The 54,659-nt window shown below is 62.7% G+C and carries 60 protein-coding genes; 20 read left to right on the top strand and 40 right to left on the bottom strand.

Annotation, left to right across the window (positions count from 1 at the left end):
• Both CRO48_RS32700 and CRO48_RS27500 read left to right on the top strand, forming a co-directional pair.
• On the top strand, nt 1-181 hold a 181-nt coding region (locus CRO48_RS32700; protein WP_210202032.1), incomplete at its 5' end, for a hypothetical protein.
• Nucleotides 182-275: 94 nt separating this feature from the next.
• Complete coding sequence (locus CRO48_RS27500; protein WP_097142905.1) at nt 276-2,213, top strand: M23 family metallopeptidase; 1,938 nt, start codon at nt 276-278, stop codon at nt 2,211-2,213.
• 96 nt (nt 2,214-2,309) lie between these two features.
• Here the strand turns inward: CRO48_RS27500 and clpB are convergent, their stop codons facing one another.
• From clpB to CRO48_RS27470, 6 genes are all read right to left on the bottom strand, one after another.
• Nucleotides 2,310-4,913, bottom strand: coding sequence for an ATP-dependent chaperone ClpB (clpB, locus tag CRO48_RS27495; protein ID WP_097142898.1), 2,604 nt, complete (start codon nt 4,911-4,913; stop codon nt 2,310-2,312).
• Nucleotides 4,914-5,225: 312 nt separating this feature from the next.
• A complete protein-coding gene (locus tag CRO48_RS27490) occupies nt 5,226-5,891 on the bottom strand; it encodes a DUF4167 domain-containing protein (RefSeq protein WP_097142897.1) in 666 nt (221 codons plus the stop codon).
• 344 nt (nt 5,892-6,235) lie between these two features.
• Entirely contained in the window at nt 6,236-7,099 is an 864-nt protein-coding gene (gene prmC, locus CRO48_RS27485; RefSeq protein WP_097142896.1) for a peptide chain release factor N(5)-glutamine methyltransferase, read from the bottom strand.
• A 3-nt stretch (nt 7,100-7,102) separates the two neighbouring features.
• A complete protein-coding gene (gene prfA, locus CRO48_RS27480; protein WP_097142895.1) occupies nt 7,103-8,185 on the bottom strand; it encodes a peptide chain release factor 1 in 1,083 nt (360 codons plus the stop codon).
• Nucleotides 8,186-8,311: 126 nt separating this feature from the next.
• On the bottom strand, nt 8,312-10,579 hold the full coding sequence (gene ptsP, locus CRO48_RS27475; RefSeq protein ID WP_097142894.1) for a phosphoenolpyruvate--protein phosphotransferase: 2,268 nt from the start codon (nt 10,577-10,579) through the stop codon (nt 8,312-8,314).
• A 69-nt stretch (nt 10,580-10,648) separates the two neighbouring features.
• Nucleotides 10,649-11,923: an aspartate kinase gene (locus tag CRO48_RS27470; protein WP_097142893.1), complete on the bottom strand. Its 1,275-nt coding sequence runs from the start codon at nt 11,921-11,923 to the stop codon at nt 10,649-10,651.
• 467 nt (nt 11,924-12,390) lie between these two features.
• On the opposite strand from CRO48_RS27470, the gene CRO48_RS27465 reads away from it, so the two are divergent.
• The 3 genes from CRO48_RS27465 (at nt 12,391) to ubiG (ending at nt 14,685) form a co-directional block, all read left to right on the top strand.
• On the top strand, nt 12,391-13,257 hold the full coding sequence (locus CRO48_RS27465; RefSeq protein WP_097142892.1) for a LysR family transcriptional regulator: 867 nt from the start codon (nt 12,391-12,393) through the stop codon (nt 13,255-13,257).
• A 142-nt stretch (nt 13,258-13,399) separates the two neighbouring features.
• Nucleotides 13,400-13,801, top strand: a complete 402-nt coding sequence (locus tag CRO48_RS27460) for a YybH family protein (protein ID WP_097142904.1) — start codon at nt 13,400-13,402, stop codon at nt 13,799-13,801.
• A gap of 134 nt (nt 13,802-13,935) precedes the next feature.
• Nucleotides 13,936-14,685: a bifunctional 2-polyprenyl-6-hydroxyphenol methylase/3-demethylubiquinol 3-O-methyltransferase UbiG gene (gene ubiG, locus CRO48_RS27455; RefSeq protein ID WP_097142891.1), complete on the top strand. Its 750-nt coding sequence runs from the start codon at nt 13,936-13,938 to the stop codon at nt 14,683-14,685.
• A gap of 38 nt (nt 14,686-14,723) precedes the next feature.
• Here the strand turns inward: ubiG and CRO48_RS27450 are convergent, their stop codons facing one another.
• The 5 genes from CRO48_RS27450 to CRO48_RS27430 are packed head-to-tail and all read right to left on the bottom strand — an operon-like array spanning nt 14,724 to nt 17,658.
• Nucleotides 14,724-15,320, bottom strand: a complete 597-nt coding sequence (locus CRO48_RS27450) for a DUF3291 domain-containing protein (protein ID WP_245423688.1) — start codon at nt 15,318-15,320, stop codon at nt 14,724-14,726.
• Nucleotides 15,321-15,322: 2 nt separating this feature from the next.
• Nucleotides 15,323-15,751, bottom strand: a complete 429-nt coding sequence (locus tag CRO48_RS27445) for a DUF1178 family protein (protein ID WP_097142890.1) — start codon at nt 15,749-15,751, stop codon at nt 15,323-15,325.
• Nucleotides 15,748-16,605: a carbon-nitrogen hydrolase family protein gene (locus CRO48_RS27440; RefSeq protein ID WP_097142889.1), complete on the bottom strand. Its 858-nt coding sequence runs from the start codon at nt 16,603-16,605 to the stop codon at nt 15,748-15,750. Before CRO48_RS27440 ends, CRO48_RS27445 begins: the two co-directional genes overlap by 4 nt.
• A gap of 14 nt (nt 16,606-16,619) precedes the next feature.
• On the bottom strand, nt 16,620-16,877 hold the full coding sequence (gene grxC, locus CRO48_RS27435; protein WP_097142888.1) for a glutaredoxin 3: 258 nt from the start codon (nt 16,875-16,877) through the stop codon (nt 16,620-16,622).
• A 40-nt stretch (nt 16,878-16,917) separates the two neighbouring features.
• Nucleotides 16,918-17,658, bottom strand: a complete 741-nt coding sequence (locus CRO48_RS27430; RefSeq protein WP_097142887.1) for a ComF family protein — start codon at nt 17,656-17,658, stop codon at nt 16,918-16,920.
• Between the two features lie 114 nt (nt 17,659-17,772).
• Here CRO48_RS27430 and CRO48_RS27425 point away from each other — a divergent pair, with 114 nt between their 5' ends.
• Nucleotides 17,773-18,648, top strand: a complete 876-nt coding sequence (locus CRO48_RS27425) for a methyltransferase domain-containing protein (RefSeq protein ID WP_097142902.1) — start codon at nt 17,773-17,775, stop codon at nt 18,646-18,648.
• Nucleotides 18,649-18,650: 2 nt separating this feature from the next.
• Here CRO48_RS27425 and CRO48_RS27420 read toward each other — a convergent pair whose 3' ends face one another.
• From CRO48_RS27420 to CRO48_RS27395, 6 genes are all read right to left on the bottom strand, one after another.
• The gene (locus tag CRO48_RS27420; protein WP_097142886.1) at nt 18,651-18,821 is read right to left on the bottom strand and encodes a Flp family type IVb pilin; all 171 of its coding nucleotides are present in this window, start codon (nt 18,819-18,821) and stop codon (nt 18,651-18,653) included.
• A 67-nt stretch (nt 18,822-18,888) separates the two neighbouring features.
• The gene (locus CRO48_RS27415) at nt 18,889-19,200 is read right to left on the bottom strand and encodes a hypothetical protein (RefSeq protein ID WP_097142885.1); all 312 of its coding nucleotides are present in this window, start codon (nt 19,198-19,200) and stop codon (nt 18,889-18,891) included.
• 181 nt (nt 19,201-19,381) lie between these two features.
• A complete protein-coding gene (gene mutT, locus CRO48_RS27410; RefSeq protein WP_097142884.1) occupies nt 19,382-19,798 on the bottom strand; it encodes an 8-oxo-dGTP diphosphatase MutT in 417 nt (138 codons plus the stop codon).
• The gene (locus CRO48_RS27405) at nt 19,795-20,613 is read right to left on the bottom strand and encodes a GNAT family N-acetyltransferase (protein ID WP_097142883.1); all 819 of its coding nucleotides are present in this window, start codon (nt 20,611-20,613) and stop codon (nt 19,795-19,797) included. Before CRO48_RS27405 ends, mutT begins: the two co-directional genes overlap by 4 nt.
• Nucleotides 20,614-20,626: 13 nt before the next feature.
• The gene (gene argJ / locus CRO48_RS27400; RefSeq protein ID WP_097142882.1) at nt 20,627-21,868 is read right to left on the bottom strand and encodes a bifunctional glutamate N-acetyltransferase/amino-acid acetyltransferase ArgJ; all 1,242 of its coding nucleotides are present in this window, start codon (nt 21,866-21,868) and stop codon (nt 20,627-20,629) included.
• Nucleotides 21,869-21,922: 54 nt separating this feature from the next.
• Nucleotides 21,923-22,807: a peptidylprolyl isomerase gene (locus CRO48_RS27395; protein WP_097142901.1), complete on the bottom strand. Its 885-nt coding sequence runs from the start codon at nt 22,805-22,807 to the stop codon at nt 21,923-21,925.
• Between the two features lie 234 nt (nt 22,808-23,041).
• Between CRO48_RS27395 and secA the strand changes: the two genes are divergently transcribed.
• The 3 genes from secA to CRO48_RS27380 all read left to right on the top strand — a co-directional run bounded on the left by secA (nt 23,042) and on the right by CRO48_RS27380 (nt 28,643).
• Nucleotides 23,042-25,759, top strand: coding sequence for a preprotein translocase subunit SecA (gene secA / locus CRO48_RS27390; RefSeq protein WP_097142881.1), 2,718 nt, complete (start codon nt 23,042-23,044; stop codon nt 25,757-25,759).
• Nucleotides 25,760-25,957: 198 nt separating this feature from the next.
• Entirely contained in the window at nt 25,958-27,376 is a 1,419-nt protein-coding gene (locus tag CRO48_RS27385) for a lipopolysaccharide biosynthesis protein (RefSeq protein ID WP_097142880.1), read from the top strand.
• 1 nt (nt 27,377) lies between these two features.
• On the top strand, nt 27,378-28,643 hold the full coding sequence (locus tag CRO48_RS27380; RefSeq protein ID WP_097142879.1) for a GNAT family N-acetyltransferase: 1,266 nt from the start codon (nt 27,378-27,380) through the stop codon (nt 28,641-28,643).
• Nucleotides 28,644-28,664: 21 nt separating this feature from the next.
• On the opposite strand, the gene CRO48_RS27375 is transcribed toward CRO48_RS27380, so the two are convergent.
• Nucleotides 28,665-30,308, bottom strand: coding sequence for an AMP-binding protein (locus tag CRO48_RS27375; RefSeq protein WP_097142878.1), 1,644 nt, complete (start codon nt 30,306-30,308; stop codon nt 28,665-28,667).
• A gap of 81 nt (nt 30,309-30,389) precedes the next feature.
• A complete protein-coding gene (locus CRO48_RS27370) occupies nt 30,390-30,653 on the bottom strand; it encodes a BON domain-containing protein (protein ID WP_097142877.1) in 264 nt (87 codons plus the stop codon).
• Between the two features lie 154 nt (nt 30,654-30,807).
• On the opposite strand from CRO48_RS27370, the gene CRO48_RS27365 reads away from it, so the two are divergent.
• Nucleotides 30,808-32,019 (top strand): adenylate/guanylate cyclase domain-containing protein, encoded by a 1,212-nt coding sequence (locus CRO48_RS27365; protein ID WP_097142876.1) that lies wholly within the window; start codon nt 30,808-30,810, stop codon nt 32,017-32,019.
• Between the two features lie 39 nt (nt 32,020-32,058).
• Here CRO48_RS27365 and CRO48_RS27360 read toward each other — a convergent pair whose 3' ends face one another.
• Both CRO48_RS27360 and CRO48_RS27355 read right to left on the bottom strand, forming a co-directional pair.
• The gene (locus CRO48_RS27360) at nt 32,059-32,679 is read right to left on the bottom strand and encodes a TerC family protein (protein WP_097142875.1); all 621 of its coding nucleotides are present in this window, start codon (nt 32,677-32,679) and stop codon (nt 32,059-32,061) included.
• A gap of 170 nt (nt 32,680-32,849) precedes the next feature.
• Nucleotides 32,850-33,338: an ion channel gene (locus CRO48_RS27355; RefSeq protein ID WP_097142874.1), complete on the bottom strand. Its 489-nt coding sequence runs from the start codon at nt 33,336-33,338 to the stop codon at nt 32,850-32,852.
• A 380-nt stretch (nt 33,339-33,718) separates the two neighbouring features.
• Between CRO48_RS27355 and CRO48_RS27350 the strand changes: the two genes are divergently transcribed.
• The 4 genes from CRO48_RS27350 (at nt 33,719) to CRO48_RS27335 (ending at nt 36,647) form a co-directional block, all read left to right on the top strand.
• Complete coding sequence (locus CRO48_RS27350; RefSeq protein WP_097142873.1) at nt 33,719-34,558, top strand: TIGR04255 family protein; 840 nt, start codon at nt 33,719-33,721, stop codon at nt 34,556-34,558.
• A gap of 178 nt (nt 34,559-34,736) precedes the next feature.
• Nucleotides 34,737-35,096: a hypothetical protein gene (locus tag CRO48_RS31900; protein ID WP_141402136.1), complete on the top strand. Its 360-nt coding sequence runs from the start codon at nt 34,737-34,739 to the stop codon at nt 35,094-35,096.
• Nucleotides 35,097-35,258: 162 nt separating this feature from the next.
• The gene (locus CRO48_RS27340) at nt 35,259-35,693 is read left to right on the top strand and encodes a hypothetical protein (RefSeq protein WP_141402135.1); all 435 of its coding nucleotides are present in this window, start codon (nt 35,259-35,261) and stop codon (nt 35,691-35,693) included.
• A gap of 225 nt (nt 35,694-35,918) precedes the next feature.
• A complete protein-coding gene (locus tag CRO48_RS27335; RefSeq protein ID WP_097142870.1) occupies nt 35,919-36,647 on the top strand; it encodes an SOS response-associated peptidase in 729 nt (242 codons plus the stop codon).
• Here the strand turns inward: CRO48_RS27335 and CRO48_RS27330 are convergent.
• Together CRO48_RS27330 and ligD are read right to left on the bottom strand one after the other, a co-directional pair.
• Nucleotides 36,644-36,949 carry a hypothetical protein gene (locus tag CRO48_RS27330; protein ID WP_097142869.1) on the bottom strand — a complete coding sequence of 102 codons (306 nt, stop codon included), beginning with the start codon at nt 36,947-36,949 and terminating at the stop codon, nt 36,644-36,646. The genes CRO48_RS27335 and CRO48_RS27330 overlap by 4 nt on opposite strands.
• Nucleotides 36,949-37,923, bottom strand: a complete 975-nt coding sequence (ligD, locus tag CRO48_RS27325; protein WP_245423687.1) for a non-homologous end-joining DNA ligase — start codon at nt 37,921-37,923, stop codon at nt 36,949-36,951. Before ligD ends, CRO48_RS27330 begins: the two co-directional genes overlap by 1 nt.
• Nucleotides 37,924-37,969: 46 nt before the next feature.
• On the opposite strand from ligD, the gene CRO48_RS27320 reads away from it, so the two are divergent.
• Entirely contained in the window at nt 37,970-38,200 is a 231-nt protein-coding gene (locus tag CRO48_RS27320) for a hypothetical protein (RefSeq protein ID WP_097142867.1), read from the top strand.
• A 37-nt stretch (nt 38,201-38,237) separates the two neighbouring features.
• Here CRO48_RS27320 and CRO48_RS27315 read toward each other — a convergent pair whose 3' ends face one another.
• Nucleotides 38,238-38,483 carry a hypothetical protein gene (locus CRO48_RS27315; RefSeq protein ID WP_141402134.1) on the bottom strand — a complete coding sequence of 82 codons (246 nt, stop codon included), beginning with the start codon at nt 38,481-38,483 and terminating at the stop codon, nt 38,238-38,240.
• Nucleotides 38,484-38,567: 84 nt separating this feature from the next.
• Between CRO48_RS27315 and CRO48_RS33415 the strand changes: the two genes are divergently transcribed.
• From CRO48_RS33415 to CRO48_RS32505, 3 genes are read left to right on the top strand one after another with little or no spacing between them, the layout of a single operon-like run.
• Nucleotides 38,568-38,738: a hypothetical protein gene (locus CRO48_RS33415; RefSeq protein WP_097142865.1), complete on the top strand. Its 171-nt coding sequence runs from the start codon at nt 38,568-38,570 to the stop codon at nt 38,736-38,738.
• Entirely contained in the window at nt 38,722-39,057 is a 336-nt protein-coding gene (locus CRO48_RS32510) for a hypothetical protein (protein ID WP_176526922.1), read from the top strand. Before CRO48_RS33415 ends, CRO48_RS32510 begins: the two co-directional genes overlap by 17 nt.
• Before the next feature lie 44 nt (nt 39,058-39,101).
• A complete protein-coding gene (locus CRO48_RS32505; protein WP_176526921.1) occupies nt 39,102-39,272 on the top strand; it encodes a hypothetical protein in 171 nt (56 codons plus the stop codon).
• A 94-nt stretch (nt 39,273-39,366) separates the two neighbouring features.
• On the opposite strand, the gene CRO48_RS27305 is transcribed toward CRO48_RS32505, so the two are convergent.
• Complete coding sequence (locus CRO48_RS27305; RefSeq protein WP_141402133.1) at nt 39,367-39,804, bottom strand: hypothetical protein; 438 nt, start codon at nt 39,802-39,804, stop codon at nt 39,367-39,369.
• A 145-nt stretch (nt 39,805-39,949) separates the two neighbouring features.
• Here CRO48_RS27305 and CRO48_RS27300 point away from each other — a divergent pair, with 145 nt between their 5' ends.
• A complete protein-coding gene (locus tag CRO48_RS27300) occupies nt 39,950-40,183 on the top strand; it encodes a hypothetical protein (RefSeq protein WP_097142863.1) in 234 nt (77 codons plus the stop codon).
• On the opposite strand, the gene CRO48_RS32500 is transcribed toward CRO48_RS27300, so the two are convergent.
• From CRO48_RS32500 to CRO48_RS27275, 6 genes are all read right to left on the bottom strand, one after another.
• The gene (locus CRO48_RS32500; RefSeq protein ID WP_176526920.1) at nt 40,156-40,329 is read right to left on the bottom strand and encodes a hypothetical protein; all 174 of its coding nucleotides are present in this window, start codon (nt 40,327-40,329) and stop codon (nt 40,156-40,158) included. The genes CRO48_RS27300 and CRO48_RS32500 overlap by 28 nt on opposite strands.
• 17 nt (nt 40,330-40,346) lie before the next feature.
• A complete protein-coding gene (locus CRO48_RS27295) occupies nt 40,347-40,982 on the bottom strand; it encodes a hypothetical protein (protein WP_097142862.1) in 636 nt (211 codons plus the stop codon).
• Between the two features lie 156 nt (nt 40,983-41,138).
• Entirely contained in the window at nt 41,139-43,922 is a 2,784-nt protein-coding gene (locus tag CRO48_RS27290) for an SGNH/GDSL hydrolase family protein (protein WP_176526919.1), read from the bottom strand.
• Nucleotides 43,923-44,007: 85 nt separating this feature from the next.
• The gene (locus tag CRO48_RS27285; protein ID WP_097142860.1) at nt 44,008-46,464 is read right to left on the bottom strand and encodes a phage tail protein; all 2,457 of its coding nucleotides are present in this window, start codon (nt 46,462-46,464) and stop codon (nt 44,008-44,010) included.
• Nucleotides 46,464-46,859 (bottom strand): DUF6950 family protein, encoded by a 396-nt coding sequence (locus CRO48_RS27280; protein ID WP_097142859.1) that lies wholly within the window; start codon nt 46,857-46,859, stop codon nt 46,464-46,466. Before CRO48_RS27280 ends, CRO48_RS27285 begins: the two co-directional genes overlap by 1 nt.
• Nucleotides 46,850-47,422: a hypothetical protein gene (locus CRO48_RS27275; RefSeq protein ID WP_097142858.1), complete on the bottom strand. Its 573-nt coding sequence runs from the start codon at nt 47,420-47,422 to the stop codon at nt 46,850-46,852. Before CRO48_RS27275 ends, CRO48_RS27280 begins: the two co-directional genes overlap by 10 nt.
• Nucleotides 47,423-47,521: 99 nt before the next feature.
• Between CRO48_RS27275 and CRO48_RS27270 the strand changes: the two genes are divergently transcribed.
• Nucleotides 47,522-47,815 (top strand): hypothetical protein, encoded by a 294-nt coding sequence (locus CRO48_RS27270; RefSeq protein WP_097142857.1) that lies wholly within the window; start codon nt 47,522-47,524, stop codon nt 47,813-47,815.
• A 207-nt stretch (nt 47,816-48,022) separates the two neighbouring features.
• Here the strand turns inward: CRO48_RS27270 and CRO48_RS27265 are convergent, their stop codons facing one another.
• From CRO48_RS27265 to CRO48_RS27225, 9 genes are all read right to left on the bottom strand, one after another.
• Entirely contained in the window at nt 48,023-48,721 is a 699-nt protein-coding gene (locus CRO48_RS27265; RefSeq protein ID WP_097142856.1) for a hypothetical protein, read from the bottom strand.
• Nucleotides 48,712-51,252: a hypothetical protein gene (locus CRO48_RS27260; RefSeq protein ID WP_141402132.1), complete on the bottom strand. Its 2,541-nt coding sequence runs from the start codon at nt 51,250-51,252 to the stop codon at nt 48,712-48,714. The genes CRO48_RS27265 and CRO48_RS27260 overlap by 10 nt, the downstream gene beginning before the upstream one ends.
• A 219-nt stretch (nt 51,253-51,471) precedes the next feature.
• On the bottom strand, nt 51,472-51,879 hold the full coding sequence (locus CRO48_RS27255) for a hypothetical protein (RefSeq protein WP_097142854.1): 408 nt from the start codon (nt 51,877-51,879) through the stop codon (nt 51,472-51,474).
• Complete coding sequence (locus CRO48_RS27250; protein ID WP_097142853.1) at nt 51,876-52,286, bottom strand: phage tail tube protein; 411 nt, start codon at nt 52,284-52,286, stop codon at nt 51,876-51,878. Before CRO48_RS27250 ends, CRO48_RS27255 begins: the two co-directional genes overlap by 4 nt.
• A 30-nt stretch (nt 52,287-52,316) precedes the next feature.
• Nucleotides 52,317-52,781: a hypothetical protein gene (locus tag CRO48_RS27245; protein WP_097142852.1), complete on the bottom strand. Its 465-nt coding sequence runs from the start codon at nt 52,779-52,781 to the stop codon at nt 52,317-52,319.
• The gene (locus CRO48_RS27240; RefSeq protein WP_097142851.1) at nt 52,781-53,092 is read right to left on the bottom strand and encodes a hypothetical protein; all 312 of its coding nucleotides are present in this window, start codon (nt 53,090-53,092) and stop codon (nt 52,781-52,783) included. The genes CRO48_RS27245 and CRO48_RS27240 overlap by 1 nt, the downstream gene beginning before the upstream one ends.
• Before the next feature lies 1 nt (nt 53,093).
• Nucleotides 53,094-53,456: a head-tail joining protein gene (locus CRO48_RS27235; RefSeq protein ID WP_245423686.1), complete on the bottom strand. Its 363-nt coding sequence runs from the start codon at nt 53,454-53,456 to the stop codon at nt 53,094-53,096.
• A complete protein-coding gene (locus CRO48_RS27230) occupies nt 53,453-53,830 on the bottom strand; it encodes a hypothetical protein (RefSeq protein ID WP_097142850.1) in 378 nt (125 codons plus the stop codon). The genes CRO48_RS27235 and CRO48_RS27230 overlap by 4 nt, the downstream gene beginning before the upstream one ends.
• A gap of 73 nt (nt 53,831-53,903) precedes the next feature.
• A partial coding sequence (locus tag CRO48_RS27225; protein WP_102026020.1) for a major capsid protein occupies nt 53,904-54,659 on the bottom strand: 756 nt, incomplete at its 5' end.

Below are 54,659 nucleotides of genomic sequence, written 5' to 3'. Positions count from 1 at the left end.
CCCCACACCCAAACCAAAACCCCGGTTTTCCAGCAATCCTGATCCCAAAAATTCTCAAACATCACAAAACAAACCAAAACTAAGCTCCCATGCCTTCAATTATTCACATTGGCATCGTCATGAGCGAAGCGGGCGCGCGAGCGGAAGCGATTCACGGGTGTATATCCCCGCGCTGATTTGACTCGGCCCTGCAACACGTACATCTTCGGGCCGCTGCCACGGCGACGCAACGACACGGGACAAACGCGATCGGCATGACGACGACCGACAGGAACATGATCCGCACGCTCGGCGACGAGCCGCCCCTGATGGCGGATGGCCGGCGCGCCCCGGACCGGCGCGAGATCTCGCTGCGGTGGCTTTCAGGTACGTTTCTGACCGGCATCACATCTTCCATACTGATGGGGGTCGCGCTCTTTGCAGCCCTCGACGGCCGCCAGCAGCTGGCGATCCCCGCCGAGGCCTATGCGGCGCTGGAGCCGCAGGACCACGTCCCCCATGCCGAAAGTGCGGCTAAGCGCGGCCAGCGCATTCTCGATCCCACCATCGTCGCCAAGCCCGCTGACAAGAAGATCATGGACGTCTCCACCATGATCCATGACGGCGAGAAGGAAGTCGTCCGGCGCAAGCCCTTCGCCCATGTGACGATGGCGCTCGCGGCAAGCAGCCCCTCCGGGGCAGACTATCCGCCGTTCGATCCGCTCGCGATCTTCTCCGACGGCGGACGCGACGAGCAACCGGTGGCCCGCACCGGCACGATCTACGGTTCCGACGTCGAGTCCGAAGTCGCCCTGAAGAGCGGCGAATTCCCGTCCGGCGGATCCGCACTCGCCTTCTCCGACCAGATGTCGGTGGATGAGGTCGAAGAGAACGTGCGCACCAACGGTTCGGCGCTCACCGACGGCAGCACCCAGATCGCTTCCCTCTATTATGTCGACCCGCAGCGCTTTGCCTCCGATGCCGGCGACCTCGACCTTTTGCAGGGTCTGACGGCGCGTGTCGTCGAAGAGAACATGAGCGTCTCCGATTTCGATACGCGCACGGACGACGACCCCGAATATGCCGAGGACGTCATTCCGGTCCGGCGGGCACAGGACATCGTCGAACTGATGGCCGCCTCCGGCTACAGCAAGGCGCAGGCGGAAGACCTGTCGCGCTATTTCGAAGGCGTGCTGGGCGGCGCCGAACTTGCGCAGGGCGACGTGCTGCGCATCTGCATCATCCAGAAAGGCAAGCAGGCCGACATCGTGCGCGCGTCCGTCTACTCGGGCGGCAGACATGTCACGACCGTCGCGCTGGACGACAAGGGACGCTTCATCCCGGGTGCTGAGCCGCCCCCGCTTTCGGCGGTAGCGACCGCCTTCGACGGCGACACCCGTCCGGTAATCGCCAGCGGCCGCGACCTGCCGCGCGTCTACGACGGGATCTATCGCGCGGCGCTGTCCTACGGCATGAGCCAGGGCATGACAGCACAGCTGATCCGGATCCTGGCCAGCAATGTGGATTTCCAGGCGCAGTTGCGGCCGAACGATACGCTGGAAGCCTTCTTCTCCGTCGCCGACGACACCGGCGTCGCGACGGAGGACTCAGAACTGCTCTTCATCGACGCCCGCTTCGGCGACAGCGAGACTCGGGTCTATCGTTTCCAGGATCCTGAAGACGGCACGATCGACTACTATGACGAGGACGGCAAGAGCATTCGCCAGTTCCTCCTGCGCAATCCGGTACCGAACGGCAAGTTCCGTTCGGGATTCGGCATGCGCCGTCACCCGATCCTCGGCTTTTCCCGTATGCACACCGGCGTCGACTGGTCGGCACCGCGCGGCACGCCAATCATCGCAGCCGGCAACGGCACCGTGGAAAAGGCGGGCTGGGATTCCGGCGGCTACGGCAACCAGACCCTGATCCGCCACGCGAACGGCTATGTGTCGTCCTATAACCACCAGAGCGCGATCGCCAAGGGCGTCAAGGTCGGGGGCAAGGTTCGGCAGGGCCAGGTCATCGGATGGGTCGGAACAACAGGCCTTTCGACCGGTCCGCATCTTCACTACGAGATGATCGTCAACGGCAACAAGGTTGACCCGCTGAAAATTCGGCTGCCGGGCGGCAAGTCGCTCGACGGCGAAGCGCTGGCGCAATTTCAGGTCGAGCGCAAGCGCATCGACGACCTCCTCGGCCGCAAGGCGGATGACGCCGAAGTCGCAGCCAAGTAAACGCTTCCAGACGCGCAAGCCCTTTGTGGCTTGAATAAAAAGGCGCGCGGATCAACTCCGCGCGCCATATTTCTTCAATATTGTGCCGACGCAGCCTTAGGCGGCCTTGCTCTTGCTGCCCACCGTGTGGAAGAGCAGCCGGTCGGAACCGGCAGTCACCTTCACTGTCGAGCCGTCCGGGATCTCGTCCGACAGGATCTTCTCGGCCAGCGGATCCTGCAGGTACTTCTGGATCGCCCGCTTCAGCGGCCGTGCGCCGTAGACGGGATCGTAGCCCTTGTCGGCCAGCCAGTGGGTGGCCTCCTCGTCCAGCTCCAGCGTGATCTTGCGCTCGGCAAGCAACTGCCGGACGCGACCGAGCTGGATATCGACGATTGCCCCCATTTCCTGCCGCCGCAGGCGGTGGAACAGGATGATCTCGTCGACACGGTTGAGGAATTCCGGGCGGAAGTGCCCGCGCACCACCCCCATGACCTCGTCGCGGACCTTCTCGCTGTCATCGTTCTCGCCGAGCTGGACCAGATATTCGGCCCCGAGGTTCGACGTCATGATGATCAGCGTGTTGCGGAAGTCGACCGTGCGGCCCTGCCCGTCGGTCAGGCGACCATCATCAAGCACCTGCAGAAGCACGTTGAAGACGTCCGGATGGGCCTTCTCGATCTCGTCGAACAGGACCACCTGGTAGGGCCGGCGGCGGATCGCCTCGGTCAGCGAACCGCCCTCCTCGTAACCGACATAGCCGGGAGGCGCGCCGATCAGCCGGGCAACGGAGTGCTTCTCCATGTATTCCGACATGTCCATGCGGACGATCGCCGTCTCGTCGTCGAAGAGGAAGCGTGCGAGAGCCTTGGTCAGCTCCGTCTTGCCGACGCCGGTCGGTCCGAGGAAGATGAACGAGCCGATCGGCCGGTGCGGATCCTGCAGGCCGGCACGCGCCCGGCGGACGGCACGGGACACCGCTTGGACGGCATCGCCCTGGCCGACCACCGACTTGCCGAGTTCGTCTTCCATCCGCAACAGCTTGTCACGCTCGCCTTCCAGCATCTTGTCGACCGGGATCCCGGTCCAGCGGGAGACCACATGTGCGATGTTGTCGGCTGTGACGACCTCCTGCACCATCGGATCGACGTCGCCCTTGTCATGACCCTCGGCATCTTCCAGCTCCTTTTCGAGCTGTGGGATGACGCCATAGGTCAGTTCGCCGGCGCGCTGAAATTCGCCCTTGCGCTGTACCATCGCCAGTTCGTTGCGAGCCTCGTCGAGCTTCTTCTTCAGGTCGGCGGCGTGGCCGAGCTTGCTCTTCTCCGCCTGCCAGCGCGCGGTCAGCGCGGCTGCCTGCTCTTCCAGAGAGGTTAGGTCGACCTCGAGCTTTTCGAGCCGGTCCTGCGAGGACCGGTCGGTCTCCTTCTTCAAGGCCTCGCGCTCGATCTTAAGCTGAATGATCCGCCGATCGAGCTCGTCGAGTTCCTCCGGCTTGGAATCCACCTGCATGCGCAGGCGGGCAGCCGCCTCGTCCATCAGGTCGATCGCCTTGTCCGGCAGAAACCGGTCGGTGATGTAGCGGTTGGAAAGCGTCGCGGCAGCAACCAGCGCGGAATCGGAAATCCGCACCTTGTGATGCTGCTCGTACTTCTCCTTCAGGCCGCGCAGGATCGAGATGGTGTCCTCGACCGTCGGCTCCTCGATGAAGACCGGCTGGAAGCGCCGGGCGAGCGCCGGATCCTTCTCGACATGCTTGCGGTACTCGTCGAGCGTGGTCGCGCCGACGCAGTGCAGTTCACCGCGGGCAAGCGCAGGCTTCAGGAGATTGGACGCATCCATCGCCCCGTCCGCCTTGCCGGCGCCAACGAGCGTGTGCATCTCGTCGATGAACAGGATGATCTCGCCGTTCTCCGACTGGACTTCGTTCAGCACGGCCTTCAGCCGTTCCTCGAACTCGCCGCGATACTTCGCACCCGCGATCAGCGCGCCCATGTCGAGCGCCATCAACCGCTTGTCCTTCAGGCTCTCGGGCACGTCGCCATTGACGATGCGCAGCGCCAGGCCCTCGGCGATCGCCGTCTTGCCGACGCCAGGCTCGCCGATCAGCACCGGATTGTTCTTGGTGCGGCGGGACAGGACCTGGATCGTACGGCGGATTTCGTCGTCGCGGCCGATCACCGGATCGAGCTTGCCTTCACGCGCATCGGCGGTCAGGTCGCGTGCGTATTTCTTAAGCGCATCGAAGCCCTGTTCGGCATTGGCGGTATCGGCGGTGCGGCCCTTGCGGAGGTCGTTGATGACCTGGTTGAGAGCCTGCGGGGAAAGCCCGGCCTTGGCGAGGATGTCGGCGGTTGCCGCCGACTTCTCGATCGCCAGCGCCAGAAGCAGGCGTTCCACGGTGACGAAGCTGTCGCCAGCCTTCTTGGCGGCATCCTCGGCGGTTGCGAAAACGCGTGCGAGCGGCTGGGCAAGCGAAAGCGATCCATTGCCGCCGCTCACCTTCGGAAGCTTGGCGATCGCAGCCTCCGTCGCCCGCAGCGCCTCCTTGGCGTCGCCGCCGGCGCGCGCGATCAGCGATGCTGCCATGCCCTGCTCGTCGTCGAGCAGAACTTTCAGGATGTGCTCAGGCGTGAATTGCGGATTGCCATCGGCGAGCGCCTTGGTCTGTGCGGACTGCAGAAACCCGCGAACGCGCTCGGAGTATTTATCGATATTCATATGACGACCTCCATGTCTCGACCGGCCCGCTCAGGCACCGGTCGGCGATTCAGGATCAGGCTCCCGTTCTCGGCAAACCTGTCAATTGCAAGATTGCATGGCATTGAAGCATGTAAACCTCACACCGAATATGGGGAGGCGGCAACCGAATTAAAGGGAGGCCCCGCCTCCGCCGCGGACTTTTTGAAAGGCCGGGCGGCCAAGCCTCGGAACAGAAGAAAGACAAAAGAAAAGCCGCCCGCAACGCAGTGTTGCAGGCGGCCGTTTCGATCGGGCCAGTCGTCCGCCAAAAGCCGGCAGCACGATGGCAAATTACTCGGTCGTTGCCGTTTCCAGCACCGGGCCTTCGCCCGAATCCGTCGCCTCTTCCCCGGCCTTCTGGGCTTCGGTGCGACGCGGGCGCCGCTGACGGGGGGCGCTGCGGCGGCGCGAAGGCTGAGGCGCCGATGCCTCTTCTTCCAGCGAGACCTCTGCCGGCGTGCCTTCGATGACCGGCTGCGGGCCGGTGCCGTCGATCACGGGCTCGTCAACCGCGACGGGCTCCGGCGCAGCTGCTGCGGCCGGTACCGGCGCCGATGCAGGCGCGGCGGCTGCCGCAACGGGCGCGTCGTCCCCAGAGAAATCGTCGTCCTGGTCGCGGTCGAAGCCGTCCCGATCGTTGAAGTCCTGGCGATCGTCACGCTGGTGACGTTCCTGCATCTGCTGCTGGGCAGACAGGATGATTCGATTGTAGTGCTCGGCGTGCTGGAGATAGTTTTCCGCCATCACACGGTCGCCGGCGCTCTGGGCATCACGGGCCAGTGCTGCGTATTTCTCCGCAATCGTCTGAGCCGTGCCCCTGATCTTTACGTCCGGACCGGAGCTGTCGTAGGTCCGGGTCAGCGGATTGCCGCCGCCCTTGCGGAAATTGTTGTTGTTATTGTTGTTATTGTTGTTGTTACGCCCGCGGCCGCGCTTGTTTTGCTGTCCTGGCCTCATATTTCACTCACCTGAACTCTGGTCTTGATGATCGTGTATTTACACCGCCCGGCCGCACAAGCAGACCCGGACGAATTTCGTCGGAGAACACACCACGCCCTTCGGTGGTCCTGTCGCCGCTGAACGTCAAATTGACAGGTACCTGCACAGAGCAGCTTCTAACCCCAGCAACTCTTCTTTGAGAGAAAGCTTCGCGTCGGTCATTGCAGAGCGAATCTGTTTCTCATGACCTTGCCCGGTGCGTAGCGGCAACCTATCCCGCTTCAACGCTGATTCCAAGCCTTTTCTTTGCGACCCTTCTGCGTTGGCAGCGGAATTTGTGCACGAGCGGCGCTGGTCGTAGCCTATATCCCGGCAAAAATGAGAACACGGTCGTTTCCACCGAGGTCGCTTGCCGCCTCCACGAGGCGAAAACCCTTGGCCTGCATCAGTTCCGTCACCGCCTGGCGCTGGTCGAAACCGATCTCCAGGCCGACCACCCCGCCGGGCGCCAGATGCGCAAGTGCTCCTTCGGCGATGGCGCGGTAGGCATCCAGCCCGTCTCCGCCACCGTCCAAGGCCCGCCTGGGATCGAATCGCTTCACCTCATCGGCCAGTTCGTCGACCACGGCGGAGCGAATATAGGGCGGGTTGGAAACAATAATGTCGTATCGACCGCTCACGGCGGTGAACCAGTCGCTCCTGCGAGCGTCGAACCGATCCGACAGAACATTAAGCTGGGCATTCGCCCGCGCTGTTTCAAGGGCGCCTTCCGAGATATCGGTTCCTGTACCCACGGCGCCGGGCACGGCTTCGATCAGAGCCAGGCAGATTGCCCCGGTTCCCGTGCCGAGGTCGAGGATGCGGCAGCTTCCCTTCGCTGCAACGATTCGCTCCGCGACCGGAATGAGCCGCTCCACCAGGATTTCGGTATCAGGCCGGGGCTCCAGCGTCTCGGACGAGAGCGAAAGCACCAGCCCGAAGAATGGCCGCCGCCCGAGAATCCGGTAGACCGGTTCCCGGTCAATCCTGCGGGCAATGGCAGAGGCGACGATCGCCTGTTTAGCCTCGTCGATCACCTGCGTTCCGCCGGAAATCATCGCAGCCGGTTCGAGGCCAAGAAGGCCGCCGACAAGCAGGCGGGCTTCGCGTGCCGCATCCGCAATTCCGCCGTCGGCGAGCCGACGCCGCGCTTCGGCCAGGACATCGGAAAGGGGGGCGCCGGGCACGCCCTAACCCCTTTGTTCGGAAAGCTGCGCCAGCTGACCGGCCTGATAGTCCGCCAACAACGCATCGACCACTTCGTCGATTTCGCCTTCCATCATACGGTCGAGCTTGTAGAGCGTGAGGTTGATGCGGTGATCGGTGACGCGACCCTGCGGGAAATTGTAGGTACGGATGCGCTCCGAACGGTCGCCGGACCCCACCTGGCTCTTGCGGTCGGCCGAGCGCTCGCTCTCCGCCCGCTGACGCTCCATGTCGTAGAGTCGCGACCGCAGCACTTGCATGGCCTTTGCGCGGTTCTGGTGCTGCGATTTCTCGGAACTTGTCACGACGAGCCCGGTCGGCAGATGGGTGATGCGCACCGCCGAATCGGTCGTGTTGACGTGCTGGCCGCCAGCGCCCGACGAACGCATGGTGTCGATGCGAATGTCTTCCGGGCGGATTTCGATGTCGATCTCCTCAGCCTCCGGAAGCACCGCAACAGTCGCAGCAGAGGTGTGGATACGTCCGCTAGCCTCGGTCTCGGGCACCCGCTGGACGCGATGCACGCCGGATTCGAATTTCATCTTGGCGAACACGCCGCGCCCCGAGATGGTGGCGATGATCTCCTTGTAGCCGCCGGCTTCGCCCTCGCTGGCAGAGAGCACTTCCACCTTCCAGCCGTTGGCCGCGGCGAAGCGCTCGTACATGCGAAAGAGGTCCCCGGCAAAAAGTGCCGCCTCGGAGCCTCCGGTACCGGCTCGAATTTCCACGATCGCACTCTTTTCGTCGGCGGCATCCTTGGGCAGGAGAAGGATCTGCATATCCTGCTCCAGCTTCTCGATCCGCTCCTTCAGGTCGGGCAGCTCCATTTCGGCAAGGTCGCGCATCTCGCGGTCGGTGCCCTTGTCGGCGAGCATCGTCTCCAGGTCGGCAATCTCGCTGCCGGCCTTCTCGTACTCGCGGATCTTCGTCACGACCGGTTGCAGCTCCGAATACTCCGATGCCAGTTTGACATAGGTTTCGGAGTCCGGCCCCGCAGACATGCGCGCTTCGATCTCGCCGAAGCGCCGCTCCAGTTCCCGCATTTTCTCGACCGGAAGCTTTGCCACCGTTAGAACTCCAGATTTCCGCCGCGCACGCCAGAAAACCGGATCGGGTGTTTCATGACAGCGCGGATGTTGATGATCGGGCGATCGAGGCCGGCTGACAAGTTGGCCGATCGCGATGGGGCGCGGCTACAGCGGAATTCCGTTCTCGGCGGCAAAGTCCGTCAGGATCTGCCGTACCGAACGAACCGGCCGGGTGTCGTTCAAGGCCTCTTCCAACACAACGCCCAGCTTGTCGGCTTCAAGGCTGAGCAGCATGGCCTTGACCGGCCCGAGTGCCGTCGCAGACATGGAGACCGAGCGGAAGCCGAGACCCAGCAGTGCCATCGCCGAAATCGGCTTGCCGGCCATCTCGCCGCAAAGCGTGACGGGCGTTGCATGGCGTTCTCCGGCCCGCACGATATCGCGCAGGACACGAAGGAAGGGCCGGCCGAGAACGTCGAATCGGTCGGACACGCGCGCGTTTCCGCGGTCCACCGCCATGGTGAACTGGAACAGGTCGTTCGAACCGACGGATACGAAATCCACTTCCGCCATCAGTTCGTCCAGCTGCCAGAGCAGCGCCGGCACTTCCAGCATGGCGCCGAACTGCAGCTTCTTGGGCAGTTGCTCGCCGATCTTCGACTGCCGTTCGATTTCCTTCTGCAGGAGCCCGCGCACCTCCCGAAGTTCGGCAACCTCGGTCACCATCGGCACCATCAGCCGCAGCTCGCCACCGGCGGCGGCACGAAGCATCGCCCGCAGTTGCGTCCGCAAAAGCCCGGGCCGATCCAGCGAAAGGCGCACGGCCCGCCATCCGAGCGCCGGATTTTCCTCATCCGTGCCGCGGAAGTAAGGCACCACCTTGTCGCCACCGATGTCGAGCGTGCGGAACGTCACCGGCCGTCCGGCCGCCTGCTTCAGGACGCTGCGGTAGAAGCCTTCCTGCTCCTCCGCCTTCGGCATGGTCGAGGCGATCATGAACTGCAGTTCGGTGCGGAACAGGCCGATGCCGAGCGCGCCCGATTCGGCAAGATGCGGCAGATCCACCAGAAGCCCCGCATTCATCTGCAGGTTGATCTGCCTTCCGTCCTTGGTCACCGGATCGACCGCGACGAGCGCACGGTACTGGGCCTGCCGACGGGCACGCAGCCGCACCTTTTCTTCATAGGACCGCTGCAGGTCCTGGACCGGGCGCAGGTGAACCTTCGCCTCGTCGCCGTCGATGATCACGGCGTCGCCATTTTCCGCCAAGGCCACCGCACCGGCAGCTTGCCCGACGACCGGGATGCCCATGGCGCGCGCCACGATGACGACGTGGCTTGTGACGGCCCCCTCCTCCAGCACGAGACCGCGGACGTTTTCCCGCGGATAGTCGAGCAGTTCGGCCGCCCCCATCGCGCGGGCAACGACGATCGCGTCGCCGGGGAAGCTGGCGGCTGAAAGCTTGGCGCCATAGCCCGTCAGCTGGCGCAGCAGCCTGTTGGCGAGGTCGTCGAAATCGTGCATGCGCTCGCGCAGATAGGGATCCGTCAGGCGGATCATACGCGCCTTGGTCTCGCTCTGCACCCGTTCCACGGCCGCCTCCGCCGTCAGGCCGTTGCGGATCGCTTCTTCCAGCTTGCGCACCCAGCCGCGGTCATGGGCGAACATACGGTAGGTCTCCAGCACCTCGCGGTGCTCGCCCTCCACCGGCACGTCGCGGCGCGACAGCATGTCGTCGATCGAGATACGCAAGGACCCGAGCGCTTCCGCCAGACGGCCCAGCTCGTGCTCGGAATCCTCGTTGAGGAGGTTCGTGACGACGATACGCGGCTCGTGCAGTACGACATAGCCGAGCCCGATGCCTTCGCAGAATCCGGCGCCGTCGATCGATACCGGACGCGACAGGTCCAGTTCCAGGCCGGGCTTGGTGAGCTTCTTCAGCTCGCCCGTCGCCACCATTTCGGCGATGACCATCGCAGTGGTCTCAAGCGCCTCCAGCTCGTCTTCGCGATAGGTCCGGCTCGCCTTGTTCTGCACGACGAGAACCCCGAGTGCGCGCCCGGTCCTGAGAATCGGCACGCCGAGGAAGGAGTGATAGATCTCCTCCCCGGTCTCTGGAAGATAACGGAAGGCGGGATGTGATTGTGCGTCCGAAAGGTTCAACGGCTGTGCGGATGCGGCAATCGTGCCGACGAGGCCCTGCCCCATTTTCAGCTGCGCCAGGTGCACGGCACCTGGATTGAGGCCTTCGGTGGCGTAGAGTTCGAGAACCCCGTCCGAGCGAAGCACATAAACGGAGCATACTTCCGCGACCATGTTCTGTGCGATCTGGCGCACGATCTGGTCCAGGCGCTCCTGTGGCTCGAGCGGCTCCGCCATCAATTCGCGCAGCCGCTTGAGAAGGACGCGCGGACCCGCGGAGAGATCTCTCATCGCGTGGCGTCTCCCGAAAATGAATCCACCCGTGAAGCCGTCGGGAATCTGCCCGACGAATCCGGTCGATTACTTCTTATCGAGACCGTAGACGGAATGCAAAGTCCGTACTGCGAGTTCCGCGTAAGGGCCGTCGATCAGGATGGAAATCTTGATTTCCGAGGTGGTTATGGCCTTGATGTTGATGCCCTTGTCGGCCAGCGCCCGGAAGGCCGAGGCGGCAACGCCCGCATGGCTGCGCATGCCGATGCCGATGACGGAGACTTTAACGAGGCCCGTCTCGTGCTGGATCACGTCGAAACCGACCTTCTCCTTCGCGCCTTCCAGAACCTTGAGCGACTTCTCGACGTCGCCGTAGGGGACGGTGAAGGTCATGTCGGTCTTCGAACCGTCCTCGGAGATGTTCTGGACGATCATGTCGACATTGATGTGGGCTTCGGCCAGCGGTCCGAAGATCGCAGCCGAAACGCCCGGGCGGTCGGCGACGCGCCTGAGCGAAATCTGCGCTTCATCCTTGGCATAGGCGATGCCGGTTACGACTTCCTGTTCCACGATCTCTTCCTCATCACAAATCAGCGTACCGGGCGGGTTCAGAAGATCGCCCATGCCCGGCGCATCGGGATCCTCGAAGGACGAGCGCACGAAGGTGCGCACCTTGTGCACCATGGCGAGCTCGACCGAGCGCACCTGCAGCACCTTGGCGCCCAGCGACGCCATTTCCAGCATTTCCTCGAAGGCGATCTTCTTCAGGCGGCGCGCCTTGGGCTCGATGCGCGGGTCGGTCGTGTAGACGCCGTCGACGTCGGTATAGATGTCGCAGCGGTCTGCCTTCACCGCCGCCGCGATCGCCACCGCAGACGTATCCGAACCGCCGCGACCGAGCGTGGCGACGCGGTTGTCCGGGCCGATCCCCTGGAAACCCGCAACGACGGCAACCTGGCCCTCGCCCATGCGGCGGATGATCTCTTCGCCGTTGATGTCGAGGATCCGCGCCGCCCCGTGCGCGTTGTCCGTCTTGATCGGGATCTGCCAACCCTGCCACGAGCGGGCATTGATGCCCATCGACTGCAGGGCGATGGCCAGAAGGCCAGAAGTGACCTGTTCGCCGGAGGCAACGATCGTGTCGTACTCGCGCGCGTCATAGAAGGGTGAGCTTGCGCCCGTCGCCTTCGGCATGCCGTGCACCCAGCCGACGAGTTCGTTCGTCTTGCCCGACATCGCCGAGACGACGACGGCCACTTCGTGACCCGCATCGACCTCGCGTTTGACGTGGCGCGCGACATTGTGAATGCGGTCCAAGTCAGCGACGGAAGTTCCGCCGAATTTCATCACGATGCGTGCCATATCTGTCTACCAGTACTGGTGGGTCGCGCGGACGCGCGCGGAAAGTCGCGGCGTCTCTTAGCCGAAGAGGGGGCGGGGCGCAATGGCGGGTTTGCTGGCGGTCGGTTGAGTTGCCGTACGCTCAGCCGCAGCGGCGTGCCCGCTCGCCGACCGGCTGCCCGTGATACGCCGGCTTTTGCTTGCAGCTCCGCGACCGATCAGGCCGTCCTTGCTCATCCAGACCGGCATCCGCAAGAAGACGTCCGTCCCCTCGGACGATCAGCACCGACACGAAATGCCGCATGGCCGCATCGTTGCGCGCCCTTTGCAGCCGGTCCTCGATTCTCGCAAGGCATGACGTCCACGCCCACCGCCACTTGTTCACACGCACCTCCCGCATCAGGAGGTTCGATGGTTCCCCGGCGATAGACATTCCACAAACGAATAGTTATGATGCAGCCATCAGAAAAACAGATGGCGCTACCTCCATGTCGCTGCCGCTTGAAAGCGAACTTCTCCGAGCCTTCCTGGTCATAGCGGATACGGGGAACGTGACGCGCGCCGCGACCGTGCTCGGCCGCACCCAGTCCGCCATCAGCATGCAGGTCAAGCGGCTGGAGGAAGCCGTGGGCGCGCCGCTTTTCGAGCGCGGCCCGCGTGGCGTGACCCTGTCCGCAGAAGGGCGGCGCCTGGTTCCCTATGCCCAACGCATCGTCGGTCTGATCGACGAGACCGCGTCTGCGATGCGCTCCAAGCCGCTGGACGGACCGGTCCGCGTCGGCATCCCAGAGGAGTATACGCAGACGGTGCTGCCGCGGGCGCTGGCGGCTTTTGCCGAGTGCCATCCCGCCACCGAAGTCACCGTGCTTTGCGGACATTCGGCCCAGCAGGCCAGGGCACTGGAGAACGACGAGCTTGACCTCGCCGTCGTCTTCGACTGGCGCGGCACCCAGAGCGGCGACGTGCTTTGCGTCGACCCCACCGTGTGGGTCACCTCACGTGCGCACGAATTGCACCTGCTACGGCCGGTGCCGATCGCGGTTTATCGAAACTCCGACTGGTTTCGCGATTTCGCGCTCCGCTCGCTGCAGCAGCATACCATTCCCTATCGCGAGGCATTCAGTTGCGATACCTGCAGCGGGCTGGCAACCGCCGTGTCGGCGGGGCTCGCCATCGCACCATTGGCCCGCAGCAATATTCCGCCCGCCGCCCGGGAACTGACCCGCGAGGACGGTTTTCCGCCGGTGGATTCGTCACGCGTGGTGCTGAAGCGCAACCCGCATCGGTCGAGTGCGGCAATCACCAGCATGATGGAGGTCATCCGGGCGGCGTTTCAGCCGAGCGCCCTGGGGTAGCGGGCAGCCGGCAGCATTGCCGCAGCGGGCGAGAGGTTGCATCGACCGGCGGAACGACGGAAGATTGCTTCGACGCATGGGCGAGCCGAACGAAACCGGCTCGTGCCGGCGCAGATGGGACGAGCCGAATGGAGACGCATCCATGTCCGACGATTTCCACGCCTTCATCCAGAAACGTAAGGAAGTTGCCCGCGCCTACGTCAACGGCGATGCCGGCCCCCTTGAGGCGATCGCCGCCGCGACGTCGCCGGCCAGTTTCTTCCATCCACGGGGAGCGGTGGTGGAAGGCGCAGACGAGGTGCTCGCCCGCTACGTCGACGATGCCGCCTCTTTCGGTCCCGGCGGCGAGAGCGACATAGAGATCATCCACATGGGTCACGACGGCAAATTCGGCTATTGGGTCGGCTACCAGAATGCGACCGCACGCCTGAAGGGCCTCCCAGACCCCGTACCGATGCGCCTTCGCGTCACGGAAATCTTCCGCCGCTCGAATGGCCGATGGCAACTGGTGCACCGGCACGCCGACCTCGCCGACAAGGCTTGATACGCCTCTCCACCAGATCCAGACCAAGGACAACGGAAGCGCGCAACCGCGTCCGGGAAACGGGAATGTCGACGGCGGACTTGACTTCAACGCCCAACCGTCCGACTTCAGGAGCGGAAGGAAAAGGAGCCGCCATGAGCGAGACTGCGCGCACGACCATCGATCAGGCCGAAGTGGACCGTTTCTCGGCCATGGCTGCGGAATGGTGGGATCCGAACGGAAAATTCCGTCCGCTGCACAAGTTCAATCCGGTTCGCCTTGCCTACATCCGCGATGCCGCTTCGGCGCACTTCGGCCGCGATCCGAAAGCCCATCGTCCGCTCGAAGGCCTGCGCGTGCTCGACATCGGCTGCGGCGGTGGCCTTTTGTCCGAGCCCATGGCGCGCATGGGAGCCAGTGTCGTCGGTGCTGACGCTTCGGAGAAAAATATCGGCATTGCCAAGACTCATGCGGCCGGCAGCGGCATCGAGGTGGACTATCGCGCGGTCACGGCCGAGGCTCTGGCCGAAGCCGGCGAAAGCTTCGATATCGTCTTGAACATGGAAGTGGTCGAACACGTCGCCGACGTGGATTTCTTCCTTACCACCTGCGCCTCCATGGTGCGCCCCGGCGGCATGATGTTCGTCGCAACCATCAACCGTACCCTCAAGGCGGCGGCGCTGGCGATCTTCGCCGCGGAAAATGTGCTGCGCTGGTTGCCGAAGGGCACCCACCAGTATGAAAAGCTCGTGCGCCCCGAAGAGATCGAAAAGCCGCTCGGGGCCGCCGGCCTGTCGGTGACCGATCGTACCGGCGTCTTCTTCAATCCGCTTTCCAACCAGTGGAACCTGTCCAAGGACATGGACGTCAACTACATGCTGGTCGCACGCCGCGCCCAGGCCTGAGCCCGCAGCGCGCCGGCTGAACCACAGCCGTCGCCACCTCAGGGTTTCAGGGAGTGGACATGCGCCAGCAGATCCGCCTGATCAGGCGCATTGGCCTCGGCGAGCTGCCGCACGCGGCCACGGTCGATGACGACGCCCTCACCGGACGAATCGAACGCAGCCTTGAACGTGAAGGCAAAGGGGCTTGGCCCCTTGTCGTGCAGATGCTCCAGCCGTGCGACGCCGTCGGCCCAGGCCGGCCGCGTGCCCGCGTCGACCCACCAAAGCACCAGCGACGGCCAGCTCTGCTTGCGGTTCCAGTGGCGCGCATGCTTCAGCGCGTCGGCATGAACGCCGTTGTAGGAGAATGCCATCAGCGATTCCAGGTCCTGCCAGAGCGACAGGGACGACGGCCCGCTGTCGAGGCCGCTTGCTGCGATGAAGCGCGGGAAGACCTGCTCGCCCCAGCTTTCCGGCCCCTCGACACCGGCATATCTGGAGCGGCCGACAAAGCCCTTGGCCCTCTCCGCCGCCGCGAAATTTGCGGCCTCCCGAAGACGGAACCCTTCGACAGCCGGGCTCTCGTAGTCATCCACATGCAGGCCGAAATTGTACATCGCCAGATGATGGCGCGGCGCGGCAAGATGCGGCGCCATCGCTAGTTCTTGTCGTCAGGCAGGATCGGAAGCGGCGCGATCTCCACCCCTTCTTCTATCAGTGACCGCGCCTCCTCGGCCGTGGCCCGGCCGATCAGTCCGCGCTGTTCGCTTTCACCATAGTGGATCTTGCGCGCCTCTTCCGGAAAGCGGTCGCCGACATCTTCCGCGTTCGCCTTGATCGTCGCGACGATCTGGCGAAGCTTGTCCATCGCCTGCTGGTCGTGCGCGGTCATGACGGGATGCCGCCGTTCTTCCTTCTTGCGCGCAGTCGAGACCGACGGCGCCATCAGCCGCTTGCTGACGCGCGGCGAGCCGCAGGACGGACAGCTGACAAGCCCGCGCTCCTGCTGGCGGCCGAAATCTTCCGACGAGCCGAACCAGCCCTCGAATTCGTGGGCATTGTCGCAGACGAGGTCGTAGCGGATCACGCGGCAACGCCTCCTGTTGCGGTCTGTGCGATCTCCTCGACCGAAAAGGCCCGCCCGTTGCGGAGGTTCGGGATACGATCGCGCGCGGCCTTGACGGCGCCGATGTCCGCCTCGGCAATCACGATGGCCTCGCCGGTTCCGCCGGTCGAGGCGACCACCCTGCCCCACGGATCGATGACAAGGGAGTGGCCAAAGGTCTCGCGGCCGTCCTGGTGAACGCCCGCCTGTGCGGCCGCGATGATGTAGACGCCGTTCTCGATTGCACGCGCCCGGAGCAGCGTTTCCCAGTGCGCTTCACCCGTCTGCCGCGTGAAGGCGGCGGGGACCGAAATGATCTGCGCGCCCGCCTGCGCCTCGGCCTTGAACAGTTCCGGGAACCGTACGTCGTAACAGATGGCAAAACCGAGCTTGGCGAAGGGGAGGTCAGCGACCTTGGCGACATTGCCCGGACTGTAGACCGCGCTCTCGCGCCAGCTTTCGCCGTTGTCGAGATCGACGTCGAACATGTGGATCTTGTCGTAGGAGCAGATCCGCTGCCCGTCCGGCGCAAACAGGAAGCCGCGGTTTGCGACCTTGCCGTCCGAAAGCGCGATCGCGGTGGAGCCGACATGGAGATGGATGCCGAGTTCGCCCGCGAGCTCTGCGGCCTTGCGCACGATCAGGTCATCGCCTTCCGCCCGGAGGATGGCTTTCAGCCCCGCCCTGTCCTTCTGCACGGCACCGGTCATTTCCGGGGTCTGCACATAGATGGCACCCTGGGCGGCGGCCTCTCGAACGAGGCGTTCCATCGACTGGGCATTCACCTCCGGATCAATACCGGAGCACATCTGGACGGCGGCGATTTTCACGGACATCGTCTCTCTATCCCTCACGCCGCCAGCAGCGGATCCAGCTTGCCGTCACGATCGAGCGCATGCAGGTCGTCGCAGCCGCCGATGTGCTCGCCGTCGATGAAAATCTGCGGGAAGGTGCTGCGGCCGTTCGCGCGACCGATCATCTCCTGGCGAAGCTCCGGTGCATTGGTGGCATCGAACTCGGTGAAGACGACGCCCTTCGTTTCCAGCAGCTTCTTGGCGGCGCTGCAATATCCGCAAAACTGCCGCGTATAAATGTCGACCGAAGCCATTACAGCATTCTCCATAGCGATAGGCGGGTTCCTTTGTCCTTCATATATGGTCCGAAAGGGCCCTTGCAAAGGTCAAAACGCGGACCTCGCTCGCGCCGCCACGGATCATCGCCCGCGTTGCTGCGGCAACCGTAGCACCCGTCGTATAGACATCGTCGACGAGAAGGATGCGCTTGCCGGCCAATTCAACCCTGTTCTCCTCCGCAACCGAGAACGCTCCTTGCACATTCTCCCGCCGGGCATTTGCGCTGAGGCCGATCTGTTGCCGGGTTCTCCGCTTGCGCGCGAGCAGCCCGGTGGACAGAGGCTTGCCGGTCTGGTGCGCGATCGCCCGCGCAAGCTCCCCGGCCTGGTTGAACTTGCGCGCCAGCAGGCGGTAGCGATGCAAGGGTACCGGGACGACGGCATCACAATCTGCGATCAGGCCATCCGAAGCCCGCACCATCCATTGTGCCATCATCGGAGCTAGATCGGTGCGATCGCGATACTTCAGGCCGTGCACCAGATTGCGGGCGAGCCCGTCATGGACGACCGCGGAGCGCAGGCGCGTAAACGGCGGCGGATCCGCGATGGCATCGGCGCACAGGATGCCGGGACCCAGGTCGTGGGCGAACGGAAGGCCGAGCACCTCGCAATAAGGGCGCTCGATGAACCGCAGCGAGGACCAGCACTGTGCGCAGATGCCGGCATGGCGCCCCAGGATGACCTGGCAGCCCGGACAGCAAGGCGGATAGACGAAATCGAGCGCTCCCCGCGCTGCCTCACGCATGCGGCCCAGCATGGTCTTTCGAAAATTGCCGGGATCGGTTTGCCTCACGCGGTTGACATTCCTATCTCCATACCGCCTTTGCAGGCGAGACACGCCCCTCAGCGCATCGAACGAATGGAATGTTCCTTGGAAGCGATCTTCGATCAAGCCCTGGTTGAAACGAACCGTCTTCGCACGCTCAGATCAGAGGCACCGCCGGCCGATTTCCTGCTGAAGATTGCCGCAGAGGAACTTTCCGAACGGCTGGCCGTTGTCGAACGCCAGTTTGAAGCGGCCGCAGAAATTCACGGCTACACCGGCCTTGCCGCACAGGCGCTCCTTGCGACGGGCAAGATCGGAAAGGTCACCCGCATCGAGACCCATGCCGCGTTTGCAGCGCCCGGAGATCACTTCACCATCGCCCCGCTCGAACAGCTGCCGCTGGAGCCGGCGTCGATCAATCTGGCCGTATCGCCACTTTCGCTGCACCTGACCAATGACACGCCCGGCATGTTCGTACAGATCCGCCGCGCGCTGAAGCCGGATGGCCTCTTTCTCGCCGCCGTCCCGGGCGCAGACACGCTGCAGGAGCTTCGCGACGTGCTGCTGCAGACAGAGGTGGAAATGACCGGCGGAGCCAGCCCGCGCGTCATTCCCTTCGCCGACATCCGCGACATCGGTGCGCTGCTGCAACGCGCCGGCTTCGCCCTGCCGGTGACGGACAAGGAGACGTATACCGTCCGCTACGATTCGCTGTTTGAGCTGATGCGCGACCTGCGCGCCATGGGCATGGCAAACCCGCTTGCAGCCCGCAGCCGCAAACCGCCGGGGCGCGCATTTTTCCTCCGGGCAGCCGAACTTTATGCGCAGCGCTATTCCGATCCGGACGGCCGCGTGCGCGCCACCTTCTCGATCATCTATCTGTCAGGATGGGCGCCGCACGAGAGCCAGCAAAAGCCGCTGAAGCCCGGTTCGGCAAAGACGCGCCTCGCCGACGCGCTCAAGTCGAAGACGTTCGACTGACGTCAGCCCACGTTCACGATGGCATCGCGGATCGTGATGAACACGTTCAGGAGCTGGTCCCGGAAGGCGCTGAGGCCACCTAGTAGACCGATGGAAATAAGTGCCGCCAGCAAGCCGTATTCCACGGCCGTTGCCCCGCTGCGATCCTTCATCAGAGCTTTCAGCATACGCATTACGACCTCGCTCGTTATACTCTGACGTCCCGGCGCGCACGCCGTCGATTGTGAATGATACGCCGTCTCAGCAGCCGTTCTCGCCGACTATACAGACGGCACCGGGCATTTCCTGCAACACGCTCCGACGAACCGTGTAGCGCTTGCCTTCGCTGCGCTGGGGAACCGAGCCGGTCGACATCATGTCGAAGTCTTCCGGAGACTGCGCCAGCATGCGCGTGTTCGTCCGCGACGAAAGAACAGGCGCCAGCACGAGCGCCAGTGCGATCGCCGCCGTGCCGAACAGAAGCGCAAGGTTGAGCACGCCGATGCGGCCGTTGCCGGGAACCGACGTAAGATCCTTGTCCTGTACCGCTTTCCAGAATTCGTCGTCGCGCATTGTCTTGTCTCTCGATGGGACATCCTACCGGCGCCTGCATCCGGGATGCTTGCGCCTGCTCAAATGCCTTGCCTGCCGCGCACAAAATCAGGGTCAGCACGCGCCAGCGGGGTCATTTTAAGAGCAAGGGAATAAACGTTCGATTAACGAACGCTCGAAAAGGCGCCGAAGTGATCCAAAATCACAACAGGTCCATCAGATAGGGGATCAGCGGCTCGTCGGCCGGCGGCATCGGATAGTCGCGCAGCATTTTCGGCTTGACCCACTTCACCGCCTGTCCCTCCCGGCCATGCGCGGTTCCCTCGAACCGGCGGCAGACATAGAGGGGCATCAGAAGATGAAAGTCGTCGTAGCTGTGGCTGGCAAACGTCAGCGGTGCCAGGCAGGCGACCTTCGTGGTCACGCCGAGTTCTTCCTGCAATTCGCGGATCAGCGTCTCCTCGGGAGTCTCCCCGGGCTCCACCTTGCCGCCGGGAAACTCCCACAGTCCGGCAAGCGACTTGCCCTCTGGCCGCTGAGCCAGAAGAATGCGTCCGTCGGCATCGATCAGCGCGCAGGCGGCGACAAGCAGAATCTTGCGCGAGTGCGTCTCGGTCATCTCGCCACCGGGCCACGATAGATATAGCGGTAGACTTCGCTGAAGCCGGCCTTGCGATAGAGCGCGCTCGCCGCGTCGTTGTCGAGTTCGGCCTGCACCCACACACGCCTGGCGCCGCGCAGCCGCGCCCAGCGCATCGACGAATGCAGGATCGCCGTACCGATGCCGCGTCCGCGCGCCTGCGGAGCCACGGCCAGTTGCAGGACGCCGGCAAGATCGTTGTCGTGGATCGCGAGCGACACGCCCGTCGGGCCTGAATCCGGATCCTCGAAGATGAACAGCCCCGCTTCCGGAATGATCGCATTGATGATCTCGGTCAGCCCCGGCTTCAGCGCCGGGTCGTCACCGGAGACGCGAATGCGCGCATCGACGAAGCGGCCGACGTCGCGGCTCGGAAGATGCTCCAGCCCATCGGGATCGGTGGTCAGCGGTTCCGAAAGATCCGCAACCATGACCGCAGTCTCGCCCACATGACCCCAGCCCTTGTGATCCATCAGCGCAACGAGGGCGGGCGGCGTCAGCGGCGTCTGCCGCAACAGCAAGGGGCGCCCGTAGTCTGCAAAGCGCTTCGCCGCCTTCTCCAGCCGCACCGCCATGTCGCGGACGTCGGAGGGATCGAGCGGGTTGACGGAATTCAGCCGCTTGGAAGGATGGCCGGCATTCAGCCGGATCAGCCAGCTCCCGTCATACTGGGTGGAAGCTGCCGGCCAGGCGCGAAAGCCGACCGCTTCAAGCCGGCGAACGCTTGCCAGATCGGCCAAGGCATTCCTCTCCGTGAAGTGAAGGATGTCGGTATCGGTATCGGTCACGCTCATTGCATCCCAGTCTTCAGCTGCGGTAGTCGCCGTTGATCTCGACATACTCCTTGGTGAGGTCGCAGGTCCACACGGTCGCCTTGCCCGAGCCCAGGCCGATATCGACGCGGACGGCTATGTCCTCTTCCTTCATCACGGCGGAAGCAGCGGCCTCCGAATAGTCGGGATCGCGCTCTCCGTTCACGGCCACGCGGACGTCGCCGAACCAGATCGCCAGGCGGTCGCGGTCAGCCATCTCGCCGGATTTACCGACCGCCATCACGATGCGACCCCAGTTGGCGTCCTCGCCGGCGACGGCCGTCTTGACGAGCGGCGAATTGGCGATGGACAGCGCGATGCGCTTGGCGGCAGCGTCGCTCTCCGCACCTTCGACGGTGATTGCCACCATCTTGCGGGCGCCTTCACCGTCGCGCACGACCTGCAGCGCCAGGTCCTTCAAAAGATCGTTCAGCGCCGCCTTGAAATCGACCAGCGCCGGATCGGAGGGACCGGAGATGGCCTTCTGCCCGTCCGCCTTGGCCGCGCCCGTCGCAAAAAGCATCAACGTGTCGGATGTCGAAGTGTCGCTGTCCACCGTCACCGCGTTGAACGTCGGCTCGACGCCTTCGGACAGAAGCGCCTGCAGTGTTGCAGCCGGCAGATCGGCGTCGGTGACAACAAACGAAAGCATGGTCGCCATGTCGGGCGCGATCATGCCTGCGCCCTTGGCGATGCCGTTGATGCGGACGGTCACGTCGCCGATCCGGGCGGTGCGGGTGGCAACCTTCGGATAGGTGTCGGTGGTCATGATGGCCTTGGCGGCCTCGAACCAGAAATTGTCGGTCGCCGAGACGGCCAGCCCGTCGAGCACGCCGGAAAACTTGGTCGCATCGAGCGGCTCGCCGATGACGCCGGTGGAAGCGAGGAAAACCTCGCTTTCGCTGCAGCCGACCGCGCTCGCCGCGGCAGCAGCCGTCATCGCCGTCGATTCGCGTCCCTTCTTGCCGGTGAACGCGTTCGCGTTGCCGGAATTGACCACGACCGCACGCGCCCGGCCCGCCGGAAGGTTGGCCCGGCAGAAATCCACGGGCGCCGACGGACACTTGGAGCGCGTGAACACACCGGCGACCGAGGCCGGCTCATCGAACACCATCATCAGGACGTCGGTGCGCCCCTTGTACTTGATGCCGGCGGCGGCGGTCGCCATGCGCACGCCGCGGACCGGCGGCATCTCGGCATAGGATTTTGGAGCGAGCGGAGAGACGGAACCGGACATGAGACTTCCCGTAGGCAATGGAAGACCCGCCACGAGGGCGGGTCATTGGCAGGATTACTTGTTCTCTTCGGCAGGCTGGCTCTCCGCCGCCGGCTGAGGATTGTTGATCTCGTCGTAGGCCTTCTTCAGGGCCGGGTCTTCGATCTCCACGCTCGAAGCGGCCTTGGCAGCGTCGAGAAGTGCGACGTACTTGTCACGCATCAGAAGCTGGCGAACCTGCGGCTCGACCTGCTCCAGCGTCGGGGGCGCCTGCTTGCGCTTGTCCTCGATGAGAATGACGTGGTAGCCGAACTGCGTCTTGACCGGCTCCTTGGTATAGGCGCCCTTTTCGAGTGCGAACGCCGCCACCTCGAATTCCGGCACCATCCGGCCCTTGGTGAAATAGCCGAGATCACCGCCCTCGGAGGCCGCATCGGTCGACTTTTCTTTGGCGAGTTCGGCGAAGTCCTTGCCGCCGTCCAGCGCCGCGATGACGTCCTTGGCTTCCTGCTCGGTCTTGACCAGGATGTGGCGCGCCTTCACTTCTTCCTGCGGCTCGATCGCTGCGATTTCCTTTTCGTAGCGCGCCTTCACCTCTTCCGGCGTAATCGCGTCGACGACGTGTTTCTTGAAGTAGGCGTTGTGCAGTTCGCGCTCCGTCAGGAAGGCGACGCGCTGCTTGAACTGCTCGTCGTTCTCCAGGCCTTCCTTGGTGGCGCCGGCGGCGAGCACCTTCACGTCGATGATCGCCGACAGCGCGGCGACCTTCTTCTGCTCAGGCGGCAGGTTTGCCAACTGCGGGTCGAGGCCTGCGGTTGCGAGGTCGATTTCGGACTGGCGGACCTCGACGCCTCCGACCTTGGCCACAACCGGATCGGTGGCGTCCTGAGCCAGGGCCGAACCATGAGCGGCCGCGATCGCAATCAGCGCAACGGCTGCGAGCTTGCTGTATTTGAACATCCTCATAAACCTTTCAGGGTCCACCAATCTCGGATCGAAATCGGCTCTCAATCGGTTCAACAGCACCGGAATGTGGCGGTTGTGTAACCGAATGCGCCGTTGACATCATTCGACCCCCCTCTTATCTGTCACGCAATCCCGCGTCCAGAACGTTTCCGGGCGTTTCAAGTGGTTTGCACGCACCATCGTCGGCCCGAAAGAAGCGCCTTCGACAGAGAAGAAAGGACCATCCCGATGGTCAGCCTCGGCGGCCTCGCCCGCAAACTGTTCGGCTCGTCCAACGAGCGCCGTGTCCGTTCCTACAAGGACAGAGTCAACGCAATCAACGCTCTCGAGGCCGAAACCAAGGCTTTGACTGACGAGCAGCTCGCCGCAAAGACCGTCGAATTCCGCAAGCAGCTTGCGGAAGGCAAGACGCTGGACGACCTCTTGATCCCCGCCTTCGCGGTGGTGCGCGAGGCGGCGGTCCGCGTGCTCGGCCTTCGCCCCTTCGATGTGCAGCTGATCGGCGGCATGATCCTGCATGAGAAGTCCATCGCCGAAATGAAGACCGGTGAAGGCAAGACGCTCGTCGCGACCCTGCCGGTGTATCTCAATGCGCTAGCCGGCAGGGGCGTCCATGTCGTCACCGTCAACGACTACCTGGCGACCCGCGACGCGGGTCTGATGGGCAAGATCTACGGCTTCCTCGGCCTCTCGACCGGCGTGATCGTCCACGGCCTCGACGACGACCAGCGTCGCGCCGCCTACGGCTGCGACATCACCTACGCGACCAACAACGAGCTCGGCTTCGACTACCTGCGCGACAACATGAAGTACGATCGCGCCCAGATGGTACAGCGCGGCCACTTCTACGCGATCGTCGACGAAGTCGACTCGATCCTTGTCGACGAAGCGCGCACGCCGCTGATCATCTCCGGTCCCCTCGACGACCGTTCCGATCTCTACATTACCATCGACGCCTTCATCCCGATGCTGTCGGAAGAGGACTACGAGATCGACGAGAAGCAGCGCTCGGCCAACTTCTCCGAAGTCGGCACGGAGAAGCTGGAAGGCCTGCTTCGCAACGCCGGCCTGCTGAAGGGCGAATCGCTCTACGACGTCGAGAATGTCGCGATCGTCCACCACATCAACAATGCGCTGAAGGCTCATAAACTCTTTACGCGCGACAAGGACTACATCGTCCGCAACGACGAGATCGTCATCATCGACGAGTTCACCGGTCGCATGATGCCGGGCCGCCGCTATTCGGAAGGCCAGCACCAGGCACTCGAAGCCAAGGAAAAGGTGCAGATCCAGCCAGAAAACCAAACGCTGGCCTCCATCACCTTCCAGAACTACTTCCGCATGTACGAGAAGCTGGGCGGCATGACCGGCACGGCTTCGACAGAAGCCGAAGAGTTCGGCAACATCTACGGCCTCGAAGTGGTCGAGGTCCCGACAAACCTGCCGATCAAGCGCAAGGACGAGGACGACGAGGTCTACCGGACCGTCGAGGAGAAGTACAAGGCGATCATCGAGGAGATCAAGGACGCGCAGAAGCGCGGCCAACCGATCCTCGTCGGCACGACCTCGATCGAGAAGTCGGAATATCTCGCCGAACGACTGAAGATGTCGGGCGTGAAGAACTTCCAGGTCCTCAACGCCCGCTATCACGAGCAGGAAGCCTATATCGTCAGCCAGGCGGGTGTGCCCGGCGCCGTCACGATCGCCACGAACATGGCAGGCCGCGGCACCGACATCCAGCTCGGCGGCAACGTCGAAATGCGGCTGGAGCGCGAGCTCGCCGGCATCGAGGCAGGCCCCGAGCGCGATGCGAAGAAGCAGGCGATCGTCGAAGAGATCAAGCAGCTGAAGGAACAGGCGCTCGCAGCCGGCGGCCTTTACGTGCTTGCGACCGAGCGTCACGAGAGCCGCCGCATCGACAACCAGCTGCGCGGCCGCTCCGGCCGCCAGGGCGACCCGGGCCGTTCGAAGTTCTACCTGTCGCTGCAGGACGATCTGATGCGCATTTTCGGTTCCGACCGCATGGACGGAATGCTGCAAAAGCTTGGCCTGAAGGAAGGCGAGGCGATCGTCCATCCCTGGATCAACAAGGCGCTGGAGCGTGCGCAGAAGAAGGTCGAGGCGCGCAACTTCGACATCCGCAAGAACCTTCTGAAGTACGACGACGTTCTGAACGACCAGCGCAAGGTGATCTTCGAGCAGCGGCTCGAGCTGATGGATGCCGAGAGCATCGCCGAGATCGTCGAGGACATGCGCCACGAGGTGATCGAAAACCTCGTTAAGCTGCATATCCCCGCAAACGCCTATGCCGAGCAGTGGGACGTCGCCGGCCTGAAGAACGGCGTTGGCCAGTACCTCAATCTCGACCTGCCTGTCGAGCAGTGGGCTGCCGAGGAAGGCATCGACGAGGCCGACATCCTCAAGCGTGTCATGGAAGCCGCCGACCAGGCCGCGGCCGAGCGTGCCGAGCGTTTTGGCCCGCAGATCATGGCCTATGTCGAAAAGTCGGTCGTGCTGCAGACCATTGACCACCTCTGGCGCGAGCACATCGTCAACCTCGACCACCTGCGGTCGGTCATCGGGTTCCGCGGCTATGCCCAGCGCGATCCTCTGCAAGAATACAAGGGTGAGGCGTTCGAGCTGTTCCAGGCGCTCCTGGCCAACCTGCGCCAGACCGTCACCGCGCAGCTGATGCGCGTCGAACTGGTTCGCGAAGCCGCCGAGGCCCCCGCGCCGGCACTGCCGGAAATGGAAGGTCATCATATCGACGGCTCGACCGGCGAGGACGACTTCAATGAGGGCGGCTTCGTTGCCGTCGGCGTCGACCCGCAGGATCGCGACCCGCAGAACCCTTCGACCTGGGGCAAGGTCGCCCGCAACGAGCCGTGCCCCTGCGGATCGGGCAAGAAGTACAAGCACTGCCACGGCGCCTTCGAACAGGTCTGAGGCAAGCCGCACAGTTCAAAGTTTCGATGCCGCCTTCGGGCGGCATCGCTGCTTCCGGCAACCCTCCGCGCGCCGATCGGCGGTGGGTATCCCCGCCCACGCGATCTCTCGCAGCGGCTGCCCACTGTTTGTTAACCGTGATCTGGCATGACTACGCGGGTATTTTCTGTTTTGCGTAGTGTGCGGGTTCCTGTGTTCATGGCGGTGATTCAGTCGGCGGAGAAATTGCTGCCAAACGGTCTGCGCCGCAGGGTTGCCCCCGTCACGCGGCAGCTCGCCGAGGCATTTTCCGGCAACGCACCGCACAACCTCGCCCAGCGTATGGCCCTGATCGCGTTTGCGATCCGCGTGGCGAGCGCTGCCATCGCCTTCATCTCCCAGATCATCATGGCCCGCATGATGGGCGAGTTCGAATACGGCATCTTCGTCTTCGTCTGGGTTCTGGTGATCATCTTCGGCAACCTTTCCTGCCTCGGATTTCACTCGACTGTCATCCGCTTCCTGCCGCAATACAGTGCGCAGAACGCGCATCCGGAGATCCGCGGGCTGACGTCGGCGGCGCGAAATTTCTCGATGCTCTCGGCCACCGCACTCGCCACCGTCGGGCTTCTCGCGCTGTGGCTGCTGCGCGATCGTGTCGAGAGCTTCTATGTCGTCCCGGTCTTCCTCGGCATCTTCTGCCTGCCGATGATCGCGCTTGGCGACGTGCTGGAGGGCACCGCTCGCGCGCATAGCTGGGCGATCGCGGCACTCAGCCCCACCTACATCGTCCGCCCGCTCCTCATCCTCGTCTTCATGGTGGCCGCGGTGACGGCGGGCGCCGAACACACCGCCCAGACCGCAATGGCGGCCGCGCTGGCCGCGACCTACCTGACCTCGCTCGTCCAGTTCTTCGACGTCAGCCGACGTCTCCATCGCACCTACAGCCGCGGACCGCGCCGGATCGAGTTTTCCACCTGGATCAGGATGTCGCTGCCGATCTTCCTGATCGAGGGCTTCGGCTTCCTCCTGACCAATTCCGACGTCGTCGTCGTCGGCCTGGTTCTGGATCCGGAAAGTGTCGCGATCTACTACGCGGCGGCCAAGACGATGGCGCTTGTCCACTTCGTCCTGTTCGCCGTGAAGGCCGCCGCCGCACCGCGCTTCTCCTCCCTCTACGGTCAGGGCGACCGCGAGGGCCTTGCCGCCTTCGCCGGCGAGACGGTGCGCTGGAGCTTCTGGCCCTCTCTTGCCGTGGGCCTCGGTGTCCTGCTGGTCGGGCACTTCCTGCTCTCTCTGTTCGGCCCCGCGTTTACGGCCGGCTATGGCGTCATGGTCATCCTTTTGGTCGGCATCCTCGCCAAGGCCACCGTCGGCCCCGGAGAGGTCCTTCTGATGATGGCCGGACAGCAGAAGCTGTGCATGGTGCTCTATGCCGTGGCACTCGCGGCCAATATCGGCCTCAACGTCGCCTTGATCCCGCCCTTCGGTATCGATGGGGCGGCGATCGCCACAGCGGGCGCCATGGCGATCGAGGCGGCCCTCCTCTATGCCGCCGTGCGCCGCATGCTCGGCATCACCATCTTTGCGTTCGCAAGTCCGGCAACGGCTGCGGCACGACGAGACAGGACGGAATGACATGACCTTCATCTCGGGATCCGGAAACGAGGGACTGGGCGCGCCGCATGGCGCCGTTCCCGCCGCCGCACAACAGGCGCCCGCAGCCGACCATCGCATCCCGATCGGTCGTCCCGGCCGTTCGCTCTCGTTCTATCCGGCGATCGCCGGCTATGAGCTGCAGCAGGAACTGGACTTCCTGGCGAACCGAGCGGTAGAGCCGAACGTCTTTTTCACCGGCCGCTTCCTCGCCCCCGCCATGCCGCGGCTGGAGGATCGCACGGTACGGCTTTCCCTGATCCGCGACGAGGACGCGCGCCGCAGCCGGATCCGCTTCCTGATGCCGTTTTCGATAGAACGTCCGGGCTTTTCCGTCGGAACGGCCATCATCCGGGCCTGGTCCAATCCCTTCGGCCCGCTCGGCACGCCGCTCGTGGATGCCGAGGAGGCGGCGGAAACGATCGACAATCTCTACGAGGGACTGGCGGAGGCCGGCAACGGCCTGCCGCCGATCCTCGTCTTGCCCGATTTGCGCCTCGACGGCCCGTTCGCAGCCCTTGCCCGTGCCGTGGCGATCGGGCGCAACCTTCCCCTCACGGTCGCCAACACCTATCGCCGGCCGATGCTCGAAAGCCTGCTCGACGGCCAGGCCTACCTCAAGCGCGCGATTTCGCCCCAGCATTTCAGAGAGTTGCAGCGCCAGTGGCGCAAGCTGGAGATGATGGGCAACGTCACCTACCACGTCGCCCGCCAGCCGGCCGAAATCCGCCAGCGGATGGAGCAGTTCCTGCTGCTCGAAGCCGCCGGCTGGAAGGGCCGCGGCCGCACCGCGATGATAAACGATCGCTACCGCGCAGCGTTTGCGCGCGAGGCCATCACCAATCTCGCCGAGACCGACAGCGTGCGCATCCACACGCTGGACTTCGACGGCAAGGCCATCGCCTCGATGATCGTCTTCCTCGCCGGCGGCGAAGCCTATACCTGGAAGACCGCCTATGACGAGAGCTTCGCCCGCTTCTCGCCGGGCAAGCTCCTGGTCGCACAGCTGACCGAGTGGCACCTGGACGATGCCAACATCGTCCGCTCTGATTCCTGCGCGGTACCGGATCATCCCGTCATGAGCCGTTTCTGGGAGGAGCGGGAGGAGATGGGAACCCTCATCATAGGCCTTCAGCAGAACCGCGACCGCGACGTGCGCCAGGTCGCGACGCAGTTGCACCTCTACCGCAACACCCGCAACGTCGCCCGCCTGCTGCGCGACAAGATCCGCGCGCTGGCCAAGCGTTAGACCCTGCGATTCGGTGAGCGATCAGGCGCCGGCTTGCGTCTCGGCCATCGCCTGTTCGCGCAGAAACCGCCGGATGACCTTTCCTGATGTCGTCAGCGGCAGCGTATCGACAAAGGCGACCTCGCGCGGATACTCATGCATCGACAGCCGCGTCTTCACCCAGTTGCTGATTTCGGCCGCGAGCGCCTCGCTGGCGGCAAACCCCTGGCGGAGCAGGACATAGGCCTTGACGATCTCGGTTCGGATCGGGTCGGGCTTCCCGACCACGGCGGCAAGCTGCACGGCGGGGTGGCTTGCCAGACAATCCTCCACCTCGCTGGGGCCGATGCGATAGCCGGACGAGGTGATGACGTCGTCGTCCCGGCCGATGAAAGTGATATAGCCTTCATCGTCCATCCGTCCGAGGTCGCCGGTCGTCATCCAGTCGCCGATGAACTTGCGCTCGGTGGCGCCTTCGTCGTTCCAGTAGCGCAGGAACATGACGGGGTCGGGGCGCCGCACCGCGATCTGCCCGGCCGTATCGCGCGGCAGTTCCCGGCCGTCCGCATCGATGACGGCGACCACATGCCCGGGCACGGCCTTGCCGATCGGCCCCGGCCGCGACACGCCAAGGCTGCCGATGGATCCGATGACGATGTTGCATTCGGTCTGGCCGTAGAACTCGTTGATGGTGATGCCGAGCGTGCGGCGCACCCAGTCCCACGTCTCCCGCCCGAGCGCCTCGCCCGCGGTACCAATGGTCCGCAGCTTCAGGTCGTAGTACCGGAGCGGATCTTCGACGCTCTTCATCAGGCGCAGGGCGGTCGGCGGAATGAAGGCGTTGCGCACCTCCATCTCCGCCATGATCCGGTAGGCCATGTGCGGATCGAACTTCTGCCCCGGCGACGAAACCACCGGCACGCCGAGCAAAAGCGCAGGCAGGAGCACGTTCAGGAGACCGCCTGCCCAGGCCCAGTCCGCCGGCGTCCATATCCGATCGTCAGGCTGCGGCAGGAACTCGTGGTGCATCTGGAAGCCCGGCACGTGGCCGAGAAGCACCCGGTGGCCATGCAGCGCCCCCTTGGGCGGTCCGGTGGTGCCCGACGTATAGATCATCAACGCCGGGTCGTCCGGCCCGCTGTCCACCGGGACGAACGGTTCGCCGGCCCCCACCTCCATCGCGGCAAATGGAACCGCGCCGTCCTGCACCTCGCCCTCGGTCACCACGACGAGGGAAAGCGCTTCGAGGCCGTCGCGAATGCCTGTCAGGCGCTCGAAACCGAAGGCGTTGGTGACCACGGCGCGCACGCCCGCATCGCGGAGACGGAATTCCAGCGCATCGGCGCCGAACAGCAAGGCCAATGGCAGCGCGATCGCCCCGAGCTTGTAGATGGCAAGATGCGCGATCACCGTCTCGAAGCCCTGCGGAAGCAGGATCGCCACCCGGTCTCCCGCTCCTATGCCCTTTTCAGCCAGTCCGCGCGCGAATGCCGACGAGCGCGCCGCAAGCGTGCCATAGGTCATGCTGAGGTGCAGGCCGTCCGGCGAGAAATGCTGAAGGCAGACCCGGTCAGGCTCCCGCGCGGCCCAGACGTCCGCCACAGCGGTGCCTATATTGAAGCGTTCAGGTATCTGCCAGCGGAAATCCCGGCAGAGCTCCTCGTATGTCGACCGTTCGGCAAGCATGCTGCAATGCGTCTCCCTCGCTGCATTGCAGTAGCATTTCACCCCGCCGGGCGGCAATGGGGACGCGGCGCCGCCGACACCTCAGCCGGCGGAAAGCTTCGATTCGACCGCCTTGACGCCAGCGACGGAGGCGGCAATGGCGATGGCGCGCTCGATCTCCTCCGGCGAGCCGACGCGCCCGGTCAAAAACACGGTCCCCTTTTCGCACGTCACGGCCACGTCGGAGGGATCAATCGTGCCGGCGGCGGCCAGTGCATCGGCCACCGCCGTTTCGAGCAGCGCCGGATGCGGTCCGTCGAAGTGCTCTGGGACCTCGCCGTGAAACGTACCTTCCTTGAAAACCATGGATTCCTCCGTCGTTTGCCGTTGCGGCCGGTTCCGCCAGGACGCTCCCGGCGACGTTATCAAGGCCGCGGGGAAGCCGATATACAATCGGAATTTTTCCTGTAATCCTGCCACGTCAAGGGCATTCCCAAACTTCAGGCGTAGCAAAGGCCCCATGAAAGATCGCGATCTCCACGAAATCACCCTCTGGCTCTCCCGCGAGGGCTATCAGGGCACCGACGAGGGCGACCTGATCGCCGGCTTCTGCGAACGCTGCAACGAAAAGGGCCTTCGGATCGGCCGCGCGCTGGCGATCATCGACACGCTGCACCCCGATTTCGAGGGCCGGTCCTTCCATTGGGACAGCGCCGATCCGGAAATGGAGGTGCGCGAATACGAAGCGATCAGCGACGACCATAGCCGGCAGGCCTGGCGGTCGTCGGTCTTCTACCATCTGATGACGACGGAGGTCGACGAAGTCCACCGCCCCTTTGCCAGGGGCGCGGCGACGGACTACGCCAACATGCCGGAACTGAAGGCCGCCGGCCACACCGATTACCTGGCAATGATCCATCGCTTCACAGAGAATGGCCGCGTTGGCGAAATGGACGCCTTCTTTTCCAGCTGGTCGACGCGCGCCGCCGAAGGCTTTAGCGACGACGATCTGCGTGCCCTGCGCATCCTCGTGCCGACGCTGGCGCTCGCGATCAAATGTGCGTCCTCGATCCGCATCATCGGCACGCTCGCGGAGGTCTATCTCGGGCGGGATGCTGGCGCGAAGGTTGTCAGCGGCCGCATCAACCGCGGCGAGGTCGAGAAAATCGAGGCAGTCATCTGGTTTTCCGACCTGCACAATTACACCAGCATTTCAGACCGGACGGAGCCCGAGCACATCATTCCGTTCCTCAACGACTACGCCGAACTTGTGGTCGGCGCCATCCACGACCACGGCGGCAGCGTCCTGAAGCTGATCGGCGACGGCGTGCTGGCGATCTTCCGCTCCGGTGACCGGCAGGCCGATTGCGTGGCAGCGCTCGACGCCGAGCGCGCCGTGCACCGCAACCTTACCGAACTCAACGCCAGGCGCCTTGGCGCGGGCATGCCCGCCACCGAGGTCTATCTCGGCCTCCACGTCGGCGACGTTCTCTATGGCAACATCGGCAGCCGCGGCCGGCTGGATTTCACCGTCGTCGGCCCCTGCGTCAACCAGGTCAGCCGCATTTCGGCGCTCTGCACCTCCGTCGACCGGAACGTCCTGATGTCGCGCGACTTCGTCGACGCCTGCCCGCCGGCGCGGGCGGCCGACATGGTCTCCCTCGGCCGCTACGCGCTGCGCGGCGTCGGGCGCGCGACCGAGCTGTTCACCATCGACCCGGAGAGACGCTGATGGGGAACGCGGCGGGACAGCCCGTTTCTGGAACCCGCTTCACAGTGATGCGACCACATGCGGCCACACTTCGGCCGCCCCGCGATAGATCATATGCAGGGCCACGTAGAGGATGAGGGCGAGGCCGACATAAGCGATCCAGTGATGGCGGTTGAGAAGGCGGGCAATGTAGTTCGCCGCAATGCCCATCATGGCGATAGAAAGGGCCAGCCCGATCACGAGCACGGTCGGATGTTCGCGCGATGCTCCCGCCACGGCGAGCACGTTGTCGAGCGACATGGAGACGTCGGCAACGACGATCTGCGTCGCCGCCTGCGTAAACGACTTCTTCGGCACAGAAACCGTATCCGCCGCAGTGTGCTGGCCGTCGCTGACCGCGGCACGCAGTTCCCGCCACATCTTCCAGCACACCCACAACAGAAGAATGCCACCTGCCAGAAGCAGGCCGATGATATCGAGCAGCTGGACCGTAACGCTGGCGAGCCCGATGCGCAGGACCGTGGCCGCAATGATGCCGACGAAAATCGCCTTCTTGCGCTGCGCTGCGGGGAGGCCGGCAGCGGCAAGTCCGATCACGACCGCGTTGTCCCCCGCCAGCACCAGATCGATCACGATGACCTGCAGGAGAGCCAGCAGGCCGGCGGACGTGAAGATTTCCATGATGAATGCCCTATGAGGAGTGTCGCGCGAAAGCAGTAGAACCGCTGCGAAACCCGCGCAAGCAAGCTTGTGCAACGTCCAGTCTGTTGACGTGAGGTCCGCCAGGGCACCTGACGACGCATCTCAACGCCATCGCCCGGCGTGATAGACGGCTGCGATCCTGCGGTCCCCTATTCGACCTCCGCAACGCCCCCCTTTAGTCGCTCCGCCCGTTCCCTGTCGGCCTTGCCAAAGGCGGTCATGATGTTCACCAGCACGCTTACTGTCCATCCGAAGGTGAACAGGCCCGACATGGCGATGATCGGCCCGATCAACCTCCAGTCGTCGGGCAATCGGACTGTGCCATCGCCCAGCGTCGTATAGCTCTGCAGAACGAAGTAGTAGCTGTCTCGAAGGGTCGGAACGATGCCCAGCAATACCAGAGGGGTTGCCCAGAGCAAAGTCTCGGCGAAATGCAGCAGGGCGAGGGATCCGATGGTGACGGCCAGCAGAAGATCGAGCCGCCAGAGGGCAGTGGCACCGGTGACGTGAACCCAGGCCCTGTTGAACCGCCGGTTTATCGTTCGAATGCCGGCGCCGTGCACGAAGATGACGACAATCATCGTCAGCGTGCCCAGAATGACTTCCAGGATCGGATTGGGGGTTGAAATCGCGTCCATCGTCAAATCCCTTTGGTCCAGCGTCGCGGGGACGATAGCGCGTGTCGCCGATTATGTCTTCAACACGACGCCGTCAGAGGTGGCTCGCACCGGGGCCGGCGCGATGAGACGGAGCAGCGCTGCGCAAAGGCTAGACAAGCGGGGATCACCGCAGCCAAACAATAAAAATCAAAATTTAGGTAAGCAGTTGGTGCCCCATGCCGGGACACAGAAATCGAACGGAAACAATCTGCTAGCGGATTTCTGGACACGAACCCACGCTATTTAATCATTATGTTTTTTTTAAAAGTGTCCAGTGCTGCACATCGGCGCCGAGCACGAGATTGACTGATGCGAGCGGCTCACCTAAGTCTATGCGGAAATAGGTTCCGGGGGATGTAATGGCGGCCTTGAAGCAGTGGAGGCCAATCAACTCAGCGCATGCCATACAGCAGGTGATAGCCAGAGTCCGATTCAGCCAAGATGTTAACGAGATACCTTGGCGCAGGATCCTAACGCTTGGCAAAGACCGAGCGCGCGCGTTAGGGTTGAATGTTGAGCAGCCAGTGCAGGATGTGAACGTAACAATGTCTCCATCTGGCCCTCCGGTGCAGAGCATCAGAGAAGTGGGAGTAGAGCACTTACGTCTCGAGCGCCCAGGGTTCGCATCTGACAAATTGTTAATCTTGAAGTCGGAGATCTCGTTTGAAGAGTGGCGCTACACTAGGTGGGCCGCCCTTGCAGAGAAGTTGGGCGAGCTATTTCTACCCCTTACGGAGCGCTACATGGATAGCGTAACAATTTCCGCGATCCAGCTTGAGTATATCGATATGTTCGAAGCGGCTCCCGCTTCCCATGGCCCAGACTGCTCAGAGCTTATTCGTGAGAATAGCGAGTTCACATCACCTGTTTCCTACAGTAAAACAAATCCGTGGCATTGCCACTCCGGTTTTTTTACATCACCGGATGCGCAGACAAAGCGACTGTGCAACATTGATATTGACGTAGCCGACATAAACACTGGAACCACACCAACGGGCGAAGATCCAGTGCGAGTAGCTCGCATTCGGACGCACCTTACAGATTTCTTTAACCAAAAAGGCTATCCTCCGCTTTCGAATGAAAGCTTTGAGGGTGCGGCCATAATCGAGCGCTTCGAAGCCCTGCATGTGTCGTTGAAGCAAACCTTTGGTAAAATTATAACGGACCAGGCGGCCGCCGCCGTTTCGATGAAGGGCTGAGAGAATGCAGGTGTTAGATTCCCACTCTCCGCAGAGGACACGCAGCAGTTTCGAGAATTCCCAAGGTGTAGCAGTTTCTGCCACAACCAGGGGTCAATTTAACCGAATAAGCACAATCTCTGCATCGACGAGTCTCGTCAGTGGAACGTCCCAAGTAAAATGGGACAACGTGATATACTTGGATTCCGAAATTGACGTGTCGTTGGCTAGGCTTCGTTCGTTCCGAACCTGGAAAGACAATTGGGACGGTGACGGTGCGCCCGCACCCTCGTCTGAACTAATTGATACCGCAATTGAACTCTTTGCTTTGCTCGTCAACACTCGGGTCAAAATCCGGGTCCATGTAGGAGGCGATGGGCGGCCAGTTTTTTTCCTTCGCGACGTCCCGGCGAATGCTGAAGTTGCGGTTGAGGCAGCGGATGAAATTTCATTCAGTTTTGATACGAAGGATAAAGTGATCGAGGAGTTCTGCATTCCCTTCAATGGAAAGCACCTTCCCGAGCCTCTGCGCAAAGCAATTGCCATAATCCAAGGGTAGGCCACATTGAGTCCTGGCTGTCTTGAAGTGTGGGCTGGCGCCGAATTTCTTAGGCGTGCTGATACCTTGGACGAACATAGTCCAGAGTGTGGCTGCGAAGACCATTCTTTGCATCCAAATGGTGGCTCTCCAATTAGCAGTGACGAGGTAATCGCCAGGATCTTGACGACACCGGATGGCTACGATCTTGAAGCGGGGGAGCTGGTTAGTGCAAAGTTGCGCGCGGTATTCTCCGCCGGCCTCAGCGTGGTGCGGCAGGATGCTCCAGAGGAAGAGATAAAGGTTACAGTTAACCAACTTGTCGCGGCTAGCGATGAGGGCAAGTTGGTCGGCGCCGCTATTCTTCCAGCAAGCGCCATCCGCGCGCTGCGCGACGAGAAGCGGTGGTTTTGCATTTTTCACACCGAGAACGACGGCAAGACGCATCATGGTGACGTGACGGCGACCAGGAGAGTCGCGGCGACAAAGTCGGCGGTCGCAAAGTTAGAAAGCGATCGTAGGAGAGAGCTTCAACGTCTTTTGATGTCACACTTGGTGATGTGCGATACCTCCGAGGAACTTGTTGCCCAGTTGAAAAAGCGCTGGCTCGGGACGTAGCTCCTTGACACAGTTGTGATGACTGAAGACGTTCAGCTTGGGAAGCTCATGACCTTCCATTGCCACCAATGGGTTGACTGTAAAACGTCTCCAAGACGACCCAAACGTCCTCAATGGGTTAGTGCCGCCTTGTAAAACCGAAGCGACGGACATTTGTGGGTAAGGCTGCCAGAAATATTGACAGAGCCCTGAGAACGCCGCCACCTTGGGAACAGGAGGATCGGCATGTGCAACCTGTATAACGTCACGACGAACCAGCTTGCGATCCTTCAGGCGACGCGAGCCATGATCGACAGTTTGGGCAACCTGGAACCGTCGCTGGACATCTATCCCGACTACAAGGCACCGATCGTGCGGAACACCCCTGCCGGACGCGAGGCTGCCATGGTCCGTTGGGGACTACCGTCATCGAGACAGGCTCTGTTTCAATCGGCACAAAAGCGCGCCGAAAAGCTTCGCGCTAAGGGCAAGGACGTCGACTTCATCGAGTTGATGCGTCTGGAGCCGGACGGCGGCACGACCAACGTCCGCAATACCTCAAGCAAACACTGGACCCGCTGGCTTGGCGTCGAGAACCGCTGCGTCGTCCCGTTCACCCGATTTGCTGAGCCCGACCCCGCGAGCAAGGCCGAAGGCGGCAGGACACCAAACGCCTGGTTTGCAGCGGATGAGACGCAACCGCTGTTGTTCTTCGCTGGAATTTGGGTTCCCCAGTGGGAAAGCGTCCGGAAGGTCAAAGAGGGCATGATAACGACCGACCTCTTCGGATTCCTCACGACCGAGCCGAACGCCGTGGTCGCGCCGATCCACCAGAAGGCGATGCCTGTGATCCTTCGGCCCGGCGACGAAACGGAGACGTGGCTGACGGCTCCCTGGGAAGAAGCGAAGCGCCTCCAGCGACCATTGCCTGACGACGAGCTAATGCTCGTTCTGCCTCCAATGCCGGCGGGCTAGGCCGGTCCCCGTTCACCCCAGTAGACTTGCCGCGCCTCCTGAAGCGTCATTGAGAGCAAATAGCTTAACATGACGGCTTTCTCTCCGTCCTTCCGGCTCAACTCCAGTAACTCCGTCAGTTTCGCCTTGATGAATTCGCCTCGTGTCTCGCTCATCGCGCCCTCGTTACGTGACCCGGCGAGCAGGTTAATAAAATTTTTGACAATTACACTCAAAATTGCAGAACTCGCGTTCGCGCGGGTGAGCTGTGTATGAGGTATACAGCAGCCCGGCGGCATGTGCAGTGCCGCCGGGTGTTCCATCACCCCACAATCTCATAAATCGAGGCCGCATCCGCCTCATCGCGCAGCCCCTTGAACGACGCATGCCGAAGCTTGCCGTCCTGCGTCCACGCGCGAAACTCAATTTCCGCCACAAGTATCGGCTTCACGAAAACGCCCTTTCGCTTTCCCACATCGATAGCGGCTTTCGGGATCGCTATCGCGTCGAGCTGGCGGCGCAGCGCGGCCCCTGATCGCGCGGTGAAGCCGGTCCCCACGCCGCCGACATAAACCAGGTCACTGCCCTTTCTTGCTGCCAGCAGCAGTCGGCCGATGCCGCCGAGTGCATCGCGCGAGGGCTCGTAACCGACGATCGCAAAGCCCTCACTCTGCACGCACTTGATCTTCACCCAGTCGCCGCGCCGACCGGAACGATAGGGCTTGCTTTCGTTCTTGCCGATGATCCCTTCCAGCCCCATGCCGCAAGCGACCTTCAGCAGCTCCGCGCCATTGTCGCCGATCTCCTCGGACAACCGGATGATGCCGCCGGGAACATGGCAGATCGCCTCGAGCATCGCGCGTCGATCGCGCAGCGGCATGCCCGTCAGGTCGTGGCCGTTGAGATAGAGAAGATCGAAGGCACAGAACAGTGCCTCGCTGGCACTTCGCTTGCCGCCGCGACCGCCCAGCGCCTGCTGAAGCGCGCCGAAGTCCGATCGCCCCTGCTCGTCGAGAACCACCGCCTCGCCGTCAAGGATCAGCGTATCCGCGTCGATTGCCTCCGCAGCCTGTGCGATGGCGGGAAAGCGCTCCGTCCAGTCGTGCCCGCCCCGCGTGATGATGCGGACGCCCGACGGCTCTCTATGGACTGCCAGCCGGTATCCGTCCCACTTGACCTCGAAGCTCCATTCCGGACCGACGGGCGGCCGGCTCACGAGCAAGGCGAGGCAGGGCTCGATGCGCGTCGGCATCGGGTCGTGGTGGACTGTCGCGCCTTTGGCCCTACGTCTCTCCATGCCGCATTATCGCGCGAAAGCTCAATTCGTTCCAATGGAGGAGAGCATGACAGTGATTCTCTCACCACGCTCGCCGGATACGCCCGATCGCCTCGTCGAATGCGAGGAAGCCCTGGAGGCATCCTTCCAGGAGCTCGTCTGGGGCGCCGTCCAGGCCGGATGGGGCGAGGAGGAAGCAGCGACCGCTCTTGCCATGCTGGCCGATCACCATGTCCTGGCGATGGAAGCCAACAGGCGCACGGAGGCGTCGGTGAAGCGTGCGCGGAGAAAGAAATGAAGCCGCGCCCCACGTCGCGCAGGGCGCCGCCAGGCGCCTACTTCGGCACGCCGGTGCCAGTGTGGGTCGCCGGTCGAGCCCACGCCGGCGGTTCTCCGGTGATCTTCTGGATCGCTCCGCAGATGGCCTGATTCAGTTCGGCCAGAACGCGGTATTCCTCGCCCGAGGTCGTCAGGCTGCCGGAAGTGTTGCAGATTGTCTTGTGCAGGGCCGTTGCGTGGGCGATGAACGCTTCGCGCTCATGGTCATACATATGCTCGTGACGGCCGGATCTACGAACCATAAAGCTATTCCTTCTTGCTCTCGTCTTGGCCCGCATGCCGGAATAGGGTAATGGCATAATGAGAACAAAGATGGAACAGAATTGATGAGTGACGAGAAGTCGAACGGGCAGAAGGCAGCCAGCGTCCATGAGGAACACTGGTGCCAGCACCCGGATTGCAAGAGGTGGGGAAGTTTCGGCTACGACCGCGGCAAGGGCGCGATCGATTGGTGGTGCGCGGAGCACCGGCCCGCGGCGAGTGAAAGGTATCAATAGAACGCCCCAGTGCGGCGATCTACTGGACCATTCCTTCGCACTCCAACCTGGAAAGCTCCGCACGGATCTGGTCGACATCGCTTGGCCGGATGCGTTCCAGCGACAGCAGTTCCTTGTCGGTCATCCGCGCAAGCTCACTGACATGCTGATAGCCATGACAAAGCAGGACGACAGTGAGGCGGAGGCTCCGCCGAGAAAAAGTCAGATCGTCGGGACCGGGTTTCAACATGCATCGATGGTAAGCCCGATTTGTCCATCCGCAATGCTCCAGAAGAAGGAGATTGCCGCCACCTTTGGCGGAACAGCGAATTTTGAGTAAGCTTAACGCGTTACTCAGGACTGGGCATGAGAGGAACTGGTTGCATGGATGCGCAGAGCAGAAGAATCACCATTGTCCAACAAAACGGCAAATGGGTGGTGAGCGAAAAGACGAACGACCATTCCAGCCACAAGGCATTCGAGACGGAGGCCGAGGCGCGCCAGTTCGCGAGACAGCTGACGGAGACCGAGCCTCTCAACAGCGATGAGGCGTAACCCCTGGTGGGTCTGCGCGATTATTGCCGTCGCCATGCTGGGTGCGGCGGCGAGTTTCGTGGCGAGGCTTGGACAGGCGCTTCGCTGGTGGTGATCAGCCAGGCTCGAGAAGCAGCGGCTTCTCAGCCCGCCTGCCGTTCACATTGTCCAGCCGCTGCAAGATCTCCCGCATGACCCGGATATCGCCGTTCATGTCGTTGAGACTGTCTTGCAGCTCCTTCATCGCGGTTGCCGTCGTCGCGGTGGACTGCTCTGCGACTGTCAACCGATATTGAAGGTTGTCGATCTTACCGATGTCCTTCTCCGTGCCCTTCACCCGCTCCTCGAGCTTCGCCATGCTGGCGCGGTATTCGGCCGACTTCTCCTTTCGGTCCTGCTCGATTGCGGAGCGCCAGGCCTGCAGCTCTTCAATGTCTCTGCTCTTGTCGATCCAGATTGCCATGCCGCCGCCGATCATGGCGAAGAGCGTCACGATTTGAATCAGCGTGTTCAAGTTCCATTCGAGTTTGGGTGCGCGTCTCGGTAGTTCCATTGCATTCGCCTCGGCCATTTGGTCCCCTGCCATTCAACTGCATGTGTTCGGCGTGCGGACCGCTTGACGAGCCCGTCCGCAAATCTCATTTTTACGATGTTTGCCGGGGCGCCATGGGCCGGCGCCGCCATATTGGAGAACCGTCATGATCCACCGTCACATTCCATCGGAAGGTTTCGTCGATCCTGCTGGCCTCTCAGTGCTGGGGAGCGCTTTCGACGAAATCTGTCTGCAACGCGGGATAGAAGCAGAGAGCCAGGAGGCAACAGCGCTGGCTGGCCTCCTGCTCCGTCACTATCGCGAAGGCATCCATGACCGCGAGAAGCTGCTCGCCATGGCAGGCAATGCCGATCAGACCTTGTTCGGTGGTGCCCAGTAAGTCAGCACCGCCGGCAGACCGACGGTGATCGCGTAGAGCAACAGATAGCCATACCAAGGCGTGTCGGCCGGCATGAACGGCAAGCCAATGGTGCCGGTTGCAGCGCCGCCGGCTGCTGCTGCTATGGCTTTCGAAATCTTCTGCATGGGGTGTCCTTTCGTGCTCAGGAGGCCGCGAGAATGGCCGCGTGGAACTTCCGCGCGTAACCGGCGATGTCGTCGGCGCGATCGAGCCCGTTGATGATCTTGCGGGCGTTCTTCCAGTCGGTGGTCGTCTCGTTGAAGCAGTCGGCGAGCTTCACGCCGGTGAAGCGGCCATTGATCATGCCGTCGAACATGATCCGCGTGGCGACGGCGTCGAGCAGCGCGTCGCCCGGCGAGTTCTCCAGGCCATAGGTCCGATAGTTCGCCCGACCGGTGATCTGCACCAGCCCACGCCCCCGGTAGCGCCAGCCGTCGCCGGACGCTTCGTTGCCGTTGCCGATCCGGTTGGCATACGCCCGGTTTGCGATCCGTTCCGGCTGGCGGGCGTAGGCGTTGGCCTGAGCGACGGTGAAGTATTTCGGGAACGTCTTCCGAAGTCCGGCGGCCGAATAGTTCAGGTTCTCGGTGATCGGCGCCACCGTCTGGCCGGTCTCGAGAAAAGCGGTCGCCAGCATGTAGGCCAGCCAGCGGGCGTCGGTCAGCCCGTCCGCCTGCCACTTGTTCAGGATGGTCTCCATCCCCTTGACCTGCCCCTGTGTCAGCCGGCCGCCAAACAGCGACGAGCGCACAGACGCATAGAATGCGCTGCGGTTCATGATGATGTCCTTCTTTCGGAACTGGTGCGCGGTTTGCGCGTTTTCAGGCGACGGGAAAGCTGGAGATCGTCGCCATGAACAATGTTACTCTCGTTACTTCTCAGCCCTCAGCTGCGCCTTTTTCGTTGCGCTTGTCATGGGGCCGACATTCTGAGCCTAGATCGTGTTTGCCACCCAGGCGGCAATGACCTCTGCCATCATGTGCCGGTTCTGCTCGTTGGGATGAAGTTCGTCCGACACGCGTGCGACCGTCGCATTTTCATCGACAAATAGTGTCGTCTCCACCCAATCGGTGTCCGTCGACATGTGCGCCCAGAAGGGGAGAACGTTGACCTTGTCATCGGCCAGCGTCCTCACGTAGTCGATGATGGCGCGGATCATCGGCACCTGCTCCTCAACCCATTTCTGATCGCTCGAGGCGCTGCGCGGGATGGCCGGCAAGCCGACGCCAATCTGGATATTGGCACCGGCGGCGCGGATCGAGGACACGAGGATACCAAGCCCCGTCTTCGCCTGCGCGAGAGACATGGCCGGCGAACGCTGGTTGATGTCGTTGGTGCCAAAGTTGATCATGACGTGCGTTGGAAGCGCCAGCCCGAGACGAGACAGCCCCCAGGCGAAATCAAAGATGTGCCCGTAGAAGACTTTGCCGACGGGGTCGCCGCCCGTCGCAGGGCGGACCCAGGGGTTATGGCCCTGCCGCCGATCGCTTCCAGTGCCATCGGCCGCCAAAGCCAGATAGGCCGCGACGTTTGTCACGGGCGGAAACTGTGTTTCGCCGTGGTAGAAGTCCTGCCACTCCCAACCCTCGCGGCATTCTCCCATGAGCCCGTCGTTCTGCTGAATGGAGCCGATGAAGGTCGGAGAGATCCCGACTGCAGACATCTTGGCCGAAGCCTTCCCCAGAACCGATCGGTTGCCGATGCTGTCGCCAAAGCCGAGAATGGCGGCACTGCCGGCAACAGGGGCAGAGACCCGGGCATTCGCAACCGTTCGCCGCGCTCGCCTGCCAGCGCCCTCCGGGCCGCCCTGCGTCTCGAACAGCATCGAGGATCCGGCGCGAGCGTAGTCCAGTTCGAGCGTGCCGGCGCCGGAGAGAAAGTAAGGCGTATCAGCGTCAGCGCTTGCCGCGCAGCGGATCGTCAGCAGGGGCAAGGTAGAGACGTTGCGCTTGCCGGAAAGCATCGACGGCACGAAGAACGGCAGCGGACGGCCCGCGATGGAATAGTGTTTCCCCCCATACAGCGCATCCATATCCGATGGCGTCGGCCACTCTTCCGGGAAGATGTATCCGCCGATGTTGACGCCAGCGTAGAGCTGCGCGCCGCCGAACGTGCACATCGTTCCTGGATCCTGATAGGCCCCAATATTGTAGCGAACGGGCCGCGACGTGAACTTGTATCGCGCAAACCCGACAAAGATCGCAGTGTCCACTGAAAGTCGCTTTTCTTTAGCCAGCCCGAAATAGCTGTTCGCTCCGCCCTCGGTCGTCAGCGCGTTCCCCCCGGCATCGAGGAAATAGAGCCGCGGTGTATAGTAAACCCCCTCGCCGGTCTCAGGATCCACGACAGGGGTGTGCACATAGCAACGAACGAAATACCAGCCCTCCAATGGCATGTCGGGCGGCAGATCCTCGCCGTAGAATGCCTCGATCCCGGTCACCCCCCGGACGATGCCGCGGGAGGTCAATTCCGAAGACGTGAAATCCGCCAGCAGCGCGTTTGCCGAAAAAAGCGTCGATCTGTCGGGATCGTTGCCCCGGCTGAACATGCTGAGGTGACGGCTTCCCGGACGCGCACCGACGGTTTGATGATCCGTCCGCACCGAGCGCGCGAGACTTGCCGCGATGAACACAAACCGATCGTCGCGCGGGAACATTGGAAAGGCATTCCCGGAAACTGCCTTGATCGGCGCAGATCCTGCCGCCGCCGCAACGGGGTCGAAGTAATAGCGCGTCTCCGAGTTCGTCGCCGTCGAGAGATCGAACTCCCAGTAGAGATCACCGCTCGCGGGCGAATAGAGGGTGAAGCCCGTGCGGCGCGTGTAGTGGTAGAAGGCAGAAAACCGGATCTTGTCGCCGAGGATCGCAATGGGATAGCGGAATTGGATCCGCGATTTCAGGTTCTCATCCAGGCGCATCACCGGGAATGGCGATTTCACGACACCGCGCCAGATCTCGGCGACGATGAAGTATCGCGCGGCAATGTTCTGTACGACGCCGGAGGGGACGAGCGCGATCTTGACGGGATTGGTATCGTCGTTGGCGTCGACGTAGACCGTCGCAATATCGGAACCCGACGTGATCGTGAAGGCGACGTGGTTCGGAAACGGCGTCGATGCGGTTCCGAAACTTCCATTCAGCGCCGTCGATCCACCGGCACGGGCAAATAGCTCGCGCGGCACGTAAAGGGTCTTCTCAGGACCGGCGACGCCGCTTTCGTCGTAGAGCAGCTCCTGGCCGAAATCGACGACGGGCGTGGTTGCTGCAGCAAGCGTAGTGCGTACGGCGTTGTCGCCCGTTGTGATCGAGGTGACGATCGCGCTCAGCCTCGCGACAAGGCTGACCTCGGCCCCGCGAGCCGTAGCGACTTCAGCAATGACGGCGGATAAGTCGGCCGCAAAGGTCGCGGGCAACGCAAGCGACGTGATCGACCAGCTGCCCGAGCCCGAGGAACCCGCCTTGATGTAGATGCCGTTGTAGCCGGCCGTAGGGTCATTGTAGACGATGCCGAGCCGGTTTGCCGGGTGTGCGAGATCAGCATAGAGGGCCGACCGGGTCGCGTAGACAACGGCATTGCCAATAAGGACGCCATTCAACGCCGACGACAGGAGCGCATCGATCATCTTGAACAGGGCGATGATCTGGGACTTGTCCGGCTCGGCGGGCGAGGAGGAAGAACCGGCGGCATAGACGATTTTCGCCTGATCGGTAATGGTCATTGAATACCCCATGTGATCGCGTCCGAAGGTTCGGCGCGGGCTGTCAATTTCTCGGTGTGAGGGATTCGTCGATGGCGACGCTGGACTAGAGAGCCCCGATGTCTGTCAGGTACGCTGCGATGGCGTCGTAGAGCGCGCCCTGTTCTGCCGTGGTGAGCGCTGCTCCAGCACAAGCAAAAGGTACCTGCCACGGACCATACGTGCCGGCAGTTCTCAGTATGGTCATGTTGCCGGTTGGCGGCGCCGCCGACGCCTGGCTTATGGTGCTCTCGACTTTGTTGCGATAAGCCCGGAACGCAGAGGAAAGGGAGCGGGACCAGCCAAAGAAGCCGATGGAAGAGCCGGCGCTGTCCACGGTCACTTGAGCGCCGTGGGCGCGAACGGTATACGCCGCGCTGTTCCTTGGCCCTACGAAGGCACTACCGCTGCCAGACGCTGTTCCGACAATCGAGGAGTTGGCGGATGCTTCTGTCAGGGAAAAGCCCCACATCGAAGCATTGTCCTGAGAAACCAGCGTGTTCCATGCAACGCCGCTGTCGAGATAGCCGGTCGCACCGTCACCGGTGAACCCGCGATCCGCGGTGAACGTGATCGTGCCCACCTTCGAGAAGGCGGTCCCGCCCGGGTTCTTCCAATCAAGCAATGCCGCCTGCTCGTTTGCGGCTGCGAGAACCGCAATCTTCGTCAGCTTCGCCCAGACACCGGCATTCTTGAGGGTTCGGATCAGCGTATTGATGTGGCCCTTGCGGTTGGTGGTGGGCGGCGTCGTCATGGCGGCGAAGAGCGCAAGGCTCTCCTGCTCGTAGATGCTGACAAGCACGTTTTCGAACAGCGCCCAGTCGGAAGGTTTCCCCTCTGGCTCTTTCCACCTCACGCGAACATCGTATCGCTCGCCATCTGCTATCCCGACCGCCTCGGAACGCGTGTTGCTGTCGGCAACGTTGATGTCCGTCCACTCTTCAGCGTCGGCAAGCGAGATCTGCGCCTGTGCGGATAGATCATCGCGATCCGAATACGCGTCCCAGGACGCCACCAGGAGAGCGATCGTCGCCTCGCCGACATTTCGCTTCTCGATCGAAACAGTGAGATTTTCCGGTGCATGGATGGATTCGTCGTCGAAGTCTTCGGGAATGGCCGGCGGCGTTCCCTCCTCGGCGAATGTCAGATCGTGCATGGTCTCGGGATCTTCCGGCAGGCTCACGACGTCGATGACGACGGTCATGTCATCGTCGCCTTCGCGGATATCCATGATCTCGAAAGGCTCGAAGTCGATGCCGAGGTCGCGCACCTCGAGGTAGATGTACTGCTCCTCCCACGCCTCCAGCCCGAACAGGTCCGTCACGATCGTGCCGCGCCAACGCGCCGTTGCACGCTGCGCCCGCCTTTTGGCGATGCGCCGGGCATGATGGTGCTCCTGGATCTCGTAGGCCTGGATCGGGATCGGCTTTCGCGTCCCGTCAGCATCGATGATCCAGGGATCGCAGGTCGCCTCGGTATAGCGCGCCATCTTGTTCTGGTAGCGGACGGTCACTTCGGTGCCTTCGCGCAGCGGCCCGCTCGAGTCTTTCAGCGAATAGCTGACGATGACGGCGTCGGGGATCGAGACGGTCGGCGGCACATATTTGCCCGCCTTGAACCCTATCTTGCCGGAGCGCTTTAGAAACAGCCGGCCGTCGGTCGCCGTGATCATCCGCTCGATGATATTGATCGGTTCCTCTTCCAGCTTGTAGTCCAGCTGGCCGTGATAGCGGCGAACCGTACCGCCACCCGAGGTCGCAAGCAGCTCATCGCCGATGTCCGCCGCCACCTCGAAATCGGCCTCGTCGATCATGCTGGCCGGCAGTCCCGCGCCGTCGAGGTCGACGAGGTAGCTGCGGAAGATCAGCGCCAGGTTCGCCGAGTAGGCCGTCAGCTCGGTCCTCGGATCAAACACCTTGTTTCGACGGGCTACCGGCACGAGCTGCGGCAGTCGGTTAGGGTAAACCTCCCTGATCTTTTCCGTCTTGACCTTGTTGGACTTGATCATGACGGTGACGCAACCACGGCAGCGATGCGTGTCGTCGTAGATCTCGGGGAAAATTTCCGCGACCCGCTCGTAGTGAAGCTGGCTCGCAGACCCCAGGCGAAACTCGACTTCCACCTTTCCGTCGATCGGCGAGGTGTTGATATTGCCGTCCAGCTCGACGGTGACGATCCGCTCGTCCAGCCGCCATTCGGTGAAGGCGTCTATCCCCTGTTCGCCGCCCTCGCCAAGATAGAGGATCTGCACCAGCGCGCCGTCGCGGACTTCGAAAAAGATGATGGCGGCGCCCATCGGCCCCTCGCCATAGCTCTTGCGCCGAGACGATACCGACTGACGGACGGTTCCGCGCATCTCCGCTGGCTTCGGCGCATCCTCCTTGAACAGGGCATTGGCGCCATAGGAGATGCCAAAGCCGATGGCGCCGGCCAGCAGGTTGCCGCCGAGCGTCAGCGCGCCCGTGGCGGTAACGAGGCCGGGGATACCGGCCGCAGCGATGAGACCAACAATTGCCTGCGGCATCAGATGCTCCACGCCGCCAGGACGGTGCAGTCGCGGAAACCGGCGACACCACGCTCAGCCTTCACGATCCAGCGACCACTGGACGAAAGGATCGCGCAATACTGCACGCCCGCAACCTCGATCACGCCGAAGTCGCCCGGCCTGTCACCGGCGGAACCGACAGCGCCGGCCTTCGTAGCAATGGCGGAGACCAATGAAACAAGTCCGCCGCGATCGGCGATCAGCTGCTCGGCGTCGGCGGCATCGGTAACAACGCCCCGCAGGTCTGCTGCCGGGTCGATCCCGTGATTGACCCGCCACCAGTCGGCCAGTTCCAGCCCGCAATTCAGATTGCGCCAGCAAAACGGCTTCTGCGCCATGTCGGCGATGAAGGCGTCGAGAACGGTCAAAGCCATTTGTATTCTTTCGCATCGATACCGGCGACGCGGCGCATGCCGTTGTCGCCGGGGTAGCGGTTCTGCTGGTCGCGGTCAGTCACATATCCGAACGGCGCGCGGCGCTTGTTCGAGAAAGGCCCTTCGGCCGAGATCGAAACGGTGCGAACGAACCCGCCATTGTCGTCGGCCGCGCGGGTCGCCTCCATCCCGCGGATCTTCCCCCAGGTGACGGCATAGGGATTGTCCAGGCACTGGGCATCCTCGTCGAAATACTGCGAGAACACGGTGACGAGCCGATCGAAGTATTCCGACGCCTCGCCCTTCACCTTTCCGGCAAAGCTTTCGTCGACGCCGGAGACGGTGAACCGCAGTTCCGGCGCCTTGCCGTTGATCGCCTGCGCAATCCCCGAGACCTGCCCCAGCTCGCCGAAGCCGAGCCAGGTGCGGCCGTCATTCGTTTCCAGTCGGCCAAAGCCATTCCAGACGCCGATCGGCCCTGACGCGAAGTCGAAGAGCACAAGCCTGCCACGCCGAACCACGCGGCCCGCATGTTGCGCGCGCACTGCTGCACTGAAGGTCATGTGGTTTTCCGTGGTTTACCGGGGCGTCAGGAGGTTGGCCGACTCGACTCCCGGTTGCTGCCATGCTCCTTTGCGCTCGTAAAGCTAAGGAGGTACATCATGGTAACGCAGGCAGACATCACCGGTCGCATTGACGACTTAGAGGCGATCGTAAACGGACTGATGATTTACATCGCCGCCAAAGAAGCAGGGATCAACCTCAATACTGAAGATCCAAAGACCCAGGACTTCCTCAAGAAACACGTCTTCCGCGAGATGAAATACAGGCTAACACGGCGCGGTGTGGACAACGGTGGCCAGCCTCTCGTAAACGCCGGCGATGGATATTGGGACAGTCTTGCGGCCGGGAAAATCCCAACGTTGGTCGAAGAGCTTAAAAAGCATTTTGGCTAACCCAGCCTCGGCCATGTGACTGGCGGCATAGGCTTGTTCTGCAGCAAATCAGCCGCCAGTTCATTGGCGAGTTTTTCGCCAAGGCGTAGGACGATCAGAGCAAAGATCGTTTCGACTGGTTTACTCATCAGCTCTTGGTATCTCGCTGCGGGGACCATTTCTATCTCCTTTAATGAAAAGCATTGATGTGATGTCGCTTGAATCGCATCACACCCCGCTCCAGCTTTCAACGAGTTCAAGCGACGGCCTGGCCCACCGCCCCATATCGAGGTCGAGCGCGCCTTCATCCGCCGACGCCAGGTTCATCAACGCCTTCGGCGTCGCGAAATCGACGGTCGCACCACTCTCGACGGCAAAGCGAAGCGGCGGGCGGAACTGTATCGTTGCGTGATTGCCATCGATCTCGGGCGGCTTGGTGATGATGTGCAGGGAAGGCCGCAACCCTTCATAGACCGAGAAATACATGCCGCGCTGGAGCGCCCCGGCCTGATGAATGGTCAGCACCGCCGAGGTTGCTCGACGCGGGAGAGCACCGGCAAGCGTGATGCGAATGGTCGACTGGCTATAGCCGCTCCCGTCCGAAAACGTCGCACCGTCGGAATGCGGAATCCCCGTGACGACAGGAGGAAAAGCCCCGAACGTCGGCGCCCGCAGATCGTCGAACGGTCCGACCATCAGATCGCCTGCCATTCCCTCCAGCGAAGCGATGATGCCGCGCCAGTCCAGGATCTGATCACGGTCGGCAATCGGGAACTGCCCCAGGCTGCCGACCCAATAGCCGGCATCGGTCACCCCCACTTGCTGCTTGCCGCCGAATGACCGAGGCCCAAGGTCCTGCATAGGCTTGATCCGGAACATGATTCGGGTCGGCACCAGGTGAGAAGCAAGGATCTCCATCAGCGCCACTCGTTTTCGCGGGCATAGGCCAGCTTCTGGTTGTTCTCGTCGATGGCTTGGCGGATCAACTTGATGTTCTTTTCCGAGACATCCCCCTGAATGATGACATCGCCACCACGGTAGCTCGAACCGCCGCCACCCGCGCGGCGACGGTCGCGGCTATCCATTTTCGACAAGGCATCGAGCGTGTGGTTCGGAATGATCTGCGCACCGGGGCGCACGTTCAAAAGCTCCGGTCCTTCCTCGCCAACCCAAGTTAAACCGCCGCGCCAGTTGTCAGTGCCGTTCGCGTTGCCCGGGAGCCCCAGAAGCTTGCCGACTATGCTGCCAAAGATGCTAGATCCACCTCCACCACCGCCACCCCCGAAGATCGCGGAGAGCGCGCCGTTGAGCGCCTGATCAGCGAGCCGCGCCAGCGCATTCTTCAGCGCTTCAGCCGCAGTCTTGCCGTTCATAAGGTCCTGGACAAACCCCCGTGCCGCGCCACCAGCGATCGCACCGAACTCGTTGACGCGAGCCTGCAATTCCTCCTGGCTTTGCGCGAAATTCAGCGTCCGCTCTTCAGCATTGGCCATTTCCGCTGCCAACGCCTTCAGCTTGGCGATCTGGTCCGGCGTCAGGTCTAGCCCGGCCTGTTCGGCCTGCGTCAAAAGCTCCTGCTCGTAGCGCAGACGGGCGGCAGCATCGCGCGTCAGGCCGAGGGCTGCCATTTCGAGCTTCTGCTCAGCAGTGAACTGGCGCGCGCCTGCGATGATCTCGTCATAGGTCGCCTTCTGCTCGCGCATCTTTTCGTTTTTCAGCTCGATCCCCTGATCGACGCCGGGCATGCTCACCGATGTCCCGTCATAAGCTGCGCGGATCGTCGCATCATCGACGCGACGAAGCCCTTCCCACTCGTTGCGCAGACCGGCGGGATCGTTGCCGCGCCCCCGCATCAATTCCATTGCCAGGCGATCCTGCAAATCGGACGAAAACAGCTCCGAGCCATCGAGCCCAAGTCGCTGGCGCAGACCGCGCAACGTCTTCTGGACGATCTGATAGCGCCCGACGGCCGAGGAATTCTTTGTATTATTGGGGTCGCTGAGCATCTTCGACTGCATCGCATCGATATCGTCGAGCGACATCAGCACCAGGTTGCGATTTCCGCCGGTGTAGCGGCCGTAGTCGAGCGTCTCGTTGTATCCGCGAGCCCGATCCGTTCCCTCGGCAAATCCGATAAGATCGAGAAATCCGCGCGAAGCCGCTTCCCGGGCGCCGCGCTGCGACAGGGCGCTATTGGCCTGGTTGCGCAGGGCGTTGGCCTCCAGCACCTCCTGAACACTGGTCGCCTTGGAGATCGCGGCACCGTAGGCGGTATTGATCTTTGCCTGCGCGTCGAGATCGGCGAGCGATTTTGCCAGTTCGGGAACAGCCTGCTGCAGCTCACGAATGGCAGCGGCATAGGTTTCCAGCCCCTTTGCGCCGGATTCTGCCGCCGATCCGGTCTGGCCCAGCGCCGAACGCAAGCCGTTCACCGCCGGCGTGGTTTCGATAATGTCGTCCTTGACCTTGCCGGGGAAAACGCCCGAGGCCAGTGTTCCCCGCAAGGTGCGCGCTTCCGTCTCCAGCTCAGAGAGTTTCTGCGTCAGCCGCTCGATGTTGGCGCCGACATTGATGTCCTCAGGAAAAGCCTTCTGGTCGAACTGGAGCTGATCGAGTGCCGCGCGCGTCTGCTCGATCTCTCGAAGCTTGTCGGAGAGCTTGAGCGCGGTTCGGAATTGTGCTGCCTGCTCCAACTGGAGATAGGCCTTGCGCCAGGTCAACAGCTCTGTCGCAGTCTCGACGACGGCACCTTTCAGTCGCGTCGAAATCGTGCCGGCGAGGAGAGAGAATTTCCTGTCAATCTCGTCAGCTTTTTTCACGACCTTATCATCGAGCACGATGCCGAGCTCGTTCGCAGCGGAGATCTGCCGTTTGATCCCGCTCTCCCCCTGAGAAATCAACTGCACAAAACGTTCGCCCGCAGAGCCACCGAAGATCTCGTCGGCAATACGGATCTGTGCAGCACGATCGAACTCACCGAGCCTGCCGATGATTTCGCTGAATAGGGCCGAAGGGTCACGCAGCTTTGCCTTCAGAGCGGTGGCACTGTAGCCGAGCCGCCGGAATGCCTCGGCGGCGGGGCCACCGGCCGTGACAACGAACTCGTCGGCGCGCAAGTTCAGTTCCTTCAAACCATCGACCATCGCATCGACGCCGATACGATTTTGTTCGGCTACGAACTTCAACTCCTGGAATGCCTTGACGCTGACGCCGGCGCGCTTGGCCTCGTCACCGATGGAGGCAACTTCGCTGGCTGCCTGCCGCGCGCCGGCGACGAGCCCGGCAAGGCTGAGCGCGCTGCCGAATGTGCCGAGATTAAACGCTGCGGCCTTGATTCGGCCGAACGCCTCGGCGACGTGTCCGGCAGACGTCCTTGCGAGAGCTGTGAAGCGGCCAATAGCCGCCTCAGCGTTCTTGCTCACGGCTGTTATGTAGACCGGGATCTCGGGGCGGCTCATGGCTCAACGTCTTCCTGATGGATTTTGTTTTGCCGCTCGCCGCAGCGATGCGGCGGACGGTCTCGCGCGAGAAGGCAAAGGGTCCCTGGTACTTTCCAGCCAGCCCCTCCAGAGACATTTCGAACTCGGCAAGCGTGGATGCCCAAAACTCCGCCGGTTTCCACCCGAGGCGATCAGGGGAAGTGGCGATGCGATAGGCTGTCTTGACGTGTTCGCTGATCAGGAGGGGCCGATCGGCTTTCCCAGGACGAAATCCTCGGCGATCTGATGAGCGGTGCGCTCGTCGCGTTTGATGGCGCCGGCCTTCGTATGGGCAGTAAAGGCAACTTCGATGGCAGCCTGCCAGCTTTCTGCATCCGCCAGCGATATATTGCTGTCGGAAAGGATCTTGGCCGACAGGCCCGAAGCCTTGTCCTCGTCATCCGCGACGATGAGGGCGCGGACAGCGCAGGTGACTGCGAACGGCTCGAATGCCAGCAGACGGGTGTACACCTCGTTCATTCCGTCGGCTTTCATGGCACGCGACAGCTTCACGAGTCCCGACCACGTCACGGCGATGCGAAAATCGATGGCGCCGAGCGTGACGTCTGCTTCACCCCGCAGGGGATTTGCTACCGCCTCGCTCACGGCGTCGCCTGGAAGACGGCGTTGTTCATCGAGAACGTGATGTCGTTCTGCAGCTCACCACTCTTGTCGCCGGAGAAGGTGAAGCCGGTGAAGATCGCATCGCCCTCGAAGGTTCCGAGCCCGGGAATGATGACCTGATAGGTCTCGACAACCTGATTGATGGCGTCGGCCGCGACAGTTTTCATTGTGGTACTGGAGACGAATGCGCCCTGACCGCTGACGACGATCGACTGAATGCCATACATGCTGGCCTTCCTCAGTTTGGAACCCGGCGCCAGGCAGTCTGGCTTGGTGATGTCGATCTCTTCATTGTTGATCTGGATGGAGCGCTGCTCGGTGATGCAGGCGGGATCGAAGCCGCCGGCGCCATCCGAGCGACTAATCACGAGTTCGCGGCCAAGTGCCATGATAATGGTCCTCTTCTCGGGGTTGAGCCGTCAGATCGCGGCGGTGGTGGGATCGGAGGCGAGCGTCTTGTAGCTCACCGAATAGGTCAGGCTGCCGACGCAGAGGGACAGCCCGGTCTGGTGATTGACGTAGTGCCGGCTGGACATCAGCACCGTCTCGATATTGAGGCCTGGCGCCTTCACCGCGGCCCCCATCGCCGCCTCGATGGCGACGCATAGCTCATCGAACTCTTCTTCCGGATCGTCGTTGCGCAGGTGCAGGATGATGGAGAGCGGGAGGTTGCGGTCATATCCATCCTCGCCATCAGGCCCAGCAAAGGCGCGGATCGTCGCCCGCTCTTCGCCGTCGGCCCAGCTCAGCGTGAGGGCCGGCAGCATCTCCTGCGGGATAGGCCCGGATCGGCCACGCTTGACCTTGCCGGCCACCTCGAAACCGGGGATGGCGGCCAGGCGGTCACGGTAGAAGTCGAAGATCCGGCTGCGCAGGTGCAGCATCAGGAGCCGCCTTGACCGATGTCGCGCAGTGCCTGTTCGGCGGCGGCGTAGCTGTAACCCCTTGCGATGATGTCCTCCCGCGACAGCTTGTCGTCGCGAAGGCGGCGCACGTCGGCGCGGACAGCGCTGCGGAGTTTGGCGGGAAGCTGCTGCCATGGGCGCTGCGCCATGCCGCTGACGGTGCGGCGGGCATTTACCTTGGCCTCGGTTTCCTCGGGCGAGGCGAGCGCAGCACAAAGCGCGCCAAGAGGATCGCACGCAGCAGCGGACCCTGTAGCTTCCGCCAGTGCGCCAGATGACTGTTTGGCCATGTCAGATGTCTCCCGAGAGATGGATACGCACCATGGCGCGCCCGTCGTCGCTGTGATCGCGGATCTCGAATGCGGCACTGTCACCGGTTCGGGCCCCGTTGCGATCGAGTTCATGGATGATGACGCTGTCGCGCTGGCTCATGAGCCCCGCGACGTTTTCGGCTGAGACCGACATCAGGTGCGTGGTGCCTTCGACCGCCTGGCCGAGATCTTCGACCAGATCGATCTCGCGCCATTTGCGCAAGACTGCGCGGACGGGCGGCCGATCGACGCCGGCAATGGTGAAGACGGCGTCGACATTACCGAAGGCTTTCTCGAATGCCGCCCCCATCCGCCGAAACAGCGCCGGCCGCGCGTCGATCATTTGCCGTCGCCGCCCTTGGCTGCGGCCTCAAGGGTTGCGACGCGATCGGCCAGCACCTTGTTGTCGTCGAGCAGCTGGTCACGTTCCTTCGTAACCTTGTGGAGGTCCTGCTCAGCCTCCGATGCCCGATCGAGGAGCATGTCGCGCTCGTCACGGATCGTATCGAGGGTTGCCTGCAGGTTGGCGACCTCCGTGGACTGGCTCTGCGCGCCGCTTTCAGGGCCGCCAGTCCAATCACCGAAGTTCGCGCGGAGGCTTGAGACCTCCTCGTCGCTCAGGCCGTACTTGCCGCCGAGGGGAACGGGCTTGCCCGGCGCATAGGTTTTGTTGCCGCATTTCACGGTAACGTTGAACTTCTCGGTTTTCGTGCTCATGGATCACTCCGATCGGGTTCTTGCAGCAGTGGATCGCCCGGCAAGGCCGGACGATCACGCGTCGAGCCGGACGTCAGCGCACCAGCGCAAACAGGCTGGCGTTCGGTTCGGGTGCGATGGGGAGCGGCGCCGACTGGGTCTGCGCATGCGTGCGAGACGGGTTGAACGTCTGCCACATGAACGGGAACCGCTCGACCGACCGGAGTTCCTGATTGTCGAGGATGGCGCCGTAGCCGAACATGCCCTGGAACTGAAGCGGGTCGAAGATGCCGACGCCGTAGGTGGGCCAGAAGTTGTTCTTTGCGCCACCGATCGTGTAGGGCTGCGAATACTGAATGAAGGTCAGTTCACCGATCGTGCCGAGCACGCTCGAATACTTGCCCTCTGCTCCGGTCGAGACGACGCCCAGTTCCATGCTGCCCGATGCCTGGCGGCGATTGTCGAGCAGCTCCATGAAGCGCGGGGATCGCTTGAGAAGCCCCGCCGCGCTACCGCCGAGGAGAACCTCGCGAGCCGTAAACCCGTCGGTGTCGACCAGCAGCTGGCACCACTCCTCGATATCGTCATAGGGATCGACACCGGTTTCGCCCCAGCGCGCCGTCGAGGTGAGCGCAATGGTGAGGGCCGGATCGCGACCATAGTTGATAGTCTGCGTCGGATAATCCTCGCCGGTGACCGTCACCTGCCCGGTACGGATCGCCTGAGAGCACATGAACTCCTCGCGGCGGGTGATGCGCATATCCTGATCGTCGATGATCATGGCGAGGTTGTAGGCGTAGCGGTCAGCCGGCGACATCTCGCCGCCGATGCGCTCGCCGGGAATGCGGAT

It is taken from the genome of Rhizobium subbaraonis, assembly GCF_900220975.1.
Lineage (GTDB): Bacteria > Pseudomonadota > Alphaproteobacteria > Rhizobiales > Rhizobiaceae > Mycoplana > Mycoplana subbaraonis.
Note: the sequence above shows the minus strand (reverse complement) of the source record. Positions and strands in the feature narration are given on the sequence as shown.

What these genes read in the sequence shown, in the direction of transcription:
- clpB (WP_097142898.1), bottom strand. Translation starts at nt 4,913, where the DNA reads ATGAATATCGATAAATACTCCGAGCGCGTTCGCGGGTTTCTGCAGTCC.
- CRO48_RS27305 (WP_141402133.1), bottom strand. Translation starts at nt 39,804, where the DNA reads ATGGAACTACCGAGACGCGCACCCAAACTCGAATGGAACTTGAACACG.
- CRO48_RS27360 (WP_097142875.1), bottom strand. Translation starts at nt 32,679, where the DNA reads ATGGAAATCTTCACGTCCGCCGGCCTGCTGGCTCTCCTGCAGGTCATC.
- CRO48_RS27365 (WP_097142876.1), top strand. Translation starts at nt 30,808, where the DNA reads ATGAAAGATCGCGATCTCCACGAAATCACCCTCTGGCTCTCCCGCGAG.
- CRO48_RS27375 (WP_097142878.1), bottom strand. Translation starts at nt 30,308, where the DNA reads ATGCTTGCCGAACGGTCGACATACGAGGAGCTCTGCCGGGATTTCCGC.
- CRO48_RS27245 (WP_097142852.1), bottom strand. Translation starts at nt 52,781, where the DNA reads ATGCTGCACCTGCGCAGCCGGATCTTCGACTTCTACCGTGACCGCCTG.
- CRO48_RS27440 (WP_097142889.1), bottom strand. Translation starts at nt 16,605, where the DNA reads ATGTCCGTGAAAATCGCCGCCGTCCAGATGTGCTCCGGTATTGATCCG.
- CRO48_RS27460 (WP_097142904.1), top strand. Translation starts at nt 13,400, where the DNA reads ATGTCCGACGATTTCCACGCCTTCATCCAGAAACGTAAGGAAGTTGCC.
- CRO48_RS27320 (WP_097142867.1), top strand. Translation starts at nt 37,970, where the DNA reads ATGACAGTGATTCTCTCACCACGCTCGCCGGATACGCCCGATCGCCTC.
- CRO48_RS27370 (WP_097142877.1), bottom strand. Translation starts at nt 30,653, where the DNA reads ATGGTTTTCAAGGAAGGTACGTTTCACGGCGAGGTCCCAGAGCACTTC.
- CRO48_RS27470 (WP_097142893.1), bottom strand. Translation starts at nt 11,923, where the DNA reads ATGGCACGCATCGTGATGAAATTCGGCGGAACTTCCGTCGCTGACTTG.
- CRO48_RS27380 (WP_097142879.1), top strand. Translation starts at nt 27,378, where the DNA reads ATGACCTTCATCTCGGGATCCGGAAACGAGGGACTGGGCGCGCCGCAT.
- mutT (WP_097142884.1), bottom strand. Translation starts at nt 19,798, where the DNA reads ATGACCGAGACGCACTCGCGCAAGATTCTGCTTGTCGCCGCCTGCGCG.
- CRO48_RS32505 (WP_176526921.1), top strand. Translation starts at nt 39,102, where the DNA reads ATGGATGCGCAGAGCAGAAGAATCACCATTGTCCAACAAAACGGCAAA.
- CRO48_RS27335 (WP_097142870.1), top strand. Translation starts at nt 35,919, where the DNA reads ATGTGCAACCTGTATAACGTCACGACGAACCAGCTTGCGATCCTTCAG.
- CRO48_RS27385 (WP_097142880.1), top strand. Translation starts at nt 25,958, where the DNA reads ATGGCGGTGATTCAGTCGGCGGAGAAATTGCTGCCAAACGGTCTGCGC.
- CRO48_RS33415 (WP_097142865.1), top strand. Translation starts at nt 38,568, where the DNA reads ATGAGTGACGAGAAGTCGAACGGGCAGAAGGCAGCCAGCGTCCATGAG.
- CRO48_RS27500 (WP_097142905.1), top strand. Translation starts at nt 276, where the DNA reads ATGATCCGCACGCTCGGCGACGAGCCGCCCCTGATGGCGGATGGCCGG.
- CRO48_RS27395 (WP_097142901.1), bottom strand. Translation starts at nt 22,807, where the DNA reads ATGTTCAAATACAGCAAGCTCGCAGCCGTTGCGCTGATTGCGATCGCG.
- grxC (WP_097142888.1), bottom strand. Translation starts at nt 16,877, where the DNA reads ATGGCTTCGGTCGACATTTATACGCGGCAGTTTTGCGGATATTGCAGC.
- CRO48_RS27420 (WP_097142886.1), bottom strand. Translation starts at nt 18,821, where the DNA reads ATGCGTATGCTGAAAGCTCTGATGAAGGATCGCAGCGGGGCAACGGCC.
- CRO48_RS27235 (WP_245423686.1), bottom strand. Translation starts at nt 53,456, where the DNA reads ATGATCGACGCGCGGCCGGCGCTGTTTCGGCGGATGGGGGCGGCATTC.
- CRO48_RS27260 (WP_141402132.1), bottom strand. Translation starts at nt 51,252, where the DNA reads ATGAGCCGCCCCGAGATCCCGGTCTACATAACAGCCGTGAGCAAGAAC.
- ptsP (WP_097142894.1), bottom strand. Translation starts at nt 10,579, where the DNA reads ATGAGAGATCTCTCCGCGGGTCCGCGCGTCCTTCTCAAGCGGCTGCGC.
- CRO48_RS27290 (WP_176526919.1), bottom strand. Translation starts at nt 43,922, where the DNA reads ATGACCATTACCGATCAGGCGAAAATCGTCTATGCCGCCGGTTCTTCC.
- CRO48_RS32500 (WP_176526920.1), bottom strand. Translation starts at nt 40,329, where the DNA reads ATGCAGAAGATTTCGAAAGCCATAGCAGCAGCAGCCGGCGGCGCTGCA.
- CRO48_RS27350 (WP_097142873.1), top strand. Translation starts at nt 33,719, where the DNA reads ATGGCGGCCTTGAAGCAGTGGAGGCCAATCAACTCAGCGCATGCCATA.
- CRO48_RS27450 (WP_245423688.1), bottom strand. Translation starts at nt 15,320, where the DNA reads ATGGCGCCGCATCTTGCCGCGCCGCGCCATCATCTGGCGATGTACAAT.
- CRO48_RS27490 (WP_097142897.1), bottom strand. Translation starts at nt 5,891, where the DNA reads ATGAGGCCAGGACAGCAAAACAAGCGCGGCCGCGGGCGTAACAACAAC.
- CRO48_RS27285 (WP_097142860.1), bottom strand. Translation starts at nt 46,464, where the DNA reads ATGCCGCAGGCAATTGTTGGTCTCATCGCTGCGGCCGGTATCCCCGGC.
- CRO48_RS27430 (WP_097142887.1), bottom strand. Translation starts at nt 17,658, where the DNA reads ATGCTGGGCCGCATGCGTGAGGCAGCGCGGGGAGCGCTCGATTTCGTC.
- CRO48_RS27280 (WP_097142859.1), bottom strand. Translation starts at nt 46,859, where the DNA reads ATGGCTTTGACCGTTCTCGACGCCTTCATCGCCGACATGGCGCAGAAG.
- CRO48_RS27250 (WP_097142853.1), bottom strand. Translation starts at nt 52,286, where the DNA reads ATGGCACTTGGCCGCGAACTCGTGATTAGTCGCTCGGATGGCGCCGGC.
- CRO48_RS27315 (WP_141402134.1), bottom strand. Translation starts at nt 38,483, where the DNA reads ATGGTTCGTAGATCCGGCCGTCACGAGCATATGTATGACCATGAGCGC.
- CRO48_RS27415 (WP_097142885.1), bottom strand. Translation starts at nt 19,200, where the DNA reads ATGCGCGACGACGAATTCTGGAAAGCGGTACAGGACAAGGATCTTACG.
- secA (WP_097142881.1), top strand. Translation starts at nt 23,042, where the DNA reads ATGGTCAGCCTCGGCGGCCTCGCCCGCAAACTGTTCGGCTCGTCCAAC.
- ubiG (WP_097142891.1), top strand. Translation starts at nt 13,936, where the DNA reads ATGAGCGAGACTGCGCGCACGACCATCGATCAGGCCGAAGTGGACCGT.
- CRO48_RS27240 (WP_097142851.1), bottom strand. Translation starts at nt 53,092, where the DNA reads ATGGCCAAACAGTCATCTGGCGCACTGGCGGAAGCTACAGGGTCCGCT.
- CRO48_RS27270 (WP_097142857.1), top strand. Translation starts at nt 47,522, where the DNA reads ATGGTAACGCAGGCAGACATCACCGGTCGCATTGACGACTTAGAGGCG.
- CRO48_RS27355 (WP_097142874.1), bottom strand. Translation starts at nt 33,338, where the DNA reads ATGGACGCGATTTCAACCCCCAATCCGATCCTGGAAGTCATTCTGGGC.
- argJ (WP_097142882.1), bottom strand. Translation starts at nt 21,868, where the DNA reads ATGTCCGGTTCCGTCTCTCCGCTCGCTCCAAAATCCTATGCCGAGATG.
- CRO48_RS27230 (WP_097142850.1), bottom strand. Translation starts at nt 53,830, where the DNA reads ATGAGCACGAAAACCGAGAAGTTCAACGTTACCGTGAAATGCGGCAAC.
- CRO48_RS27300 (WP_097142863.1), top strand. Translation starts at nt 39,950, where the DNA reads ATGATCCACCGTCACATTCCATCGGAAGGTTTCGTCGATCCTGCTGGC.
- CRO48_RS27295 (WP_097142862.1), bottom strand. Translation starts at nt 40,982, where the DNA reads ATGAACCGCAGCGCATTCTATGCGTCTGTGCGCTCGTCGCTGTTTGGC.
- ligD (WP_245423687.1), bottom strand. Translation starts at nt 37,923, where the DNA reads ATGGAGAGACGTAGGGCCAAAGGCGCGACAGTCCACCACGACCCGATG.
- CRO48_RS27405 (WP_097142883.1), bottom strand. Translation starts at nt 20,613, where the DNA reads ATGAGCGTGACCGATACCGATACCGACATCCTTCACTTCACGGAGAGG.
- CRO48_RS27465 (WP_097142892.1), top strand. Translation starts at nt 12,391, where the DNA reads ATGTCGCTGCCGCTTGAAAGCGAACTTCTCCGAGCCTTCCTGGTCATA.
- CRO48_RS27275 (WP_097142858.1), bottom strand. Translation starts at nt 47,422, where the DNA reads ATGACCTTCAGTGCAGCAGTGCGCGCGCAACATGCGGGCCGCGTGGTT.
- CRO48_RS27330 (WP_097142869.1), bottom strand. Translation starts at nt 36,949, where the DNA reads ATGGAACACCCGGCGGCACTGCACATGCCGCCGGGCTGCTGTATACCT.